Genomic DNA, 45,204 nt, shown 5'->3' on the forward strand with positions numbered 1-45,204 from the left:
ATCGAAATTTATCGATGGCCTATTTCAGACTGTAATGGGGCGTATATTTGCATCGATGGGGACGACACACATATATAGCGAGCCGCTGCTTGCCGTCCTCATGGATTGGGGAGGCCTTCATGAATCGCGCGTGTGCGAGAGCTCGAGAAATGCTAAAGCCTTTTGGCAAGAAAACCAATACCGCCAAGCGTGCCCTGAGGGTTTTGGCCGTCCCGCTGGCGGCGTGTGCGCTCATGTTTGGTGCGACGAGTGCGTCGGCCGATCAAGCGGTTCCTTTTGGCAACCATACCGTGCAGACGGTGAATCCCACCGGCACTACGGTCAATTTGTTCGACTATTGGGTCGTCGATGGCGACAACGATAGCTCGGCAAACATCAATAACGACAACGGCAATAACAACACTGGCATCAATAAGGGTCATCAGCTCAAGTTCAATGGTGGTGCCGGCACGGGCATTAACAAGTGGACGGGAAAAGTGATATTGGCGGCTTTGGACGTCTTTCGTTTGTGAAGAACACGCTGGTAAATGGCTATCCGTCGATCAATGCCGGCACCTACACCTCCTATAACACGAGTGGTGCGTACACCGACGAGTCGCTGGCCTATCTCTTTAATAGCGACAGCCAGGCAAATGGCAAGCAGAATGGTAAGGCCGTCTACAACAACGTGAAGGGTCTCTTCCAGCTTAAGGGCGGCTATTACGTTTACGACTCGTATGGTTCTAACGGCAACTATGCCGTATATAACCACACGACCAACTCTTTTGACGTCTACGATAAGGCTGGCGTATATAAGGACAGCGTGTCAGATGCGAATCGGGGTCAGTTCTTCCCCTTTGACTCGGCCGGCAAGGTTTTTAAAGAGAATGACGGTCAGCTCTCTCCTATAGGAATAACGGACGGAACGAACGATAAGCTCAACCACCACTTTGGCATGTCCATGACCACGGAGTTCGTCCAGCCTACGGGCGGCAAGACCACCGATAACAATGACATGGTCTTTAAGTTCTCGGGTGACGATGACGTCTGGGTCTATATCGACGGCGTGCTCGTGGGCGATCTGGGTGGTATCCACGAGAAGGCGACGCTTGATATTAACTTCGCTACTGGTGTGGTGCGCGTTGGACATATTGATGGCGCGAATGGTTCACCAAAGTATTTTCCGGATACTACCATCAAAGCAATGTTCAAAGCCGCCGGCGCAGATACCACCAACTTCCGCGACAACACCTTCCGCGACAGCACTAAGCACACGCTGAGCTTCTTTTATCTGGAGCGCGGCGCGGGCGCATCGAACATGTCGCTCAAGTTCAACCTCACCACCCTGCCGTCCTCTGAGCTCGAAAAGGTCGACCAGAACGGCGAGGCAGTTCAGGGTGCCACGTTTGCCCTGTATCGGTCAGATCCCAACTGGAACGCGCAGGGTGAGGCCATCGCCCGGGGCACGACGGACGCCAATGGCCAGCTGGTGCTTCTGAACTCAGATGGTTCGGTCCTTTCGTTCGACAACCAGCATTCCGAGGGACATGATTACTTTGTGCTCAAAGAGGTTGGCCTGCCCCCGGGATACCGCTCGAGCCTGACCTCGTCGACCACCGCAAAGCGAGGCGAGCTGCATCTGCAGTACAAGCCGGCTGCTGCAAGCGGTACGGGTGGCGTGGTGGTTGCGCCGCAAACAACGGTCACAACAGCCGATGACAACCAATGGACGGGCAGCCGCATGTGGCTGAACGGTGGCTATCTGGCCGCCAAGGAGACCATCTCCCTCCCTGAAGATACACAGGATAACAAGGGTAAAGCCATCCGCTCGGGCACGACCTTTGCCGTCGTGCTCAAGCGCACCGATAAAAGCATGGGTGACACGGACGAAAGCGCGTGGACGGCAGTTACGGGCAACCCGCTTAGCGGATATACCCTGTGCTCCACGCACGGCATCGCCGGCGCTGTCGAAGCTGCCAAATCAGCGGACACCAATGTCTTTGCCGTCAACACCAAGGGTGACTACGAGGTGTCGGTCAGCTCTCTGCCTGGCGATATCGAGACATACGCCGCCATGCTGCAAGACAAGAGTCAAGCCGACTATACCGTAGCGGTCTACCACACCACGGCATCGTCTCTGGCGGAGGCAACCATCGACAACACCTCTATGGTCCAATATCAAACGATAAACAGGCAGTTTTCTACGGTGATCCACCTCACCAACGTTCAGAACCGTCTGTTTGTGCAGAAGGTTGACGACCTGGGCAAGCCCGTGAACGGCGCGACGTTTGAGCTGTACCAGGCCAAGGACGTTACCGGCGATAGTCCCAGCGCGTATGCCATCAAGTCCGGTGCCACGCCGTATGACACCGTGCAGGCAAACGGCATGACCTATCCGTATGACATTGAGGGCGCTGCATGCTTCCCACTCGATTCGGCAAATAATGCACCCCTTGTCAAGGGTACGTACTACCTGCGTGAGTCTAAAAGCCCGGATGGCTATGAGATTAACAGCACGATTACCAAGGTGATTGTGGATGATTCGGGCGTGTATGTGGATGCCGGCGATGTGGACGACGGTGTGCGTAGTATGAGTGGCCCGGGTTCGCTGATTGCTTCCCTGGCGCAGTTTGGCTCTCCCGACTCCATCGACAACACGCTTACGCACATTAAGGGCAAATTACAGAGCGCGACCGATGACGCCAGCGGCAATCTGACGTGGGGTCAAGCGAGCACCGCCGAGGGCGTGACGCCCTCTCTGACAGACAACTTGATGCACATGCGCTACGACAAGACGACGCAGGGAACCAGGTCGGTCTTGCGCTATGTCGAGGACGGTGGCGCGCGCGACGGTCAGCTGGCGACCATCTTTGCCGACACGGGCATCAACCGCATGGCCCTGTACCAGGAAGATGACCCAGCATATATAGACGATGCCTCCAAGACCCGTACTGAACTGGGCACGCTTCAGCTCAACCATTTGTTTACCACGGGTACGGCCGTGCAGTATGCCGACCGTCGCGTGGCGCGCCTGCAGGTGACTAAGACCGTGACGGCAGATGACGGGCTTACTGCACCCACTAAGGATGCGGACGGCAAAGATCTGACGTTTACGTTTAAGTTCGCCCTGCCTGAGTCCCAGAAGGGCTATGAGGCGCATGTATTTGATGCGAACGGCAACGCTGTGGGCAAATCTTTTACGCTCAAGAACGGCGGCACCCATTCCATCAAGGCTGGCGAGACCATCTGCGTATACGACCTTCAGAAGGACGACAACTATAGCGTGAGCGAGCTCACCACTAAGGGCGAAGAGTCCAGCGGCAACGTGCTGGCGAGCATCGTTAACACTGTTACCGGCTCTGCTGACGAGTCGGTGCTTCCGGCCGGCTTTAGCCTCGTGAAACGTAAGGTCGGTGGCGAGGAGCAGTCGGGAACTGGCAACACCATCGAGGGCAAGATTGTCGCGCTTGCGGGCGGACAGATTCCCGCTGAAAACACGCTTGAGTTCACCAACAACTACAGCGCCAACCGCGTAACACTTGAGGCCAAAAACGGTCTGAGCGCCAAGAAGGTGCTCGAAGGTCGCGATTGGGCCGATGGCGATTCCTTTACCGCGCAGCTTACAGCCGACGACGGCGTTCCTATGCCCAGCGGTGCCAAGAGCAAGGTGGCGACGGTCGAGCTCACCAACGACCAGCCGGCGACGTTTGGCGATATTACCTATACCAAGCCAGGCACGTACACCTATACCATCAAGGAGGTTATCCCCGGCTCCGATGCCGGTGCGGACGGCATAAGCTATTCTGCTGCCGTCTATACCGCGACAGTCGTGGTGGAGGATAACCATGCCGGTGCTCTGGCCGTTGCGAGCGTGAAGGTGGTGCAGGAGTGCGACGACGCGGGTGCCGACACCAAGACGGATGTTGCCGGTAAGGTTGCAACCTTCACCAACCACTACGATACACACGAAGCGAAGATCACCATCCATGCTCAAAAGATCCTGACCGACAACGCCGGGAGTTTCCCGCTTTCCCAGAACGCCTTTAGCTTTACGCTCGAGGGCGTTGGCGGCTATGCGGACGTCAACGCTGTGTTCAGTCCCAATACGGTCGATGCGAGCGTGACGGCTCCCATGCCCGAGGGTGCCGAGGACAATACCGTAACCGTGGGCAACAACGCTGACGGTACGGTGGCATGGCCGGCGATCTCCTATACCGCCAAGGCGGATGCGGGACGCGCCTACGTGTACAAGTTCGCTGAGAATCTCGGTAGCATTACGGGCATGACCTACGACGGGTCGGTCTATTATGCCTTGGTGCGCAACGCCAAGAAGGGTGCCGGCATCCAGACTTCGATCGAGTACTACAAGGTTGCAGAGGACGGCTCGGTAAAGCAGCTGGACAAGGATGCCACACCTTCCTTTACCAATATATATAGCGTGGAGCCCACGAGCGTGACCCTGCAGGGCCAAAAGACTGTGAGCGGTCGCGACTGGAACCAGGGCGAACGCTATACCTTTAACCTCACCGCTGCTGCGGACGATGCCAACGCAACTGGTTTGAGCAAAACCACTGCACAGGCGGTGAAGGATGGGGTTGTTGCCGTTAACGCCAACCAGGCAGTCGCCAGCACGCCCGAGTCGGGACGCGTGGCCTCGTTCTCCTTTGTTGGCACCGAAGCTGCTCCGACCGTGACGTTCAATCGCGCGGGCACCTTTAGCTTCAACATCACCGAGAATGCTGCGCAGGATGGCCAGGCGGGCATGTCCATGGACAAGCACGCCGCACGCGCGACCGTCGTGGTGACCGATCTGGACGAGTCGGGCAACCACACGGGCAAGCTGCGCGTGTCGAGCGTGACCTACGCCAACACCGGCGCCTCCGATGCGGACAAGGCCGTAACCGACAAGGCCGCCTTTACCAACGCATACCATGCGTCGGGCACCTTTGATGGCGTGACGGTCAGCAAGACCCTTGAGGGTCGCGCTTCTGCCGCGGGCCAGTTTACCTTTGCCGTGACGGGCCTTTGGTACAACGGCGTTCAGACATCGGTCGACGGCGCCGAGGCTAGCCTATCCAATACGGCTGCGGGGGCCGGCGTGTCCGGTGCCGTGGTGGGCGCAAGCGGGCAAGAGAAGCTTTTTGCCCGTGAGCTCACGGAACAGGACCTGGGGCGTACGTTTGCCTATCGCATCCAAGAGAACCAGCCTGCGGCTGCCGGCTACGCCTATGACACCAGCTACACGGGTGATGCCATCGTGCTCGTTAAGGTCCTTGCGCGCAAGAACGACCCTGCCAAGCTCTACACCGTGACGACCGTGCTCAAGGGTGCGGGTGTGACGGAGCTGCTGGGCGCCGGCGCCGACGCGAGCGCGCTGACGGACGAAAAGATTGTCCAGCTCAAGCAAGATTCGCATACTTACGTGCAGCAGTACGATGCAAGTGAGGCCGGCGCCACGACGCCTACTGTCTCGTTTGTGAACCGTTACACGGCAAGTCTCGACTATGGCGCCGCTGGCGGCCTGTGGATCGAGAAGACGTTGACGTATCCCAAGGACGCGACCATTTTTGGCTCGCCTAAGAGCTCGTTCCGTTATATCGTCAAGCCTGCTGACGAGACATCTGCCAGCAAGGTTGGCATTTCCACGAATGGCAAGGTCTTTGAGACCGCAAATGTCGAGGCCGATGCTCTCAAGACCGTAAGTTTGGCACCTGCGGGTGGGCTGATCTTCAATCAGAATGATGCCGGCAAGACGTTCACCTATACGGTGAGCGAGATTGACGACAAGGCGACGGGCTATACGTACGACAAGACGGTCCATACGGTTAAGGCTGTCGTGGCGGATAACGGCGACGGTACGCTTAGAGTCACGACAGCGGTAAGCAAGCAGGTCGATGGCAAGGACGAGCTCGAGGGCCAGTGGATCTATCCGTCGGGTGCAACGTCCACCGGTGTCGCGACGGTCAAATTCAAGAACACCTATACGGTCACCGAGGCGGCAACCTACACCCCGTCCGTGACGAAGGTGGTTGCCGGTGCCGATGCTCCGGGCAAGTTCACCTTTGCTATGACCGCGGCTGACGATGCTACCAAGACTGCCATCGATGGCAAGCTCATCACCGGATCTTCGATGAGCGTGGACAACGGCTATGCTGAGGAGAAGCAAACGACGGCGGCCCTCAAGGACGGGGAGCACGAAAAGATTGACTTTTCGAAGCTCACCTTCAACAAGCCGGGCACGTATATGTTTGCTATTAACGAGCTGGCCCCGAATGGCGGCCTCGGCGAGTGGACGTATGACGCGCACACCTATAACCTGACCATCACTGTAACCGATGAGGGCGGCAAGCTTGTGGCCCGCGCCGATGGCGCGACCGGCTCGGAAGACTTCATCTTCACCAATAGTTACCAAACTTCAACGAGCTACGAGCTCCAGGGCGGTCTGGAGATCGTCAAGACGCTCAATGGGCACGACCTGCATGCCGGCATGTTTGGCTTTACGGTAACGGGCGAAGACAACGCCTCGACCGTTAAGCTCAACAAGCTGCTGCGCGCAGATGAGGGCAAGCTCACCGTGACAAACGATGAGCCGCAGGCCGATGGCACGTCCCATACCGACATTTTGGGCGGCCTGACCTTCGCGACGGAAGATGCAGACAAGACGTTCACCTACAAGGTTGTCGAGAATGGCGGCGGCAAGCACGGCTATCAGTACGACTCCACCTATTGGAAGGTAGAGATTACGGTTAAGAAGCGCGATAACGGTTCGCTCTATACCGTGACCACGGCCAAGCACTATGACGCCAAGAACGTCGAGCTTTCCGCTGATGCGAAGTTTAGCTCCGAGAGCGGTACCGCCAAGGCCCAGGTGTCCTTCACCAACAGCTACATCGCGACCGGAACCTTTGAGGGCCTTGCTGCCGAGAAGGTAATGGACTCCCGCGACAAGATCGAGGCGGGTCAGTATACGTTTGACCTGTATGCCGAGAAGGCCAACGGCTCGCTCGAAAAGATGGATGAGGGCACGACCCAGGCGGGCGAGAACGGTACCGCAACGGTCGACTTCGGCAAGGTTTACTTTAAGCTCGGCGATGCCACCAGCGGAACTGATGAGCAGACGATTGACCTTGCCGACGCCGTCAGCGATGGCGTTGCCACCAAGCGACACAATGCCGACCACACTACCACCTATAGCTTTAACCTAGTGGCAAAGGAGTGCTTGGCCAACCTGCCCGATGGTGTGCGTCCCGTGGATACGTCCGCGACGTGCCGCGTGCTGCTCGAGGTGACCGACAACAACGACGGCACGCTGACGTCCAAGGTGACCTATCGCGATGGTACCGAGAACGGCAAGATCGTTTTCCACAACACGCACGATAAGGTCAAGACGATCGGCACGGTCGCGGAGCCTAATGTGGACATCGACGGGCAGCTGCTCTCTGTGGGCGACTCCTACGTCTACACCATCAACTGGGCCAATACTGCGGTCGATGCCGACGGTAACCTGGTTCCGGCCAACGTGACCGTAACCGACGAGCTGCCCACTGGCGTCGTGTTCGAGGCCTTTGAGGGCAAGTATGCCGATAAGGGCGCCGCGAGCGGCCAGTCGCTTTCCTGGAACCTGGGCGAACAGCCTGCGGGCGGCTATGGCTTGGTGCGCGTGCGCGTAAAGATTACCGAGGACGCCGTGAAGGACGCCCAGGGTGCGGTCGGCGCCGTCAACAATGCTGCCACCATTAAGGTCGGCAACAAGAGTTATACCGGCACCACGACCAACTACGTGCCCAAGAAGTCCGAGAGCGATGCCCAGGATTCGAATGAGTCGGGCGTGGCGCTGGGCGACGAACTCACCTACACCATCGGCTACAAGAACACCGAGGGCGCGTCTGCCACGGTGACGATCACCGATGCCGTTCCCGCGGGAACCGAGTTCGTGGAGTTCGCCGGCGACCATAAGGATGTCGGCTCCAAGGACAATGACGGCAACCTCACCTGGACGCTGGCGGACGTTCCCGCCGGCAAGGAGGGCACGGTTCAGTTTAAGGTCCGCGTGACCGAGGACGCGTTTAAGAACGGTGGCGCTTCGGGCAATATTTCCAACCAGGCGTCGGTGGCGGTCGGCAACAACCCTGCCGTCAAGACCAACACCACTACCGATGAGGTCACTGACGGGCGCCTGACGTTGAGCAAGACGGTCACGGCCGCCGAAGGCATCACCGCGCCCAACAAGGCATTTACCTTTAAGGTGCTGCTCTACCAGGCCGATGGCACAACGCCTCTGGTCGGCACCTTTGCGTTCGCCGGTCGCCCCGGCGGCACCAATGGCACTTATATAAGCGGACAGATCAAGAGCGGTGACACCATCGCGCTCAAGGCTGGCGGCTCCGTCACGGTTACCTTGCCCACGGGTGCGCACTACGAGGTGCAGGAGCTCGACTCCAAGGGTGAGCTCATGACGAGCGAGGATGGCTTTGCGGTTGTCGATAAGGCGAACCCCCAGAAAGGTACCGTCGGACAGGCGACGCAGGTGGGCTTCACCAACGTCTACAGCGTGGAGTCCACAAAGGTGGAAAACGCCTTCAAGGTCCAAAAGAAGATTTCCGGACGCAACTGGATGACATCGGATGCCTTTACCATGACGCTGACTGCCCAGGGCGAGGCACCTATGCCCAAGGGCGTCAAAGACGGCGTGTCGACGATTGAGCTGCACAAGGATGCCCAGGTCGGCAACTTCGGTACCATCGAGTACACCAAGCCCGGTACCTATACCTATGTGATTACCGAGCAGTCGGGTGACGAGGCGACACTCACGTTCTCGAAGGCCACCTATCGTGCCACCGTCACGGTGACCGACGGCGGCGCCGGTAAGCTGTCTGCCAAGACCAAGATTGCACAGCTGACCGACGATGCGGGCGACGCTGCTGAGCGCACGGTCGAGGCGGCGGTCTTTACCAACATCGCCAAGACTGGCAGCCTCACCGTCAAGAAGACGGTCGTCGGCGGCGACAGCCAGCGCGAGTTCGGCTTTACGGTCGCGCTGACCGACGGGGACGGCGAGCCCGTCTCCGGCACCTTCGGAAAGGGCGAGCACGCCGTGACGTTCGCGGACGGCAAGGTGGCCTTCAAGCTTAAGGACGGCGAGGAGAAGACCGTCGCCGGCCTGCCTGTGGGCGCGCGCTACACCGTGGCCGAGGACGCCGCCGAGGGCTACACGACCGCGGTCAACGGGGCTGACGGCTCCAAGGCCGAGGGCGCCGTGACCGAGGACGGCGCGACCGTCGCGTTCACCAACACGTACGGAACGGCCGCCGAGGGCAGGGACGTCTCCACCGCGGGGCTCTTCACCAAGACGCTCAAGGGTCGCGACTGGGCGGAGGGCGACAGCTTCCAGTTCGCGCTCGCGGGCGAGGACGGCGCGCCCATGCCCGAGGGATCTGCCGACGGCTCCAAGACCGTCAGCGTGACGGCCGCCGGCACCAAGGCGGGCGATAGGGTCGCCTTCGACTTCGGCCCCATCCGCTACACGCTCGATGATATCAAAGATGCCGAGTTCGCCGAGGTCGGCGGCAAGCGCGTGCGCGCCAAGACCTTCACCTACACGGCGCGCGAGGTCAGGCCCGATGACGGCTCTGCCATCGCCGGCGTGGCCTACGACGGCCACGTCGCCACGATGACGGTGACCGTGACCGATGACGGCTCCGGCAACCTCGCGGCCACGACGCCCGCGATCGCGGAGGTGAGCGGCGGCGACTTCGTCAATACCTACACGACCGAGCTCGACTACTCGGCCCGCGCGGGCGTGCGCCTGTCCAAGACGCTCTGTGGTCGCGCCATGGAGGCGGGGCAGTTCGCCTTCACCGTGACCGCGGACGCCGAGACGGCCGCCAAGCTCGGCCTCAAGACCGACAAGGACGCCTACGCCGTGGCCGCGGCCGATGACGGCGCGGCCGACCTGGTCGACCTCATCGGCGGGACCGCGGGCAGCGATGTGAAGTTCACCGACGCCGACGCGGGCAAGACCTACAGCTTCACCGTCACCGAGACCAAGCTCGGCGGCGAGGGCTACGCCAACGACACCGCGCCGCGCACGGTGACCATCGCGCCCGCCTACGACGCCGCGACGGGCAGACTCACGGTCACGACCGCGGTTGCCAAGGACGGTGTCGAGGTCGCACGCAGCGAGGTCTCCACGGCAGATGACGCCATGGCGGCGCCCGCGCCCGTGACGGTCGCGTTCCAGAACTCCTACGAGGCCACCGGAACGCTCGGCGGCGAGGGCAACGTGGCAATTAACGCCACCAAGACGCTGACGGGCCGAGCCGCGGCGGCGGGCGAGTTCTCGTTCTCCGTCCGCGATGCCCAAGGTAACGTGGTCGCGACCGCGACCAACCAGGCCTCCGGCGACGGCGAGGCCGCGGGACTTGCGTTCTCGCCCATTGCCTACACTACCGACGCTCTCGAGCGGATGGTGGCGGACGGCATCGCCACCAGGGCCGCCGACGGCTCCTGGGTCATTCCCTATACCGTATCCGAGGACGGCACGGACCGGCTGTCCGCGGGCGTGACGGCGACCGCCTCGAGCTTCGATATCACGGTCAAGGTGACCGATAACGGCAAGGGCGGGCTGGATGTGGCCGTGGTCTACCCCGAGGGCTCCGACGGCACGCTGTCGTTTGTGAACGGCTACGGCACCAACGAGGCGACGGTCGACCTTGCGGGCACCAAGACGCTGGCGCTCGGCCAGGCCGGACTCGGCCTCACGCAGGCCGACATTGCGGGCAAGTACACCTTTAAGATCACGCCGTTGGACGGCGCGCCCGCGCCGGTCGACGCCTCCGGCAAGACGGTGACCGAGGCGACCAACGACGCCGCCGGCAACGTCGAGCTGGGCCATGTCACGTTCAGGCAGCCGAGCGATCTCGATGACGTCGAGATTGACGGCGGCGGCCTGCGCACCAAGACGTTCGCCTACCGGGTGAGCGAGTCCGGTTCGGTCGACGGCGTGGTCAACGACGCGACGGCGACGAGGACCTTCACGGTCAAGGTGGTCGAGGACACCAACGCGGGCACGCTCGTCGCGGAGGTCCTGCCCGCAGAGGGTACGCCCGAGGGCAAGGGCGCGTTCGAGTTCACCAACACCTACGGCGTGAACCCGACGCCGAGCTCCGTCACCGACCAGATCAAGGTGAACAAGAAGCTCAAGGGCCGTGACCTGGCCGAGGGCGAGTTTGAGTTCCAGTTGGTCGAGATTGCCGCCGACGGCAGTGAGAGCGTCGCGGCGACGGGCAAGAACGCCGCCGACGGCACGGTCGCGCTCAGCCCCGTTACCTACACCGCGCCCGGTACGCACGGCTACGAGCTGCGCGAGATCGCCGGCACGGCGGGCGGCGTGACGTACGACAGGGCGGCGTACCGCGTGCGCACGACGGTTGCCGACGCCGGAAACGGCACGCTCACCGTCAGGCACGAGCTGGCGGATGCCGAGGGCAATCCCACGGGCGGCGACTCGGTGACGTTCACCAACGGCTACGAGGCCGCGCCCGTCACCCTCAAGCTGGGCGCCGCCAAGGTGCTCAAGGGCGCCGAGCTCAAGGCGGGCCAGTTTAGCTTTGAGCTCAAGGGCCGGGACGGCAAGGTCATGTCGACCGCCAAGAATGCCGCCGATGGCAGCGTCACGTTCGATGCGCTGACCTTCAAGCAGGCCGGCACCTACACCTTCACGGTGGGCGAGGTCGACGACGGCCAGGCGCACGTGACCTACGACAAGGCGGTGCACAAGATCGTCGTCACGGTGAGCGACGAGGTGGCAGACGGCACCAGGACGGGCTATCTGTCGGCGAAGGTCTCCTACGAGGGCGACGCCAACCTGCCGCCGGTCTTCACCAACAGCTACACCGAGGAGCCCGGCACCCCCGGCACCCCCGAGAACCCCGGCACGCCGGGTGGCGGCTCGGGCGGCGGTTCAGATAACGGCTCCGGCAGCGGCTCCAAGGGCGGTATGCCCGACACCGGCGACCGCAGCCTGCCGGTCGAGGCGCTCGGCGCCATGGCCGGCATCGGCGCTCTGACCGTCGCGGGCGGCGCGGTCCTGTACCGCAGGCGCCGCTAGCGATATGGACGAGTGGGGCGAATCCATCCGATGGGTTCGCCCCACTTGCCGTGGCGGACGGGAGCAGGTAAGATATACCGAGCGCCTAGCGCGTTCGATGGGTTCGGATGACGACATGTTCCGAATCTGGTCAGGTCCGGAAGGAAGCAGCCATAAGGAGCCTCTGTCGGGCATCCGAATCCATCGAGTGCGCAGGCGTTTTTTGGTGCCGCGGCTACCCGCGAGTGCCGGCAGGGCGCTTGGTGTCTCGCTGGTCCTCGGCTTCGCCTGCGGGATCGCTCGACTACCAAGCGCCCTGCCGGCACTCGCGGGTAGCCGACCAAAACCGCCTGAAGGGTCACATTTATCTGAATAATTTAATCCCGTGCCTTTTGCTGCTCGCTGGCGTTGTCTGGGCATTGATGGCTACGTAGTTTAAGAGGTGGCGGTGCTGTTGTTTGAATTTTTGCAGTTAAAGAGGTCCGTTTCCCTAGGTGGGGAAACGGACCTCTTTTTGTCTCTGGGCTTGTGGATTGGCGAAGACAATAACCGCTGGCAGCTATTTTGAGTTCTTGATGCGGCGTGTGGCAGTGGCGGTTATTCCGAGGCCTGCGGCGGCGATTGCTGCGAGTGCGATTGCGCTCGGCGCTGCGTCTCCCGTGTTCGCGAGCTTGCCGGCGGTCGTATCTGCTTGCTTGCCGCTGCTCGAGTTCGCTTGCTTGGTGGAGCTTGGTAGGGCGTCTTTGCCGGTTGCAGGTGAGGCAACGGGCGGTGTCGCCTCGGCGGGTTGCGTTGAGCCGGAGGGAGGCACTGTCTCGGCGGGTTTCGTTATCTCGGGCGAGACGGCCTTGTCTGCCGCGGCCTTAGCCTCTTCGTATGCCTTGCAGGCGTCGTCATAGGCCGCTTGCGCCTTTTCCAAATCGCCGAGGAGCGCATCTCGCTTGGCTACGTCCTCGTCGATGTGGGCTTTGGCTTCCTCCGCCTCACTTTCGAAATACTGAACCTGTTTTTCCTGGCTTTCGAGCCGGCGTTGGTAGGAGTGAAGATCATCTTCACAAGATTTCTCTCGCCTTTCTGCCGACATGATCTCACTTCGCAACTGCTTAATATGCTCTTTAATAGTTATGCTGGGCTCCTCGTCGCCGAGTGCTTCAAGTGCCTTTAATTCTGCCTGAAGGCCGCTTGTCCGGTTGTGGGCCTCATCGTATTTGGCTTGGGCTGCATCGACGTTCGCTTGCATGGCGGGAAGGCGTTCCCTCCGTTTGGCGGCTTCCGTCACCACCATGTCGTAGATCTCTTGAAAAGCGGCAATGTCATCATCGATTGCCGCAAGTTTCTCGGGACTTGCGGCAACTTTTGCGGCCTCGAGGTTTTTGAGCGCTTCCTGCATGGCTGCATACGCTTTTTCTTTTGCGGCGGTCGCATCTTCCGTCTGCAAGGCAACTGCACCGGTGGGGGAACTGGTTTCTGCCGCGATCGCCGTTGCGGGGGCGATTCCCGCGACAAGTGCCGCGGAAAGGGCGATGCCCACGGTTGCTCGTCTTGCTCTTCTTGCGAGAATGTCGTTCATCTCGGCACCTCATTTCAAGGGTTGGCGACTCAGCTGGTAGCACTACTGTAAGTATACCAAGCGATTGGCGCGCCGCTGACCGGGCGTGCGCGTATACCCCTTGATTAACAGCCATTAAATCTATCCCTTAAGGAATGCGGCTTGCTAGTGTTGTCTGGGCATTGATGGCTGCGTGGTTCAAGAGACGGCGGCATTACCATCTGTTTTTCAAGTAAAGAGGTCCGTTTCCCTGGGTTGGGGAAACGGACCTCTTTTTGTCTCTGGGTTTGTGGATTGGCGAAGGTAGTATGCTCTGGCGGCTATTTTGAGTTCCTGATGCGGCGTGTGGCCGTGGCGGTTATTCCGAGGCCTGCGGCGGCGATTGCTGCGAGTGCGATTGCGCTCGGCGCTGTGTCGCCCGTGTTCGCAAGCTTGCCGACGGTCGTATCTGCTTGCTTGCCGCTGCTCGAGTTCGCCTGCTTGGTGGAGCTTGGCGGGGTATTTTTGCCGGTCGCGGACGAGCCGGTGGGCTGTGTCGCCTCGGCCGGTTGCGCCGAGTTGGAGGGAGGCGTCGTCTCGGTCGGTTGCGTTATCTCGGGCGAGGTGGCCTTGTCTGCCGCGGCCTTTGCCTCTTCGTATGCCTTGCAGGCGTCGTCATAGGCCGTTTGCGCTTTTTTCAAATTGTCGAGGAGCGCATCTCGCCAGGCTATGAACTGGTCGGTATGGGCTTTATACTTCTCTGCAGCACGTTCACAGTCATTAACTTGTCTTTCCTGCCTTTTGAGGCCGTCGTGGCGCTCGCGGAGCCCTGTTTTGCAAGAGTCTTCTTGCGCTTTTGCCGTTACGATTTCACTGCGCAACTGCTTTATTTGCTGTTTAGTAGTTTCGACAAGCTCCTCGTCGCCGAGTGCTTCGAGTGCCTTAAGCGCCTCAAGTTTCTTGTCTAATTTTGCCTGGAGCTCGCTTACCCGGTTGATGGCCTCGTCGTATTTGGCTTGGGCTGCATCGACGTTCGCTTGCATGGCGGGAAGGGGTTCCCTCCGTTTGGCGGCTTCCGTCACCACCATGTCGTAGATCTCTTGAAAAGCGGCAATGTCATCATCGATTTTCGCAAGTTTCTCGGGGCTTGCGGCGTCTTTTGCGGCCTCGAGGGTTTTGAGCGCTTCCTGCATGGCTGCATACGCTTTTTCTTTAGCGGCGGTCGCATCTTCCGTCTGCAAGGCAACTGCACCGGTGGGGGAACTGGTTTCTGCCGCGATCGCCGTTACGGGGGGGGGCGATTCGCGCGGCAAGTGCCGCGGAAAGGGCGATGCCCACAGTTGCTCGTCTTGCTCTTCTTGCGAGAATGTCGTTCATCTCGGCACCTCATTTCAAGGGTCGGCGACTAACTTGGTAGCACTACTGTAAGTATACCAAGCGATTGGTCCGCCGGTGGCCGGGTATGCGCATACACCTCTCCGCTTCTCTGTAACCTTGATTGGCAACTTCATCCGAACACTTCCCACTTCTCTGTAAACCGAATTCCACTAGAAATGACGAGCGGCTTACTCATCAGTTGGGGCGACAGTACTATCATGGTTCGAATTGAATGTGAATGATGATAGGGAGCGCCTTTTTATGATTGAGCTGCTCAGGCGTTTTGGTGGCAAGTTTCGCCGATATATGGTGATTGGCCCTGCGTGCAAGCTGATCGAAGTGATCTTTGACCTGCTAACGCCGCTGGTGATTGCCCAGATGATCGATAAGGGCATCGGCGCGCACGATGTGAACGCCGTCGTCCACTACGGCATGGTGCTCGCCGCCATGGCCGTGATTGGCATCTCGTTTACGCTCGTCTGCCAAAAGATGGCGGCGCTCACCTCGCAGGGCATGGGTACTGACATTCGCGGCGCGCTCTACCAGCACATCAACAAGCTGAGCTATGCTGAGCTCGATCGCTTTGGCACGCCGTCGCTCATCACGCGCATCACCAACGACGTCAACCAGGTGCAGCTCGCCGTGGCGCTGGGCGTGCGTATGCTCATCCGCTGGCCTTTCCTGGCGGTGGGCTCCATGGTCGCGGCCCTCGCTATCGACCTTAAGCTCGGCATGATTTTTTTGATTTGCACGCCCGCCATCGGCCTGGTGTTTTGGTTTGTCATGGCGCGCTGCATTCCGTACTACAAACAGCTGCAGGCAAAGCTCGACCGCATCGCGCTCATTTGCCGTGAGGGTCTTTCGGGCGCCCGCGTGGTTCGCGCCTTCGTACGCGAAGATCACGAGCGTGAGCGTTTTGCCCAAGCAGCCGACGATCAGGCCAATACTGCCATCGCGGTGGGCAAGCTCTCGTCGATCCTTAACCCCGTTACGTTTTTGGTGATGAACCTGGGCGTGTGCGCCATCCTGTGGGTGGGCGGCATCCAGGTCAACGTGGGCGATCTCACGCAGGGTCAGGTCATGGCGTTTGTGAACTACATGACGCAGACCCTGACCTCCATCGTGTACGTCGCCAACCTGGTTGTGGTCTTTACCAAGGCAAGCGCGAGCGCTTCGCGTATCAACGAGGTGCTCAATTGCGAGCCGAGCATCACCGACGAGGACAACCAGCCGGTTGCGCTGCCCGAGCCGAGCGACCTGGCGGGTGACGCTGTTCCGGTCTCCGCGCTGAGCTTTGACCATGCGAGTTTTTCGTTTGGCACGGGCGCCGCCAACGCCGTCAATGACGTGACCCTGGAGCTGCCGCTGGGCAAAACGCTCGGCATTATCGGCGGCACGGGCAGCGGCAAGTCCACGCTCGTTTCGCTTATCCCGCGCCTGTACGATGCGAGCGCTGGCAGCGTGAGCGTGATGGGCGCCGACGTGCGCACTTGGCCGCTCGACCAGCTGCGCCATGTGGTCGCGACCGTCCCGCAGCGCGCGTCGCTGGTGAGCGGCACCATCCGCAGCAACCTGACCTGGCGTGACGAGTCAGCGACCGACGATGAGCTCTGGGCGGCGCTCGATATGGCGCAGGCCAGCGAATTCGTGCGCAACAAGCCGCAGGGGCTCGATGCCCCGGTCGAGGCGGGCGGTAAGAACTTCAGCGGTGGCCAACGCCAGCGCCTGACCATCGCGCGCGCCTTAGTGGGCTCGCCGCAGGTCCTGATCATGGACGACTCCGCCTCGGCACTCGACTTTAAGACCGACGCGGCGCTTCGCCATGCCATCCGCGAGCGCAGCGTGCGCGGTGCCGCCGAGGGCGGGCTGCCGCTCACGACGGTCATCGTGAGCCAGCGCGTCTCGACCGTGCGCGATGCCGACATGATCTGCGTGCTCGACCACGGATCGGTTGCGGGCCTGGGCACGCATGACGAGCTGTATGCAAGCTGCCAGCTCTATCGCGAGATTTGCCAGTCGCAGCTGCGCCGCGAGGAGCTCGAGGGCCAGCAGGGGAGCACGGTGCCCGCGTCCGCCCCGACTGCCCCTGCGCCTACTTGCTCAAAGGAGGGTTGCTAGATGAACCCGTATACTTCTTCCGGTTCGGTCGCCACGATGACCGCTAATGTGTCCGGCAACGATAACCTCAACGACCTGGGCGACGGCCCGCGCCAACCCGGTGATCCCGAGCGCTATCCCGTGGGCGCGGTGACGCGCCGCCTGCTGGGCTATGTTCGCCCGCACCGTATTTCGTTTACGGCGTCGTTTGTGAGCGCCGCCATCTCGGTGATCTTGCAACTCTATACGCCCATCCTCATCGGCGAGGGCATCGACCTTATCGTTGCCGCCGGTCAGGTGGACTTCGACGCGCTGCTGCCGCTCGTTACCAAACTCGCGCTCGTCGTGGTGGGAGCAGCGGCCTTCCAGTGGCTGCAGGGCTACTGCGTCAACCGCCTGTCCTACGAAACGGTGCGCGACATGCGCGTGGAGGCGAGCGATAAGCTCAGCCGCATGCCGCTCAGTTTTATCGACGGCCATGCCCACGGCGACCTTATGAGTCGCGTGGTCAACGACGTCGACCAGGTCGGCGACGGTCTGCTGCAGGGCTTTACCCAGCTCTTTACCGGCGTTATCACCATCGTTGGCACGCTCGCGTTTATGCTCTCCATCAACCTGATCATGACGCTCGTGGTGGTGCTCGTCACGCCGCTTTCCATTTTTGCAGCCGGCGCCATCGCCAAGCTTTCCAACAAGAGCTTTACAGCACAGCAGCGCATCCAAGGGCAGCTCGGTGGTCATATCGAGGAGTATGTGGGCGAGCAGAAACTTGTCGACGCCTTTGCCTACGGTCCGCACGCTCAGCAGCGCTTCGATGCCCTCAACGCTGAGCTCTACACCGCGGGTGAGCGCGCGCAGTTTATGGGTTCGCTCTCCAACCCCGGCACGCGCTTTATCAACAACATCATCTATGCCGTGGTCGCTGTGATCGGCTGCGTGGGCGTGATCACGGGCGTGCCCGCGGCGCTCACGGTGGGCGGCGTGCAGATTTTCCTGTCCTATGCCAACCAGTACACCAAGCCGTTCAACGAGGTCACCAACGTCATTACGCAAATTCAGACCGCGTACGCCTCGGCGCGCCGCATGTTTGCGCTGCTCGATGCGCGCGAGCAGGAGCCCGACGCGTCGGACGCCGTAGAGCTCGCCGCCCCGAAGGGCGAGGTCGCCTTTGAGCATGTGGACTTTAGCTACGTGCCCGACCGCAAACTGCTGCAGGATATCTGCATCGATGCCAAGCCCGGCATGCGCTTTGCCCTGGTCGGTCCTACGGGCTGTGGCAAGACGACGCTCATCAACCTGCTGCTGCGTTTTTACGATATCGATGCTGGGCGCATTGTGGTGGACGGGCGCTCGTCGCGTGACTACACGCGCTCGAGCCTGCGCCGTGCCTTTGGCATGGTGCTGCAGGACACCTGGCTGTTCGAGGGCACGGTGGCGGAGAATATCGCTTACGGTTGCCCCGATGCCACGCGTGAGCAGATTATCGAGGCCGCCAAGCGCGCGCACGCGCACAAGTTTATCGTGCAGCTGCCAGGCGGCTACGATACGGTCATCGGCGAGGACGGCGGCACGTTTAGCCAAGGTCAAAAACAGCTGCTGTGCATCGCGCGCGTCATGCTCACCGATCCGGCGATTCTGCTGCTGGACGAGGCGACGTCGAGCATCGATACGCGTACCGAGCTGCAGGTACAGGCGGCATTCGACGAGCTCATGGCCGGTCGCACAAGCTTTGTCGTGGCGCACCGCCTGTCGACGATCCGCAACGCCGACTGCATTCTGGTCATGCGCGACGGCCAGATTATCGAGCGCGGCACGCACGACGAGCTGCTGGCGGCAGACGGCTTCTATGCCGAGCTCTACCGCAGCCAGTTTGCCCAGTAAGCACGGTCGTGGGGCAAATTAATCAATCGACAGAAGGTGGTTTACATCTGTCACGTTAGTACTAAGATATTCATCTAATAAATTGCATTAGTGGCTTTAGTTTTGGGGGAAACGAGGCAACGTGACTATGACGTGCTCTTTGGTGGTTAACAGCAAGAGCGGTAATACCAGGATGGTTTCGGGTGCGATCAAGCGCGCTCTGCAGGCTGCGGGCGTTGAGTTTGTCCATGCCGCGGCGTTGAGTGACGATGCGGATGCAGATCAGGTTGCGCTCGAGGCGCAGGGGGCCTGCGCGGCCGACATGGTGCTCGTCGGTTTTTGGTGCGACAAGGGCGCGTGCACGCCTTCGGTCGCGGCGTTGCTCTCCGCCTTGCACGGCAAGCGCGTGTTCCTGTTTGGCACCTGCGGCTTTGGCGCCGACCAGAGCTATTACCAGCAGATTATCGACCGCGTAGCTTCCAATTTGGCTGGGGATGCCGAGCTTGCGGGCTGGGCGATGTGCCAGGGTAAGATGGGCCCTGCGGTCAAGCAGCGCTACGAGGCCATGCTCGAGCAAGATCCCGACAACGCCCGCTTTAAGATGCTGCTCGACAACTGGGTTGCCGCGAAGGATCATCCCACCAAGGAAGATATGGATAACATGGCGGCGGCGGCCAAGAAGGCCGTGCTGGGCGAGTAACTTCGTCGTTCGCGGTCCTTCGTGCAAAACAATACAAATGTGAAAGCCTCGAAATTCTCGAGGCTTTTTTCTTGACACTCGTGGGCGCAACTGTGGCAAGCGTTTGGGGGTGACACTTTCCATCACCCCGATGACGAGACCGTCCTGGACGACACGCTCTCATGCGTTCGCTGGATGTATTCAGAGTGGGACGGGCTTTCCGGATGGATGGGGATTCGGAAAGTGCGTCCCAGAATTTGCCTTTGGAGTGGGATGCAGTTTCCGGTTGAGGGCTCTGGCGGAAAATGCGACCCGGAATTTGCGATCAGAGTGGGATGCAGCTTCCCAACGGAGCCACAAGCGGAAACTGCATCCCACTCCGGACGTGAATTCTGGGACACGGTTTCCGGATGCAAAAAAGGCCACAAGACGTGGCCTTCGACTTATATATGTTCAGCGGATACCCCTATGACAAGCCGCGCTCCAACAACATGGCGTCTGTCCGGGCGGAGGCATATAAGGTTCATCGCGAGTTCCGCACGCAAAGAAGGCCACTTAATGTGGCCTTCGTCTTGCGCAGGACTGTCCGAGCAGGGAACCTTATATGCCTCCGCCTGGACAGACGTTTCAGTTGTGGCTCAGCAGCTAGCAGCTACTTAATCTTGGTCGTACCCGGCGCCAGGTTGGGGTCGGTCTCGTTGGCCTCGGTCTGGAAGTGCTCCGTATAGACGTTCTTGCCGTCGCGGAACATCTCGTAGTACTGCATCTTGGCGTAATCCTCGCGCGCCTTGGTGGCGGCTGCGGCAGCGGCGTCGTCACCGGTGACGTTGGAGGAGAGCGCCCAGCGCAGGCTGGCGTCCTCGTAGCCCACCGAGTTGATAGCGGGCAGCGACTCGCGCAGCGTCATATGCGCCTTCTGGTAGTCGGTCAGCGGTGCGCCGATCAGCTGCATGAGCTGCGTGGACAGGTAGTTGGTGGACAGGTCGTCGACCTCGCTCGTCTGGTCACAACCGGCAACGTCGTAGTTAGCCCAAATGATGTAGTCGGTCTGCCACAAGCGCTCCTGGTGGGTGGCGTCGTCCTCGCCGGTAAACCACTTATCGTTGAACTTGGACGGGAAGAACGGCTGATGGTCGCCCCAGAACACCACGACCACCTTGCGGTCGAGCTTGCTCAAGGCGTTGAGGAAGTAGCGCAGCGCCTGGTCGGACTGCTCGATGCACGAGACATACTCGTCGACATCGGAGAGCGTGCCGTCCTCGACGGTCTTGGCGTCCAGGTCGGTCGTGTCGATGTTCAGGTGCATCTGCTTGTCGACCGGCAGCAGGCCCGTGTCGTAGCCCGAGTGGTTCTGCATGGTCACGTCGAAGATAAACTGCGGATCGGCGTTCTGGTCGAGCAGCTCAAGAATCTTGTCGTAGGTTGCCTGGTCGGTCACCATGCCGCGCAGGGTATCGGCGCCTTGGAAATCGTTGATGGACAGGAACTGGTCAAAGCCAAAGTCCTTGTAGACGTTCTCGCGGTTCCAGTTGGTCGCGTGGTTGGGGTGCATGGCCGTGGTGGAATAGCCGAGCGATTTGAACTGCTCTGCCAGATTCCCGGTCGTTTCCATGTTGTAGATGGTGTAGGGGTACACGCCCGAGCCCAGGTTGGCCATGGAGTTGCCGGTCATAAACTCAAACTCGGTATTGGCCGTGCCGCCGCCGTAGGCGCTCACGTAGAGCTTTCCGCGGCTGAGGCAGTTGGACAGGTTCTTAAAGTACTGCGGACCTTCGTAGCCGGCGCGCATGTTCTGGTAGATCGACAAATCCGAGAACGTCTCGTTCATGATAGCGATGACCGTGGGCTTCTCGCTGTCGAACTGCTCCTTTGCGGCGGCGCGCTCGTCGCTCTTGGCCGCGTCGGATTTGTCGTAGGCCTTGGCGTACTTTTTGAGCGTGGCCTTGGCGTCATCGACAGAATAGTCGGCGGGTTTGGGCGGCTTGATGGACTGTGCCGCGCTAATAAAGGCAGGCAGATAGCCCTCGCGCCAGTAGCTCTCGAGCGGACGCCAGGTGTAGACGGTGATGCCGAGGGTGTTGTAGTAGTCGATGAGCGTGACATGCGCGGTCACGCCGCCCAGGCACAGCACCGCCACGAGCAGGTTGGTGAGCAACATGCGCTTGGCGTTGGCGGCGCCCTTCTGACGGTGCGGCGCGACCAGGCCGGCGTACTCGCACAGCAGCATGGCGATGGCGGTAAAGCCCATGGACAGCACGCAGAACAGCGAGATGGAGAAGGTGTAGCCGTTGCCGGCGACTGCGGCGGCGGTGGAGATGGCCGAAAGGTCGCCCGGCTGGATGGGCATGGATTTAAACGTGATGACAAAGAACTCGGCAATGCCCAGGACAAAGAGGGCAAAGGCCAGGACCGCGGAAGCTGCGCCGTGGCGCTGGAATAGGAAGAACAAGCCAGTCATGAGTGTGGCGATGATGGCCCACTCGAGCAGGATGCACAGGGGGTAGACCCAGGTAAAGTCGTGGTTGGACGAGACCTCCATGCCCAGCAGCGCAAAGACGCCGGCGAGCAGCAGGCACAGGACGGCGGCGACGAGCGGTTTGCCCACAAAGGCGCCGCGCAGGCGAGCGAGCTTGCCGGTGGGGGCGGGGGCGTCGGGCTCGGCGAACGCAAAGACGCGCGGGGCGATGCGGTCGCGGGCGATGCTGGCCCAAGCGCATCCGGTGAGGATGGCGTTGGTCAGGATGAGCATCACAAAGGCGAGCGGCTCGTTTTGGGCGACGAGGCCAATGGCACCCCAAATGGTCAAAAAGAGTTGGAACAGGCCGAAGGCGACGCTCCACCCAAGAGCGCTTTTGGCAACGGTGCCCGACTGAGCGCGAATGGCCTTGGCCTCGCGCAAGACAAGGTAGACGGTCGCCGCAAGACCGACGAGCGAGATGGCGGCAGCGAACATGCTGAGACTCCTCACAAACTAAAACCTACGAAAGTGGGGGTTTACCCGATTGTTACCAAGATATGCGCTGCATTTGGTGACTGCGCACAACAACCAGCCATAATAACGCGCGTGCGTGGCGGTGTTGCGCAATGTAGCGGCGACCTGCGCGATAATGGACGGGAATTACACGGAAACGTAAAGGCTTCTTAAAGAAATGGCGAGGGTAGGGCGATGAGCGAGCGGGTTTGCAAGGCGGACATGGGCGGCGATGGAGCGGCGGTCGATACGTGCGGCTATCCGGTCGAGACCACGGGCAACGCGGTGCTGGACACGTTGGAGCACCGTTCCTCCACGCGTGCCTTCGCGCGTGATGACGACGACCGCCCCGTGGCGGTGACCGACGAGCAGCGGGCGGCGATTTTGCATGCGGCGAGTCGTGCGCCGTCGGCAGGCGCCATGATGATGTATTCCATCGTGAGCATTCGCGAGCAGGCCACGCTTGATCGTCTGGCCGACCTGTGCGACCACCAGCCCATGATCGCCAAGGCGCCCTGGGCACTAATATTTGTGGTCGATTATGCCAAGTGGATCGATCTGTTTGAGCACGTGGGCTGCTTTGAGCCCGAGTTTGTCGAGCGTACGGGCAAGGCGCCCCGCCGCGCGCCGGGTTTGGGCGACTTTGCCATCGCGGCCCAGGACGCCGTGATCGCCGCGCAAAACGCCGTGGTTGCCGCCGAGGCTCTGGGCTTGGGGAGCTGCTATATCGGTGATATCGTCGAGAATGCCGAGGAAGTGGCCGAGCTGCTGGATCTGCCTCCGTATACCATGCCGCTGTCGATGCTCATCATCGGCACGCCTCGCAAAGAGCGCCCGGCAATCGCGCACCCCGTGGTGAACCTGGTGCACGAGGAACGCTACCGCCGTGCGGACGACGCGACTATGGACGCGCAGGTGGCCGAGATGGACGCGATGTTCCGTCCGCATGCCCGCGAGGTGGGGGAGCGCGTCGTGGACATCTATACCCGCAAGCACACGAGTCCCTTTATGGCCGAGATGAGCCGCTCCATGGAGTGGTGGTTCAAAAATTGGCTCGGAAAATGACGAATGTGACAAAGGGACAGCCCCTTTGTCACATTCCATATCGCTGCGGTGGCCTAAAGGCCGTATAAATGTTTATCTAGCTGGGAAAACAGTGCATTAAAACATGGGCCGATTGCCTATAATCCCTTCGAACATTAAAGTTGGGAGGAAACCGGCTTATGGAACAAAAGGCCAAGGAGGCAGCCTCGCACGCTGCGATTCCTGTGAGCATCTCGGCGATGCTCGTCACGCTGGGCGTGGTGTATGGCGATATCGGCACCAGCCCTATGTATGTAACCAAGGCGCTCGTTGCCGGCAACGGCGGCATCGGAAGCGTTACGGAGGAGTTCGTGCTCGGCGCGCTCTCCCTTGTCGTGTGGACGGTCACGCTGCTGACCACCATCAAGTACGTGCTGATCTCGCTGCGTGCCGATAACCACGGCGAGGGCGGCATCTTTGCCCTGTACAGCCTGGTCAAGCGCTGCGGCAAATGGCTCATCATCCCTGCCATGCTGGGTGGCGCCGCGCTGCTCGCCGACGGCATCCTGACGCCGGCCGTTACCGTTACCACGGCCATCGAGGGCCTGCGCACCATCCCGGCGGTCCATGCCGTGCTGGGCGATGACCAGGGCCGCGTCGTCGCCATTACGCTCGCCATCATCATCGTGCTCTTCTTGGTACAGCGCATCGGTACGGCCAAAATCGGTCACGCCTTTGGCCCCATCATGACGCTGTGGTTCCTGTTCCTGGGCGGCACGGGTCTGTTCTTTGTCTTCCAGCACCCCGCCGTGCTGCTGTGCCTCAACCCGGTGCGCGGCATCGCCTTTTTGCTGAGCCCCAACAACCACGCGGGCATCATGATCCTGGGCAGCTGCTTCCTCGCCACCACCGGTGCCGAGGCGCTCTACTCCGACATGGGCCACGTCGGCCGCGGCAACATCTACGCTACCTGGCCGTTCGTTAAGTGCTGTCTGCTGCTGTCCTATATGGGCCAGGGCGCTTGGCTTATGAACAACGCTGCCAACCCCGAGCTCATGGGCATTGCCGATCTCAACCCGTTCTACCAGATGCTCGCCCCGGGCCTGCGCCCGTTTGCCGTAGGCCTTTCCACCGTCGCGGCCATCATTGCCTCGCAGGCGCTCATCACCGGCGCGTTCTCGCTGGTGTCCGAGGCCAGTCGCCTGGACCTCATGCCGCACATGCAGGTCTTCTACCCTGCCGAGACCAAGGGCCAGCTCTACATCCCCATGGTCAACAACGTCATGCTTGTCGGCTGCGTCATCGTGGTGCTGCTGTTCCAGAACTCGGCGCATATGGAAGCCGCCTACGGCCTTGCCATTACGCTGACTATGATGTGCACCACGCTGCTGCTCTTCTTCTACCTGCACGAGGAGCGCAAGCTCAAGGTTGCTCCGTGGATCTTCGCGGCCTTCTTCCTTTTGCTCGAAGGCTTCTTCTTTGTGAGCTCGCTCACCAAGTTCTTCCACGGCGGCTACTTCACCATCCTCATGGCTGCACTCATCATGGGCATTATGGTGTGCTGGTACAACGGTACGGCTGTTGAGCAGCGCCAGTTTACGCTGCTGCCGCTGCGCAGCTACCTGCCGCAGCTCAAGCGCCTGCGCGATGACGATCGCTACGAGCGCCTGAGCGACAACATCGTGTACCTGACCAAGGACACCCATACCGATTACATCGACCGTGATATCGTCTACTCGATTTTGGACAAGCATCCCAAGCGCGCTCGCGCCTGGTGGTTTGTGAATGTCGAGACCATGGACGAGCCGCATACCTTTGCCTATTCGGTCGAGACGTTCGGCACCGACTACGTGTTCCGCGTGCATCTGTACCTGGGCTACAAGATCAACCAGCGCGTCAATGCCTACCTGCGTCAGGTTGTTCAGGACCTGGCTGCCACCGGCGAGCTGCCGGCGCAGACGCATGATTACTCGGTCTACAAGGATCCGGGCAACATCGGTACGTTCAAGTTCGTCCTGATCCGTAAGCTTCTGGCGCCTGAGAGCGATGTGGAGCCGAGCGAGCGTACGGCCATCACGCTCAAGTACATCATTCGTCGCGCCGCCGGCACGCCTGCACGCTGGTACGGCCTGGAGAACTCCAACGTGAGCTTTGAGTACGTGCCGCTGTTCACCAAGTTCAAGGCCGTGAACAAGATGCAGCGTCTGGCTCCCAACGAGCGCCCGTAGGCGCCGACAGGTTGCACGGAGTTGGTTTTCGATGGACAAGATTGAGACCGGGGAGGCAAACATGGATGCAAAGATGCTTGATGGCCGCGAGGTGGTTGCCGAGCTGGTACGTGAGGCACGCGCCGACGCCGCCGAAGATCGGTTTTTGACGAACCGTGCCAACATGGATATGGCCGATCGCGTAATTTCGATCGTGGCGCTGGTATTTGGAGCGGTGTGCGTTTGCGCGCTGCTCGCGCACGTGCTGTTTGTCTAGCGACCGCCGGCTGCAAAGGCTATACACTTGGAACCACCACAAGGGAAACCACCACAAAGGTGCCTGTCCCTTTGTGGTGGTTTTTGTTTTTGAGAGAGGGGCGGGGCGCTGATGGACGTCCGTACGGACGGCGATATTGCCGATAGCTTTTGGTGGCGGCGCACAACGCTGACGCGCCGCACTCCTCTGTATGACGCCTGCGTATCGGTGGGGCTGCTGGTCGCGGCGACGATTGTGGGCGCGCTGCTCGACCATCCGGGTCTCGCGCCGAGCATCATGATCGTCTATGTGTTCGCCGTTCAGCTGTGCGCATTCTTTACCTGGAGTCGCCTGTATTGCTTGCTGAGCTCGGCTGCCGCCGTGGCGCTCTACAACTTCTTGTTTGTCGGCCCGCGCTACTCGCTGTCGTTTATCGACCGCGTCTATCCCGGCATGTTCTTCATCATGTTCGTGGTCTCGCTTGTGTCGAGCTCGATTGCGTTGGCCCTGCGCCGTGCCTTGGCACAGGCTGCCGCCAGCGACCGCCGCACGCATATGGTGCTCGAGACCAACCGCATGCTGCAGCGATGCGCCGATCAGCAGCAGATTGTCCATGCCATGGCAACGCAGCTGGCGCGTCTTTCGGGCTGTCCGGTCGTGTGGTACAGCGCCGACGCCGAGGGCGATGACCTGCTGCCGCGTGCGACATACACGGCCGTGGGCGATGCCGCGCCGGTGCACGAACTGGCGCCGCAGATGCCGCCGCGGCTCTCGGCGTCCGCCTATGTGGGAACGCCGCTCGATGCCACCTATGGCGGCTCGGCGTTTTATGGCATCTACCTGACGGTTCGCACAGGCGACGGCTTCGTGCGCTCGGGCGACCCTGCCTCGGTGGTGGGCGTGCTGGCTATCGTTGCCGCGCCCGACGTGCTGACGCACGAGGAGCGGACGCTTGCCGATGCCATCGTGAGCGAAGGCGAGCTGGCGCTCGACCGCGCCCGCGCCATGGAGGCCCGCGAGGAAGCGGCGGTGCTCGCCAAAAACGAACAGCTGCGCGCCAACCTGCTGCGCTCCATCTCGCACGATCTGCGCACACCGCTTACCAGTATTTCGGGTAATGCCGACGTGCTGCTCGACCAGGGCTCGACCGGCACCGCCGTGCTCGATGCCCAGACGCGCCGCGGCCTGCTTCTATCCATTCGCTCGGATGCGCTGTGGCTCAACGCCACCGTCGAGAACCTGCTCGCCATCACCAAGCTCGAGGGCGGCGGCATGCGTCTGTCGACTACGCTCGAGCTCATGGACGATATCGTCGAGGAGGCGCTGCGCCACGTGAACCCTGCCGTGCGCGAGCACGACCTTAAGGTGGTGGCGTGCGATGAGCCGGCGCTCGTCAACGTCGATGCACGCCTGATGGTGCAGCTGGTGGTCAATCTGGTGAACAACGCCATCACCTATACGCCCGCGGGCTCGCATATCATGATTTCGATTAGCGTCGACGATGGACGCGTGGCGTGCTCGGTGGCCGATGATGGTCCGGGCATCGCACCCGAGGACCGCGAGCGAATCTTTGAGTCGTTCTACACCGCCAACCACGGTCTTGCCGACAGCCATCGCAGCGTGGGCCTGGGTCTTTCGCTCTGCCGCTCCATTGCGTTGGCGCATGGCGGTAGCATAGAGGTTGCCGCGGCGGACCCGCACGGCTCGGTCTTTACGATTGAGCTTCCCGCCGCCGATGTTTCGTTTGATAAGGAGTAGCGCCGTGCCGAACTCTGCCGTGAAACCGCTCATCTTGGTCGTTGAGGACGATCCCGCCGTCCGCAACCTTATCGTCGCCGCGCTCGAGGCGCACGGCTTGCGCCATATGGCCGTGGAGACCGCACATGCCGCCATCGCCGCCGCCTCGTCGCAAGCGCCGAGCATTGTGCTGCTCGATCTGGGCCTGCCCGATATGGACGGCGTCAAGGTGGTGGAGTCGGTGCGCACGTGGTCGGGCATGCCGATCATCGTGGTCTCGGCGCGCAGCGAGGACGCGGACAAGATCCGCGCGCTCGATGCTGGTGCCGACGACTACCTGACCAAGCCGTTTTCGGTCGAGGAACTGCTCGCGCGCATTCGCACGACGCTCAGGCGCCTTTCGTATGCGCAAACGGGCGGCGTTGCCTCCGAGGGCTCGTTCGATACCGGTGAGCTGCATATCGATTTTGATGCTGGCATCGCCATGATGGATGGCGAGGAACTGCACCTGACGCCGATCGAGTACAAGCTCCTGTGTCTGCTGGCGCACAACGCCGACAAGGTGTTGACGCACCAGTTTATCCTGCACGAGATTTGGGGCACGGCGACCAAGAGCGACCTGGCGAGCCTGCGCGTCTTTATGGGCACGCTGCGCAAGAAAATCGAGTCCGACCCCGCGCATCCGCGCTATATCCAGACGCATGTGGGCATCGGCTACCGATTGGTCATCCAAGGCTAGATCGCCAACCACCATCCCAATATGAGTTGCGGTGAAATACGGTCTAAATTTGCCTAATTCCAGGCAAAACAGTCCGTATTCCACCGCAACTTTGTTATTTGCCCTTGGGCTTGCTGGCGTAGAACTTCTTCTTTTTGGGCTTGCCGGCGGAGTCAGGCTTGCCGTTGCCGCGCGGCCCCCGGTCGCCTGCCTGCGCGTGCGCGGGCGCCGTTGCGCGAGGCTTGCGGGCTTCGGGGTTGCGCAGCTCCTCGACGCGCTCGGCAATTTCCTCGGCGCTAAAGCCGACTTCGGCCATGGCGTCCTCGATGGGCAGGCGGCGCACGATGTAGCAGTGGTGCACCTTCTGGTTGCGCGCGAAGTCCTCGGGGATGGTCTGCGCCGTAATGTCCTCCAGCACCACGCCCGCGCGGGCGAGCTTGCGCGTTTCGGGGCGGAAGCCGCGCAGGTTGCAGCTAAAGATGGCATGGCCGCCCTGCGCGAGCAGGCGCGATACGCCAGCCAAAAGCTCAACATGGTCGCGCTGGACATCCCAGGTGCGGCGGCCCATCTTGGACGAGTTCGAGAACGTGGGCGGGTCGACAAAGATCAGGTCCCAGCGGTTGCGCGTCTGGCGCTGGTCGCGAATCCAGGCGAGCACGTCGTCGCGCACAAAATGATGCTGAGGCCCCACAAAGCCGTTCTGGCGCATGTTGCGCTCGGCCCAGTCCAGATAGGTATTGGAGAGGTCGACCGTCACGGTCTCCTCGACGCCGCCATCGGCCGCGTAGCAGGTGGCAGTGCCGGTGTAGGCAAACAGATTGAGGAAGCGGCGCGCCTGCTTGGCGTGCTCGCGCACCAGGTTGCGGGTGACGCGGTGGTCCAAGAAGATGCCGACGTCCAGGTAGTCGTCAAAGTTGACGGCAAAGGTGAGGCCGCCCTCTTCGATGAGCGGCAGGCGACGACGCGCGATATTGGCGCGCTCGCCCGAGCCGCCCTTGCCGGCGCCCTGCTTGCCGTACTGCGAGCCGCCGCGCGAACGCATGCGGGCCTTGGCGTGCACATGCTCGGCGGGAACATCTAGGATGCGCGGCGCGATGGCCAGAATGTCGAGCATACGGGCCTGGGCCAGTGCGGGGTCGATGGTCTTGGGCGCGGCGTATTCGGCGATGACGAGCCAGCGGCCCGGCGTCTGCGGGCAACCCTCGTACAGGTCGATAGCGGCGGAGTAGTCGGGCAGGTCGGCATCGTAGACGCGGTAGCAGCTCACGCCCTCGCGCCTGGCCCACTTGCGGCGCAGACGGGCATTCTTGCGCAGGCGGTTGGCGAACTGCTCGGACTCGGGGATGAGCACGGGCAGCGGCTTGCCGTCGCCCAGGTCGAGCATGGCGGCAGGCTCGGGCATGGCGGAAGCGGCGGCTTCATCGTTGACTTCGTTGGCATCCGCAGCCTCGGCCTCGGCATCCGCACTGGTCGCAGCCTCAAACGCTGCGGCGGCGTGGTCGAGCGAAGGCCAGACTTCGACGGTCGCCTCTTCGTTGTTGGGCATGACGGCGATCGAGCGCTCGGGCTCGGTGTGGAGCGCGCGGGCCAGCAATCCGTCGCGGGTGAGCGCGGCGACCGGCGCCGCGGCAAGCTCGGGCGCGCGGCGCAACTCGCCGATGAGCGTCATGGTGTCATGCATGAGCGAAAGCGGTGTCTCGTTCGTATCCGCGACCACGGCGGCGCCGGCGACAGCGCCCGCGTGGTCCAGTACGGTGGCGGACTTGGCGGCGCAAAAATCGACAAAGCGCTTGTAGCCGGCACATTTAACCATGCGCTCAGCGGTCTTGCGGGCGGCGGGGTCAACATCCACGGCCACGATGCGCGCCTGGCGCTCGCGCGCTGCCGCCTCGCGCCCGCGCGCCTCGGCAAGCAGCTGCTCCCACAGGGCGGCATCGTGCAGCTGCCAGCCCTCAAAGCCCCAGCGCTCGCGTGCGACGCCCGGGGCGCGGTCGGTCAGAATGTTCACGGCCTCCAGCAGCAGGCCGCCGCCGGCGCACGAGGCATCGATCAGCGTGGGAAGGGCTTCGTTCTCGTAATCGTCGGCCGTCAGCTCGCGCTCGCATAGTGCGGTCCAGCCGACCTGCGCCAGCACCAGGGCGGCGTAGTCGGGGCGCAACACGTGTGCGCCCTCGCCGGCACGAGTCGCAGCGGGCGGCAGGCGTTTGAACAGCGGGTCGCCCGAAAGGTCTAGGCTTATGCTCGCGCGGCGCTGGCGCAGCGAAAGCAGTAGGTGAACATCGGGGTCGGCGGCATCGACATCGGCGCGACGTCCCGTGGTCTCGGCCAGGCGGTCGCACAGCGCGTCTTTGGCACGCAGGGCCGAGAAGCGCGTGTTGCGCAGCTGCTCGGTCACGCCGCGGGCGGTAATGGCGATGGTGGCGCCGGGGCGGACGATGTTCTCCCAGGCGATGTCGTAAACGCTGTCGTACAACTCATCGGCATCCTGTGCCTCAAAGCGCCCGAGTACCACGAACACGCGGCTCGCCAGGCGCGACCACAGACAGGCGCGGTAGCCTTCTTCGAGCTCGCCCTCAAACGTAGCGCGGCCTTTCAGGCGGCGGACATGCGAAAGCCCGAGGCGTTTAAGCTCATCGGCGAGTGCGGACTCAAAGCCCTCGGGGCAGCTTGCGTAAAATTCCATGGGTGACCTCTCTGGTTGCGTCGCTCCATTATATGATGGATGCTTCGTTTGCCCTTATCCTCGAAAGGAACCCATATGATTGATGCGTGTCCCGAACCCGCTGTGCTCTTTTTTGACGTGGACGGCACGCTGACGTCGTTCGATCCCGACGATATGACCGATAAGGACTTTTCGGCGGTTCGCCCTTCGCAGACGGTGGTTGAGGCGTTCCATGCACTGCGCGATGCGGGGCACAAGGCGTTTATCTGCACGGGTCGTCCCCTGTGGCTCATCGCGGACAGTTTGCGTGCGCTCGACCCCGCGGGCGTCGTTGCCATGGCGGGGGCCACGCTCGAGGTCGAGGGCCGCGTGGCACACGAGGACTGCATTGACGAGGACATTGTTGAGGAGCTCGCGCGTCGCATTACTGTGGCGGGCGGCGAGGCGTTGTTCGAGACGAACGGTGCCACCTATTCACTTGAGCCAGTTGGTGTCGAACAGTCATTTCTGCTAGGCGCCGGCGTGGTGCATGGCGTTGATCAGATGCGCGTCGATGGGCATTTGCGCGTAGGCAAGGTGTGCATTAACGCGTGCGACCTAGCTCGCGTAGCCAACGACGATGGCTTTATCGAGCGCGAGTTTGAGCTGTGCAACACCGGTGGTCAGAATCGCGAGCTGAGCCCCAAGGGCATCGACAAGGGCGTGGGCGTGGCGCGAGCGCTGGAATACCTGGGTCGCACCGGCAACGCGCGCACCTTTGGCTTTGGCGATTCCGGCAACGATCTGGGTATGCTCGCCGCCGTCGAGACGGCTGTAGCCATGGGCAACGCCATGCCCGAGGTCAAGGCAGTCGCCGACTACGTGACCGACGATGTCGCACACGATGGCACCGTCACAGCGATGCAACATTTCGGCCTCATCTAATGAATCTCGCCTTCTGACGTTTGCTCAAACTGCGACTCTTTGCTTTTGCATGCTCAATCGATTTATCAATCCAAACACTGAGGTGTTTATACCGTTCGCCGAGAAGATAAAAACCCGCAGTTCACGCCTTGATAAACGTAGGTAAAGTATTTAGCAGTTTATCGGCCGTATGCTAACGAAAGGAATCAGGCAGATGGCAATCAAGGTGTTCGCTGACGGTGCAAATCTCGAGGGCATGCTCGACATGTACGAGAACGGCAACGTTCAGGGTTTCACGACCAACCCGTCCCTTATGAAGAAGGGCGGCGTGACGGATTACCGCGCGTTTGCCAAGGAGGTCCTGGCCCACATCACCGATGTGTCCGTGTCGTTTGAGGTCTTTGCCGACGACGTCGAGACCATGGAGGTCGAGGCCCGCGAGATCGCTACCTGGGCCGAGAACGTCTACGTCAAGATTCCGTGCGTGACCACCAAGGGTGAGTCCACCGCCGAGCTGGTGCGCAAGCTTTCGGCCGACGGCATCAAGGTCAACGTCACCACCATCTTTACGCCTACGCAGGTCGACGAGATGGTCGAGGCCGTTGATGCCGAGACACCGTCCATCATCTCGCTCTTTGCCGGCCGCATCGCCGATACCGGCGTCGACCCCATTCCGTTTATGACGGAGTCGGTCAAGAAGGCCGCCGCCAAGCCCAACTGCGAGGTCCTGTGGGCATCCACGCGTGAGCTTATCAATATTTACCAGGCGGAAGGATGCGGTTGCCAGATCATCACGGTGCCCAACAGCATCCTGGCCAAGCGTAAGAACATCGGCCGTGACCCGTACGAGGTCTCGCTCGATACCGTGCGCGGTTTTGCCAAGGATATCGCCTCGCTCGGTTTCCATATCCTGCCGTAACGCGAACGCTGGCTACATCGCGGGTTGTTCGCCCCGGCCTTTCCTTTCCCTATCGCTCACGCGCTTCGCGAGGGTCGCGCTAGGCAAAGGAAAGGCCGGGGCTGCCGACACGAACTTGCCGGTAGGTTGGTGATAGGCTTCCATATCCTGCCGTGGACAAAGGTACCCCCGCCTGCGCCGTGCAAAATTGAGAGTATTCAGCAAGGTAAAGGCTTTTACCAGCTGGGTGAAGCATGGAACAGCCCCCGTTTTGGCTCTGATGACGCTAAAACGGGGGCTGTTTCTTGCTTTTTCGTCTCTGAGGGGCATCCGGAACGGTGGAATTTGCAGAATACTCGCGATTTTGCACGTCGCGAGAGGGGGGACCCTTGCTTTGGCGGTTTACTTCCCCTGCACCATGGTGAGGGAGATCTTCTTGCGGTCGCGATCGACCTTTTCAACCCACACCTTGACCGTGTCACCGACGCGCACCACGTCGCTGGGGTGCTTGACGAAGCGGTTGGCCAGCTTGGAGATGTGCACGAGGCCGTCCTGGTGCACGCCCACGTCGACGAAGGCGCCAAAGTCCACAACGTTGCGCACCGTGCCCTTGAGTTCCATGCCGGGCTCCAGGTCGTCGATCGAAAGCGCCGAGCGGCTAAAGACCACCTCGGGCGCGTCGTCGCGCGGGTCGCGGCCGGGCTTCTTGAGCTCGTTGACGATGTCGATGAGCGTTAAGGTGCCGCAGTCCAGGTCGCTTGCCAGCGCCGAGATGCTGCCCAGGCGGCGCTCGATATCGGGCACGCCGCCGCGGCTGAGCTCGCTTGCCGCAACGCCGGCGCGCTCCAGGACGGCCGTGGCCACCTCGTAGCTTTCGGGGTGGACGCTTGTCGCGTCGAGCGGGTTCTTGCCGCCGCTGATGCGCAGGAAACCTGCGGCGTTGAGGTACGCCTTGGGTCCCAGCTTGGGGACCTTCTTGAGCTGGCGGCGATCGGTAAAGGCGCCGTTTTCCTCGCGGTAGGCCACGATGTTTTTGGCTACGCTCGGCGTAATGCCCGACACGTAGCCCAGCAGGCTTGCGCTCGCGGTGTTGACGTCGACGCCCACACGGTTGACGACGTCTTCCACCACGTGGCCCAGGGTGCGCGAAAGCTCGGCCTGGTCAAGGTCGTGCTGGTACTGGCCAACGCCGATGGACTGGGGCGGAATCTTGACGAGCTCTGCCAGCGGGTCTTGCAGACGGCGGCCCAGGCTCATGGCGCCACGTACGGTGACGTCCAGGTCGGGATATTCCTGGCTGGCGAGCTCGGAGGCGGAGTACACCGACGCGCCGGCCTCGTTGACGATGGTGTAACGAAGGCTGGGCGCCTGCTCGGTAATGAACTCCGAGACGACTTCCTCGGTCTCGCGGCTGGCGGTGCCGTTGCCGATGACGATGGTGTTGACGCCGTCCTTCTTGACGAGGCGGGCGAGCTCGCGCTTGGTGCCGGCGACGTCGTGGCGCGGCTTGGTGGGATAGACCACGCCGTGGTCGAGTAGCTTGCCGGTCTCGTCCATGACGGCGACCTTGCAGCCGGTGCGGTAGCCCGGATCGAGCGCGAGCACGCGGGCGCCGCGCACGGGGCGTGCCGAGAGCAGGCCTTCGAGATTCTTGGCAAAGACGTTGATGGCCTCGGTCTGGGCGCGGACGGTGAGTTTGGCGCGTGCCTCGCGCTCCAGCGAGGGGGCCATGAGGCGCTTGTAACCGTCAGCGATAGCGGCGTCAAAGACGGGCGCAAAGACGCCCTGGCGACGGGGCCAGCGGCTGCCGAGGCGCGCCGTGGCGGCGGCACCGTCGACGTTCACGCGTACGCGGAGCTTGCCCTCGCGCTCGCCGCGGTCGATAGCCAGCACGCGGTGGTTGGGGATGCGGCGCAGCGGTTCGTCATAGCTGTAGTACGGCTCGTAGGGGGTCTTCTCGGCGGGGTCGGTGGCCTCAACGACGATGTCGGCGGTGTTTTGCGTAAAGGCGCGCAGATCGGCGACGTTCTCGGGGTCCTCGGCCACCGTCTCGGCCACGATGTCGGCGGCGCCGGCGAGCGCCTTTTCGGGCGTGTCGAAGCCGGCCTCCTCGTTGACGTATGCCGCGGCGGCGTCGAGCGCGCTGCCCTTGGCCGAGGCCTGCATGATGATCATATTGGCGAGCGGCTCGAGTCCCGCCTCGCGGGCCTTCTGTGCTCGGGTCATGCGCTTTTTGCGGTAGGGTTTGTAGAGGTCCTCGACGCGCTGGAGCTGCGTGGCCTCGCGAATCTGCTGCTCAAGCTCGGGCGTGAGCTTGCCCTGCGCGTCGATGAGCAGGATGACGTCCTCTTTGCGCTGCTCAAGATTGCGCAGGTAGGACAGGCGCTCGTCGAGCGCGCGCAGGGCGACGTCATCCATGCCGCCGGTGGCCTCTTTACGGTAGCGCGAGATAAAGGGGATGGTGTTGCCCTCGTCGATGAGCTTGACGGCTGCCTCGACGTTGGCGGCCTTAAGGTTGAGCTCGCGCGCGAGCTGGGCGATAAGATCCATGGGACTCCTTGCGTTTAAGGTGCGTTTGCAGCACAGAGCTACCAAGGATACCACCCGTCCCAAAAGACTGTTTTGGGGCCGCGCCATGAAAGCGGCCTATCTACTACGTTTGAACCGTGTGGGTCGACCATCCCCCGGTTTTCCGAAAAGTGGCAAGCCGTTTACCTGCGGTTTTTATTCCGCGAAATTTGGCATGGTTGAGGGCGATCGGTTAAACGTAGTAGATAGGCCGCTTTCGTGGCGAACGAATCAAGCTGAGGTGCAAAAAGGCCCCCATCTCAGAAAAATCGTCAGCGAAGTAGCAAAAAGCCCCGCGGGCAGGAGGCTGCTCGCGGGGCAAAGAAGAGGGGCTTATTTGTGGCGGACCGAGGGGCTCGGCATGGGGTTTCTGTCGCGGCCGCTCTTAAGGCGTTACAGCTCGACGAGCTGGCCGGTCTCGGCGGCCTCCTTGACGGCGTTGAGAAGCGTGAGCGTCTTGACGTTGTCGGCCGGCGTCACGACGGGCTCGACCTCGCGGCGGACGACCTTCACAAAGTGCTTGAGCTGCATCTTGTGGGGAAGCGCCGGGTCGACGGCCGGAATCTCCATCTGCAGCGGCTTGTGCCAGTTAGAGGCGCCGTCGTAGGAGAACTGGTGCAGGCGGGGCAGCGACAGGGCGCCCAAGGTTCCGCCGATAAAGTAGGCGTCAGCGTCGAAGGGGCGGTACTGCGGATCCTCGCGAGCGGTTGCCTCCCAGTTCCAGGGGCTGGCGGTGGCGTCGGAGATGGTCATGCTCGCGAGCGCGCCATCGGCAAAGCGGACGTTGACCACGGCGGAGTCCTCGGTCTCAAAACCGCGGGCGGCGCTGGACTGCATGCCCTGGACGGCAACGGGCTCGCCCAACAGGTAGCGGAGCAGGTCGACGTCGTGCACCAGGTTGACCAGGATCGGGCCAGCACCCTTCTTGCGGCGCCACTCGACATCGAAGTACTCGTCGTTCTTATAGATCATGTAGTGGAAGCTCGACACGGTGAGCTTGCCCAGCTCGCCGGACTCGATGATCTCCTTGGCCTTGTTGACGAAGGGGTTGTGGCGACGGTGCTGACCCACGAGCACGGGCACACCGGCGGTCTCGGCCTCGGCGGCGAAGGCCTGGGCATCCTCAAGATCGTTGGAGATCGGCTTTTCGACCAGCGGCACGATGTTGCGCTTGATGGCCTCGCGAGCAACGCCCAGGTGCAGGTCGTTGGGGGTGGCGATGATGACGGCCTCGGGCTTGACCTCGTCCATCATCTGGGCGGGATCGGTAAAGAACGGCACGCCGGCGGCCTCGGCCGTGGCGCGGGCGCCCTCAAAGGCGTCGGCGATGGCGACGAGCTCGGCCTCGGGCTCCTCGGTGACAAAGCGGATGTGGTTGCGGCCCATGGCGCCGGCGCCGATGACGGCAATGCGGACGGGGTTGAGCTCAGACATTTCGACTCCTTAATGCTGGTGGCTGGCGAATGTGGCAAAGGGACTGTCCCTTTGCCACATTGGTATAACTAGGCGGACTTCTTCTTGCTGTCGGAGACCATCATGTAGACGGTGAGCACGACGGCGATGGCGGCGATCACGATGGCGCCGTAGAAGGACTGCTGGTAGGCAGCGCTGCCGGCCTCGGCGTGATACAGCACGGCGGTGATGGGCTGGCTGATCCAGGTAGAAGCGGCATAGCCCAAGAACATGATGCCGTAGTTGACACCGATGTTGCTGGTGCCAAAGGCGCCACCGGTAAGCGGCGGGTAGATGACGAGCAGGGCGCCAAAGCTAAAGCCGAGCAGGGCGAGCGCCACAAAGAACATGCTCTGCGTAAAGCTCATCGACATGATGACGAGTGCGACGATGGTGACGACAAGGCTGATGAGCAGCGACTTGTAGGCGCCGAGCTTGTCGATGATCTGACCAAAGGACAGACGGCCGACCAGGTTGGCGCAGGTGTTGACGGAGACCACCACGCCACCGAGGGCGACGGCCGCGGCGCTCGTGGGGTCGGCGAAGAGCTGGACGGCGGCGATGGAGGCAACCTTGCCCACGAGCAGGGTGCCCGCGGTGGCGGCAAAGGCGAAGGTGACGATGAGGACCCAGAAGCGCGGGGTCTTGACCATCTCGCCTGGGGTGAGGTCGCCGAAGGTGCCGGCGTGCGCACCGCCCTTGGGGGCCTCGAAGCCCTCGGGCAGCCAGCCGGCCTCGGGGGCCTTCAGGAACAGGGCGGAGGCGGCGATCATTACAAAGAAGATGACGCCGAGTGCCTTGAGGGCGCCAAAGATGCCGAGACTCGGGATGAGCAGCGAGGCGAGCACCGGGGACAGCACGGCGGGGCCGGCGGTGGAGGCGGCAAGGGTGATGCCGGAGGCGAGGCCCTTCTTGTCGATGAACCACTTTTGGCCGGTGGTGAGCGCGGGGTTGTAGCCCAGGCCGTTGCCGATGGCGGCGACGAGCGAGAACCACAGGTAGAACTGCCACGGCTCGGTGACGGTGCCGGACATGAACCAGCCCACGCCGTAGCACACGGCGGCAGCGATCACGACGTTGCGCGGGCCGATCTTATCGGAGATGCGGCCGGCGAAGATGCCCGTCACGGCCATGATGGTCTGGAAGACCGGGAAAGCCCAGGTAAGTGCGCTGGACCACTCGGGGTAGACGGCGAGCAGGTTCTTGGACACGACGGAGTACAGCGCGATGGAGCTGATGAAGAACATGGTGACGCACGCGGCGGAAAGCACGACGGCGCGACCCTTGTTGGAGTTGGTGGAAGCCATGGGACTCTTTCTAATCGATGCGGGGGGAGGGGAGGGGCAAACGCCGCTGAGGTGCTTGCCCCGCGCCCCTTTCTACCGGGCTGGTTTACTGGTCAGTCGGCTTTGCGACGCCGGACTCATCGGACCAGAGCTCGACGCCCTTGTTCTTGAGGTAGTTGTCGGCAAAGGCGCGGCGGCCGCCGGGCTTGGCGGTGAGGTCGCCCATCATGTTGGAGAAGCCGCCGTCGACCTTGATGGCGTCGCCGGTGGTAAAGTCTGAGCGCGTGGACGCCAGGAACATGACGGCGTTGGCGATATCGCTGACCTCGCCGATGCGACGCGTGGCGATGAGGCGGCTGCGGCTCTTCTCGACCTCGGGATCGGCGTAAAAGCTTGCCGACATGGGGGTCTTGACGAAGCAGGGCTCGACGCAGTTGGAGCGCACGCCGTAGGGACCCCACTCGGCAGCCAGCATCTTGGACATCATGTTGACGCCCGCCTTGGTGGAGCTGTACACGCCCGAGAACGTTTCGGGGGAGTGACTGGCGACGGTGGAGATGTGAACCAGGCGGCCCTGGCCGGCCTTGATCATCTCGCGACCAAAGCGCTGCGAGGTGATGAAGTAGCCGGTGAGGTTGACGTTGATGACCTCGTTCCAGTCGGAGAGCGGCAGGTCCTCCATGGCTGCGAAGCGCAGGATGCCGGCGGTGTTGACGAGAACGTCGACGCGGCCGAAGTTGGCGATGGTGGCGTCGACGGCGGCCTGAACCTCGGCCTCGTCGGTGGCGTTCATCTTGTAGCCCTCGGCGTGGATGCCAAACTCGGTGGCGAGGTCGGCGGCTGCGGCCTTGACCTTCTCCTCGTTCAGATCGAGCAGGACGACGTTGGCGCCGTTGCGGGCGAACTCGCGGCAAATCTCGACGCCCATGCCGCCGAGTGCGCCGGTCACGGCGCAGACATCGCCCTCGAGCTTAAGCCAATTGCTCATAGGAACTTCCCTTCTTGTGCCTCCCAGTGGGTCGCTCCCATTAACCGACCCACGTGGTTTTCGCTGGTTATCGTATGCTTTACATTTGCGCAGGTGAATTGCATATTTGTTAGAATGGTGTTAACCGTAGGTTTACACCGTGCGATGCAGTTTATGCTCAATTGAGCGCGTAACCTGCGAAAACGACCCCCTGTGGCGCCATGTTGCCACGGGCGCGAAAACAGGAGATTGACGTGTACGATCGACGACTTGAGGCCATATCGGCCGCCGCAGAGTTGGGAAGCTTCTCGCGTGCGGCGGCAAAATTGCGCGTGTCGACTCCGGCGCTCGTCAAGCAGGTGTCGGGCTTCGAGGCCGAGTTCGGCATCACGCTGTTCGAACGCTCGCACTCGGGCGTCAAAGTGACGCCGGCCGGCGCACTGCTGGTGGACGACGCGCGCTCGATCATGCGGCAGTCCGAGGACGCGCTGCGCCGTGCCCGACGCGCGGCGGGCGATGGCGGTGCCGTGCGCCTGGGCGTGTCGATGATGTGCCCGGGGCGCCAAACGCTGTCGATGTGGACGAGTGTGCACGAACTGGAGCCGTCACTGCGCTTTGAGATTGTGCCGGTGAGTGACCTTTATGATGAGCGCGAGACCGTCATGCGCAGCTTGGGCCGCGAGGTCGATGTGGTGCAATCGAGTTTTTCTACCCCACGCTGGGGTGATGCCTGCCAAAAGCTCCTTATCGTCAACGTACCGTTTTATATTGATGTGCCGCGCACGAGCCCGCTTGCGCGCAAGACGCGCATCACAGTTGCCGACCTGGAGGGCATGCGCCTGCGCGTGCTCCGTCACGGCAACGACGCCATGGACAGCCTGCGCATCGACCTTTTGGCCGACGGCGGCGTGGACGTGATCGATGTGGATAGCTTTGACTTTGCGCTCTTTAACGAGGCGGAGGAAAAGGGCGATGCAGTGCTCACTTGCGGGGCGTGGTCGGGCGTGCACCCGGCTTTTGTAGGCGTGCCGTTCCTATGTGGCCGCGAGGTGCCGGTCTTCTTGCACTACCCGCTCGAGCCCACCCTCCAAGTCCAAAAATTCGTCAACGCCATGGCCCAACTCCTCAAGTAGCTCATTTGGCGCGGGTAGTCTTTTTGGGACGGGGCTTTTTTAGCTACCCAATCTGGTGCCGTCGAAGCATGACGCCGTATTTGGCACAGGGTAGCTAAAAAGCCCCGTTCCAAAAAGACTAACAAAACGAGGCCCTGGTCAAACGGCCAGGGCCTCACAAACTTTTATTCCGTTCTAAATGACGGGCTGATTGCGCGCAGGAGGGTGCCCCGGGGCGGCGGGGTATTTCCTCCGCGCGCAGTTTCGCAGCGAAGCGAGAATGTTTGAGCACGGAGGAATTACCCCGACGCCCCGGGGAACCCTCCGTCAGTAACCGTTCCTACTCCAGCTCAAACGCTCCCGTGTACAGCTGGTAGTAATACCCGCGCTTAGCAATCAGCTCGTCATGGTTGCCGCGCTCGATGATGCGGCCGTGGTCCAGACAGATGATCGCGTCGGAGTTGCGCACGGTGGACAGGCGGTGTGCGATGACAAACGTCGTGCGGCCCTCCATGAGCTTATCCATGCCCGCCTGCACGATGGCCTCGGTGCGGGTGTCGATGGAGCTCGTGGCCTCGTCTAGAATCATCGCCGGCGGATCGGCGACGGCAGCGCGGGCGATCGAAATCAGCTGGCGCTGGCCCTGCGACAGCTGGGCACCGTTGCCGGTAAGCATGGTGTCGTAGCCGTCGGGCAGGCGGGTGATAAAGTCGTCCGCGCCCGCGAGCTTGGCCGCTGCGATGCACTCCTCGTCGGTGGCGTCCAGGTTGCCGTAGCGGATGTTGTCCATCACGGTGCCGGTGAACAGGTTCACGTCCTGTAGTACGACGCCCAGCGAGCGGCGCAGATCTGCCTTGCGGATCTTGTTGACGTTGATGCCGTCGTAGCGGATCTTGCCGTCGGCGATGTCATAGAAGCGGTTGATGAGGTTGGTGATGGTCGTCTTGCCGGCACCGGTGGCGCCGACAAACGCGACCTTCTGGCCCGGCTTGGCAAACACAGACACGCCGTGCAGCACCTCGTGGTCGGGCGTGTAGCCAAAGTCCACGTTGTCCATGACTAGGTCGCCGCGCAGCGGCACGTACTCGATCTCGCCGGTTGCGCGGTGCGGATGTTTCCACGCCCACATGCCGGTGTGGTGGTCAGCCTCCTCGAGCTGCCAGGTGTCGGGGTTGACCTGCGCGTTGACGAGCGTCACGTAGCCTTCGTCGGCTTCGGGCTTCTCGTCGATGAGCTCAAAGATACGGTCGGCGCCGGCGAGGCCCATGACCACGGCGTTGATCTGCTGCGAGATCTGGCCGATCTGTCCGCAGAACTGCTTGGTCATGTTAAGGAACGGCACCACGACGGCGATCGACAACGCCATGCCCGAGATGCTCAGGTTGGGCACGCCCAGCGCCAGGAAAATGCCGCCGGCAAGGGCCACCAGCACGTAGAGCAGGTTGCCCAGGTTCATGAGGATGGGCATGAGGATGTTGGCGTACATGTTGGCCTTCTGCGAGACCTCAAAGAGCTTTTCGTTGCGCTCGTCAAAATCGGCCTCGGCGGCAGACTCGTGGCAGAACGCCTTGACGACCTTCTGGCCGTTCATGACTTCCTCGATATGGCCCTCGACCACGCCGAGCTCGGTCTGCTGCGCAATGAAGAAACGCGCGGAGTTGGAGCCGAGCAGCTTGGTCATAAAGGTCATAAAGGCGACGCCGGCGATGATGACCAGGCACATCCACACGCTGTAGTACAGCATGATAAAGAACACCGTGACGATGATGATGATCGTCATGAGCAGGTTGGGCAGCGACTGGCTGATCATCTGACGCAGCGTGTCGATGTCGTTGGTGTAGTGGCTCATGATATCGCCGCGCTGGTGCGTGTCGAAGTAGCGGATCGGCAGGTCCTGCATGCGGTTGAACATCATCTCGCGCAGCTTCTCCAACGAGCCCTGCGTGACGATAGCCATGGCGCGGTTCCAGAAAAGCGAGGACAGGACACCGACGCCGTAGATGCAGGCGAGGGTGGTCACGAGCTGCAGAATCTTGGGCTGTGCGGCTTCCCAATCGCCCGACTGCCACGATTCGCTAATAATCTGCAGGGCGCTCTGCAGGAAGGTCGCGCCGATGGAGTTGATGATGGCGCAGAGCACCACGCCGGCGACGACAAGGGGCAAAAGCACGGGATAGAAGCCAAAGAGCGTCTTGATGAGGCGCGACATGGTGCCGCCCTTACGGTTGAGCGCGCGCTCGGCGGTCGTTGCCTTACTCATGTGCCTCGCCTCCTTCCTGGGTCTGAGCTTGCGTTGCGGATGCCTCGGTGTCGGCCTCGACGGCCCCTTCGCCCTCGGCAGACATCTTGTTTTGCGAGGTAAAGGTCTCGCGGTAGATCTCGCTCATCTTAAGCAGCTCGTCATGGTTGCCGATCTGCGCGATTCGGCCGCCCTCCATGACGATGATGCGGTCTGCGTCCTGTACGGAGCTGATGCGCTGGGCGATGATGAGCTTGGTCGTGTTGGGCAGATAGCTTGCCAACCCTGCGCGGATCTTGGCGTCGGTCTTGGTGTCGACGGCGCTGGTGGAGTCGTCCAGGATCAAGATCTTGGGGCGACGCAGCAGGGCGCGTGCAATGCACAGGCGCTGCTTCTGACCGCCCGAAACATTAGAGCCGCCCTGTTCGATCCAAGTGTCATAGCCCTTGGGGAAGCCATCGACAAACTCATCGGCGCAGGCCAGATGTGCCGCCTCGCGGACTTCCTCGTCGGTGGCGTTCGGGTCGCCCCAACGCAGGTTCTCGGCGATGGTGCCGCTAAACAGCACGTTTTTCTGCAGCACCATGGCGACCTGGTGACGCAGCGCGTCCAGGTCGTAGTCGCGCACGTTCACGCCGCCCACGCGCACAACGCCTTCGGTGGCGTCGTACAGGCGGGCGATGAGGTTGACGAGCGTGGACTTGGCCGAGCCGGTGCCGCCGATGATGCCGATGGTCTCGCCGCTCGTAATGTGCAGGTCGATATCGTCGAGCGCCTGGCGTTTCGCATGCGCGGAATACTTAAAGCTCACGTGGTCAAAGTCGATGGAACCGTCGGCAACCTCGAGCACGGGCTCGGCGGGATCGGCGATCGTGGGCTCGGCGGCCAGCACCTCGGCAATGCGGTGTGCCGATTCGTCGGCCATGGTCACCATGACAAAGATCATCGACAGCTGCATCAGGCTCATGAGAATCTGGAAACCATAGGTAAAGGTCGAGGAGAGCTGGCCCACGTCGAACAGCGTGCCCTGGCTCGTGATGATGAGCTTGGAGCCCAGGTAGATGATGACGACAAACGCGCCGTTGACGCAGATGTTCATCATGGGGTTGTTAAAGGCGAGCAGCTTCTCGGCGCGGGTGAAGTCCATCTGGACGTCGCGCGCGGCGGTCGCGAACTTCTCCTTCTCAAAGTCTTCGCGCACATAGCTCTTGACCACGCGCATGCCGGTGACGTTTTCCTCGACGGACTCGTTAAGGGCATCGTACTTGTGGAACACGCGCGAGAAGATGGGGCGCACCTTAAAGATGATAAAGAACAGTCCAAAGCCCAGCAGCGGAATGATGACCAGGTAGACCATGGCAACACTGCCGCCCATGATAAACGCCATGGTAAAGGCGAAGATCAATACCAGCGGCGCGCGCACGGCGATGCGGATGATCATCATAAAGGCCTGCTGCACGTTGTTGATGTCGGTGGTCAGGCGCGTGACGAGCGAGGAGCTCGAGAACTCATCGATGTTGGCAAAGCTGAACGTCTGGATTTTGTAGAACAGGTCGTGACGCAGGTTCTTGGCGAAGCCGCAGCTCGCATGGCTGCAGGTGACGCCTGCCGCGGCGCCAAAAGCAAGCGACGTCAGCGCGATGAGCACCAAAAAGCCCGCGGTGGGAAGCATCTCGGCTACGGTGGCGCCGTCTTTGATGGCGTCGATCAGGTTGGCGGTGATAAATGGAATCAGCATCTCGCAGAGCACCTCGCCAAGCACGAGCAATGGCGTGGCAACAGTGACTTTCATATAGTCGCGGATGCTGCCCATGAGGGTTTTAATCATCCAGTTCCTCCCAGGTTACACGGATTTTCTCGAGCATTTCGGCGAGCTGCTCGCGCTCGTCGTGGGTGAGGGCACTAAAGGCTTGCTCTCTAAAGCGAATGCGGGCCGCCTGGTCGATGCGGGCGTTTTCCCGGCCGGTTTCGGTCAGGCGAATGGTGAGCTGCCGTCGATCCTTGGGGTTACGGCTGCGCTCGATGAGGCCGTTGAGCTCGAGCTTGGACAGGATCTCGGAAAGCGACCCCGGCTTGAGGTCAAAGTGCATGCCGAGTTCCTGCTGCGACATCTCGCCGCCGGGTTGCTTGGCCAGCAGGCAGATGATGGGCGCCTTGCCGGATACGCCTCCGCCATGAAAATGCATGTAATGGCCGCAAAAGCCCAGACCGCTCAGGATGCGCTTGGCGAGTTTGTCTTCGACGCTGACCGCTTCGGGTATGTCTACCGGTTGCGACGGGTCACCGCCGGGCTCATGCGGAAGGACGAGTGGTTCAACACACATATCTAAGCTTCGCTCCTTTCTTTAGTTAGGTAGTTGAATTGTTTTGTGCCTAACCAATTTAGGAGCACGGTAAATAAATGTCAAGGTACCAAACTTATAGTTACGGCGTTTTGCCAAACGCCGTAACCGCTCGACGCTGCAAACGCTCCTAAGCGGCAATCTGGCGTTCAATCGTCGGGCATGGCCACAAGGCCTATGCCCTCCTCTTTCACGCCACCTTGCTCGCCTAGGAGCGTTTTCGCTCATATGACCCAATCCGCTGTCAAGAGCCAC

Annotated in this window: 24 protein-coding genes and 1 other RNA gene; 14 read left to right on the top strand and 11 right to left on the bottom strand. The window is 61.6% G+C overall.

What is annotated here, in order from left to right; translation table 11 throughout:
* The first annotated feature begins 119 nt into the window (after window positions 1-119).
* From DWY03_RS07360 to ffs, 3 genes are all read left to right on the top strand, one after another.
* On the top strand, window positions 120-512 hold the full coding sequence (locus DWY03_RS07360) for a hypothetical protein (protein WP_158558635.1): 393 nt from the start codon (window positions 120-122) through the stop codon (window positions 510-512).
* Entirely contained in the window at window positions 509-12,088 is an 11,580-nt protein-coding gene (locus DWY03_RS07365) for a Spy0128 family protein (protein ID WP_117840322.1), read from the top strand. Before DWY03_RS07360 ends, DWY03_RS07365 begins: the two co-directional genes overlap by 4 nt.
* Window positions 12,089-12,182: 94 nt before the next feature.
* An RNA gene (gene ffs, locus DWY03_RS07370) (signal recognition particle sRNA small type) lies at window positions 12,183-12,278 on the top strand.
* Between the two features lie 348 nt (window positions 12,279-12,626).
* On the opposite strand, the gene DWY03_RS07375 is transcribed toward ffs, so the two are convergent.
* Both DWY03_RS07375 and DWY03_RS07380 read right to left on the bottom strand, forming a co-directional pair.
* The gene (locus DWY03_RS07375) at window positions 12,627-13,637 is read right to left on the bottom strand and encodes a hypothetical protein (RefSeq protein WP_117840323.1); all 1,011 of its coding nucleotides are present in this window, start codon (window positions 13,635-13,637) and stop codon (window positions 12,627-12,629) included.
* Window positions 13,638-13,936: 299 nt separating this feature from the next.
* Complete coding sequence (locus tag DWY03_RS07380) at window positions 13,937-14,836, bottom strand: hypothetical protein (protein WP_147334518.1); 900 nt, start codon at window positions 14,834-14,836, stop codon at window positions 13,937-13,939.
* A 397-nt stretch (window positions 14,837-15,233) separates the two neighbouring features.
* Here DWY03_RS07380 and DWY03_RS07385 point away from each other — a divergent pair, with 397 nt between their 5' ends.
* From DWY03_RS07385 to bilS, 3 genes are all read left to right on the top strand, one after another.
* On the top strand, window positions 15,234-17,090 hold the full coding sequence (locus DWY03_RS07385) for an ABC transporter ATP-binding protein (protein ID WP_117840325.1): 1,857 nt from the start codon (window positions 15,234-15,236) through the stop codon (window positions 17,088-17,090).
* Window positions 17,091-18,950: an ABC transporter ATP-binding protein gene (locus tag DWY03_RS07390; protein WP_117779380.1), complete on the top strand. Its 1,860-nt coding sequence runs from the start codon at window positions 17,091-17,093 to the stop codon at window positions 18,948-18,950.
* Between the two features lie 127 nt (window positions 18,951-19,077).
* The gene (gene bilS / locus DWY03_RS07395; RefSeq protein WP_117773858.1) at window positions 19,078-19,629 is read left to right on the top strand and encodes a flavodoxin family protein BilS; all 552 of its coding nucleotides are present in this window, start codon (window positions 19,078-19,080) and stop codon (window positions 19,627-19,629) included.
* 631 nt (window positions 19,630-20,260) lie between these two features.
* Here bilS and DWY03_RS07400 read toward each other — a convergent pair.
* The gene (locus DWY03_RS07400) at window positions 20,261-22,561 is read right to left on the bottom strand and encodes an LTA synthase family protein (protein ID WP_117840326.1); all 2,301 of its coding nucleotides are present in this window, start codon (window positions 22,559-22,561) and stop codon (window positions 20,261-20,263) included.
* Between the two features lie 213 nt (window positions 22,562-22,774).
* Here DWY03_RS07400 and DWY03_RS07405 point away from each other — a divergent pair, with 213 nt between their 5' ends.
* The 5 genes from DWY03_RS07405 (at window position 22,775) to DWY03_RS07425 (ending at window position 28,541) form a co-directional block, all read left to right on the top strand.
* Complete coding sequence (locus DWY03_RS07405; RefSeq protein WP_231500825.1) at window positions 22,775-23,644, top strand: nitroreductase family protein; 870 nt, start codon at window positions 22,775-22,777, stop codon at window positions 23,642-23,644.
* 158 nt (window positions 23,645-23,802) lie between these two features.
* Window positions 23,803-25,830 (top strand): KUP/HAK/KT family potassium transporter, encoded by a 2,028-nt coding sequence (locus DWY03_RS07410; protein ID WP_117840327.1) that lies wholly within the window; start codon window positions 23,803-23,805, stop codon window positions 25,828-25,830.
* A 61-nt stretch (window positions 25,831-25,891) separates the two neighbouring features.
* Window positions 25,892-26,086 (top strand): hypothetical protein, encoded by a 195-nt coding sequence (locus DWY03_RS07415; RefSeq protein WP_118450240.1) that lies wholly within the window; start codon window positions 25,892-25,894, stop codon window positions 26,084-26,086.
* Window positions 26,087-26,197: 111 nt separating this feature from the next.
* Window positions 26,198-27,823 carry an ATP-binding protein gene (locus DWY03_RS07420; RefSeq protein ID WP_117840329.1) on the top strand — a complete coding sequence of 542 codons (1,626 nt, stop codon included), beginning with the start codon at window positions 26,198-26,200 and terminating at the stop codon, window positions 27,821-27,823.
* A 4-nt stretch (window positions 27,824-27,827) separates the two neighbouring features.
* Window positions 27,828-28,541 carry a response regulator gene (locus DWY03_RS07425; protein WP_199407905.1) on the top strand — a complete coding sequence of 238 codons (714 nt, stop codon included), beginning with the start codon at window positions 27,828-27,830 and terminating at the stop codon, window positions 28,539-28,541.
* Window positions 28,542-28,635: 94 nt separating this feature from the next.
* Here the strand turns inward: DWY03_RS07425 and rlmKL are convergent, their stop codons facing one another.
* Complete coding sequence (gene rlmKL / locus DWY03_RS07430; protein ID WP_117840331.1) at window positions 28,636-31,203, bottom strand: bifunctional 23S rRNA (guanine(2069)-N(7))-methyltransferase RlmK/23S rRNA (guanine(2445)-N(2))-methyltransferase RlmL; 2,568 nt, start codon at window positions 31,201-31,203, stop codon at window positions 28,636-28,638.
* 75 nt (window positions 31,204-31,278) lie between these two features.
* Between rlmKL and DWY03_RS07435 the strand changes: the two genes are divergently transcribed.
* Complete coding sequence (locus tag DWY03_RS07435; RefSeq protein WP_158558636.1) at window positions 31,279-32,106, top strand: HAD hydrolase family protein; 828 nt, start codon at window positions 31,279-31,281, stop codon at window positions 32,104-32,106.
* A gap of 193 nt (window positions 32,107-32,299) precedes the next feature.
* A complete protein-coding gene (locus DWY03_RS07440) occupies window positions 32,300-33,004 on the top strand; it encodes a transaldolase (protein WP_199580544.1) in 705 nt (234 codons plus the stop codon).
* A gap of 381 nt (window positions 33,005-33,385) precedes the next feature.
* Here DWY03_RS07440 and DWY03_RS07445 read toward each other — a convergent pair whose 3' ends face one another.
* The 4 genes from DWY03_RS07445 to DWY03_RS07460 all read right to left on the bottom strand — a co-directional run bounded on the left by DWY03_RS07445 (window position 33,386) and on the right by DWY03_RS07460 (window position 39,277).
* Window positions 33,386-35,533 carry a Tex family protein gene (locus tag DWY03_RS07445; protein WP_117840334.1) on the bottom strand — a complete coding sequence of 716 codons (2,148 nt, stop codon included), beginning with the start codon at window positions 35,531-35,533 and terminating at the stop codon, window positions 33,386-33,388.
* Between the two features lie 411 nt (window positions 35,534-35,944).
* The gene (locus tag DWY03_RS07450) at window positions 35,945-36,985 is read right to left on the bottom strand and encodes a Gfo/Idh/MocA family protein (protein WP_117773867.1); all 1,041 of its coding nucleotides are present in this window, start codon (window positions 36,983-36,985) and stop codon (window positions 35,945-35,947) included.
* 68 nt (window positions 36,986-37,053) lie between these two features.
* Window positions 37,054-38,310: an MFS transporter gene (locus DWY03_RS07455; RefSeq protein WP_117840335.1), complete on the bottom strand. Its 1,257-nt coding sequence runs from the start codon at window positions 38,308-38,310 to the stop codon at window positions 37,054-37,056.
* Between the two features lie 85 nt (window positions 38,311-38,395).
* Window positions 38,396-39,277, bottom strand: a complete 882-nt coding sequence (locus tag DWY03_RS07460; protein WP_117840336.1) for an SDR family NAD(P)-dependent oxidoreductase — start codon at window positions 39,275-39,277, stop codon at window positions 38,396-38,398.
* 233 nt (window positions 39,278-39,510) lie between these two features.
* Between DWY03_RS07460 and DWY03_RS07465 the strand changes: the two genes are divergently transcribed.
* A complete protein-coding gene (locus DWY03_RS07465) occupies window positions 39,511-40,389 on the top strand; it encodes a LysR family transcriptional regulator (RefSeq protein WP_231500824.1) in 879 nt (292 codons plus the stop codon).
* A gap of 319 nt (window positions 40,390-40,708) precedes the next feature.
* On the opposite strand, the gene DWY03_RS07470 is transcribed toward DWY03_RS07465, so the two are convergent.
* From DWY03_RS07470 to DWY03_RS07480, 3 genes are read right to left on the bottom strand one after another with little or no spacing between them, the layout of a single operon-like run.
* On the bottom strand, window positions 40,709-42,628 hold the full coding sequence (locus DWY03_RS07470; RefSeq protein WP_117806668.1) for an ABC transporter ATP-binding protein: 1,920 nt from the start codon (window positions 42,626-42,628) through the stop codon (window positions 40,709-40,711).
* The gene (locus DWY03_RS07475; protein WP_117840338.1) at window positions 42,621-44,435 is read right to left on the bottom strand and encodes an ABC transporter ATP-binding protein; all 1,815 of its coding nucleotides are present in this window, start codon (window positions 44,433-44,435) and stop codon (window positions 42,621-42,623) included. The genes DWY03_RS07470 and DWY03_RS07475 overlap by 8 nt, the downstream gene beginning before the upstream one ends.
* Window positions 44,428-44,931 (bottom strand): MarR family winged helix-turn-helix transcriptional regulator, encoded by a 504-nt coding sequence (locus DWY03_RS07480; RefSeq protein ID WP_117840339.1) that lies wholly within the window; start codon window positions 44,929-44,931, stop codon window positions 44,428-44,430. The genes DWY03_RS07475 and DWY03_RS07480 overlap by 8 nt, the downstream gene beginning before the upstream one ends.
* Between the last annotated feature and the right edge of the window lie 273 nt (window positions 44,932-45,204).

Source organism: Collinsella sp. AF23-2, assembly GCF_003459245.1.
Taxonomy (GTDB): domain Bacteria; phylum Actinomycetota; class Coriobacteriia; order Coriobacteriales; family Coriobacteriaceae; genus Collinsella.

Bases quoted from the DNA above. Each gene is read 5' to 3' on its own strand.
- DWY03_RS07415 (WP_118450240.1), top strand. From the start codon at position 25,892: ATGGATGCAAAGATGCTTGATGGCCGCGAGGTGGTTGCCGAGCTGGTA.
- DWY03_RS07410 (WP_117840327.1), top strand. From the start codon at position 23,803: ATGGAACAAAAGGCCAAGGAGGCAGCCTCGCACGCTGCGATTCCTGTG.
- DWY03_RS07405 (WP_231500825.1), top strand. From the start codon at position 22,775: ATGAGCGAGCGGGTTTGCAAGGCGGACATGGGCGGCGATGGAGCGGCG.
- DWY03_RS07440 (WP_199580544.1), top strand. From the start codon at position 32,300: ATGGCAATCAAGGTGTTCGCTGACGGTGCAAATCTCGAGGGCATGCTC.
- DWY03_RS07360 (WP_158558635.1), top strand. From the start codon at position 120: ATGAATCGCGCGTGTGCGAGAGCTCGAGAAATGCTAAAGCCTTTTGGC.
- DWY03_RS07435 (WP_158558636.1), top strand. From the start codon at position 31,279: ATGATTGATGCGTGTCCCGAACCCGCTGTGCTCTTTTTTGACGTGGAC.
- rlmKL (WP_117840331.1), bottom strand. From the start codon at position 31,203: ATGGAATTTTACGCAAGCTGCCCCGAGGGCTTTGAGTCCGCACTCGCC.
- DWY03_RS07445 (WP_117840334.1), bottom strand. From the start codon at position 35,533: ATGGATCTTATCGCCCAGCTCGCGCGCGAGCTCAACCTTAAGGCCGCC.
- DWY03_RS07385 (WP_117840325.1), top strand. From the start codon at position 15,234: ATGATTGAGCTGCTCAGGCGTTTTGGTGGCAAGTTTCGCCGATATATG.
- DWY03_RS07400 (WP_117840326.1), bottom strand. From the start codon at position 22,561: ATGTTCGCTGCCGCCATCTCGCTCGTCGGTCTTGCGGCGACCGTCTAC.
- DWY03_RS07480 (WP_117840339.1), bottom strand. From the start codon at position 44,931: ATGTGTGTTGAACCACTCGTCCTTCCGCATGAGCCCGGCGGTGACCCG.
- DWY03_RS07375 (WP_117840323.1), bottom strand. From the start codon at position 13,637: ATGAACGACATTCTCGCAAGAAGAGCAAGACGAGCAACCGTGGGCATC.
- DWY03_RS07390 (WP_117779380.1), top strand. From the start codon at position 17,091: ATGAACCCGTATACTTCTTCCGGTTCGGTCGCCACGATGACCGCTAAT.
- DWY03_RS07460 (WP_117840336.1), bottom strand. From the start codon at position 39,277: ATGAGCAATTGGCTTAAGCTCGAGGGCGATGTCTGCGCCGTGACCGGC.
- DWY03_RS07420 (WP_117840329.1), top strand. From the start codon at position 26,198: ATGGACGTCCGTACGGACGGCGATATTGCCGATAGCTTTTGGTGGCGG.
- DWY03_RS07470 (WP_117806668.1), bottom strand. From the start codon at position 42,628: ATGAGTAAGGCAACGACCGCCGAGCGCGCGCTCAACCGTAAGGGCGGC.
- DWY03_RS07450 (WP_117773867.1), bottom strand. From the start codon at position 36,985: ATGTCTGAGCTCAACCCCGTCCGCATTGCCGTCATCGGCGCCGGCGCC.
- DWY03_RS07475 (WP_117840338.1), bottom strand. From the start codon at position 44,435: ATGATTAAAACCCTCATGGGCAGCATCCGCGACTATATGAAAGTCACT.
- bilS (WP_117773858.1), top strand. From the start codon at position 19,078: ATGACGTGCTCTTTGGTGGTTAACAGCAAGAGCGGTAATACCAGGATG.
- DWY03_RS07455 (WP_117840335.1), bottom strand. From the start codon at position 38,310: ATGGCTTCCACCAACTCCAACAAGGGTCGCGCCGTCGTGCTTTCCGCC.